This is a genomic window from Winogradskya consettensis, from assembly GCF_018332715.1.
Lineage (GTDB): Bacteria > Actinomycetota > Actinomycetes > Mycobacteriales > Micromonosporaceae > Actinoplanes > Actinoplanes consettensis.
Genome location: NZ_BOQP01000043.1, coordinates 1 through 57,671, shown reverse-complemented (window position 1 = coordinate 57,671; position 57,671 = coordinate 1). Strand labels below are relative to the sequence as shown.

The 57,671-nt window shown below is 69.0% G+C and carries 48 protein-coding genes and 1 riboswitch; of the genes, 24 read left to right on the top strand and 24 right to left on the bottom strand.

Annotated features, from left to right (window positions below; translation table 11 throughout):
• Window positions 1-55 precede the first annotated feature (55 nt).
• Together Aco04nite_RS35215 and Aco04nite_RS35210 are read left to right on the top strand one after the other, a co-directional pair.
• On the top strand, window positions 56-1,261 hold the full coding sequence (locus Aco04nite_RS35215) for a S8 family peptidase (protein WP_213001562.1): 1,206 nt from the start codon (window positions 56-58) through the stop codon (window positions 1,259-1,261).
• A gap of 339 nt (window positions 1,262-1,600) precedes the next feature.
• A complete protein-coding gene (locus tag Aco04nite_RS35210) occupies window positions 1,601-2,338 on the top strand; it encodes a hypothetical protein (protein WP_213001561.1) in 738 nt (245 codons plus the stop codon).
• Between the two features lie 409 nt (window positions 2,339-2,747).
• On the opposite strand, the gene Aco04nite_RS35205 is transcribed toward Aco04nite_RS35210, so the two are convergent.
• The 4 genes from Aco04nite_RS35205 to Aco04nite_RS49805 form a co-directional block, all read right to left on the bottom strand.
• Window positions 2,748-3,326, bottom strand: a complete 579-nt coding sequence (locus Aco04nite_RS35205; RefSeq protein WP_213001560.1) for a hypothetical protein — start codon at window positions 3,324-3,326, stop codon at window positions 2,748-2,750.
• Window positions 3,327-3,465: 139 nt separating this feature from the next.
• Window positions 3,466-5,397, bottom strand: a complete 1,932-nt coding sequence (fusA, locus tag Aco04nite_RS35200) for an elongation factor G (RefSeq protein ID WP_280519466.1) — start codon at window positions 5,395-5,397, stop codon at window positions 3,466-3,468.
• A gap of 362 nt (window positions 5,398-5,759) precedes the next feature.
• A complete protein-coding gene (locus Aco04nite_RS35195) occupies window positions 5,760-8,141 on the bottom strand; it encodes a right-handed parallel beta-helix repeat-containing protein (RefSeq protein ID WP_213001558.1) in 2,382 nt (793 codons plus the stop codon).
• 347 nt (window positions 8,142-8,488) lie between these two features.
• The gene (locus Aco04nite_RS49805) at window positions 8,489-8,620 is read right to left on the bottom strand and encodes a hypothetical protein (protein WP_280519452.1); all 132 of its coding nucleotides are present in this window, start codon (window positions 8,618-8,620) and stop codon (window positions 8,489-8,491) included.
• Window positions 8,621-8,724: 104 nt separating this feature from the next.
• Between Aco04nite_RS49805 and Aco04nite_RS35190 the strand changes: the two genes are divergently transcribed.
• Window positions 8,725-9,522 (top strand): hypothetical protein, encoded by a 798-nt coding sequence (locus Aco04nite_RS35190; RefSeq protein WP_244876522.1) that lies wholly within the window; start codon window positions 8,725-8,727, stop codon window positions 9,520-9,522.
• 2 nt (window positions 9,523-9,524) lie between these two features.
• On the opposite strand, the gene Aco04nite_RS35185 is transcribed toward Aco04nite_RS35190, so the two are convergent.
• Window positions 9,525-11,678 carry an IPT/TIG domain-containing protein gene (locus tag Aco04nite_RS35185; RefSeq protein ID WP_213001556.1) on the bottom strand — a complete coding sequence of 718 codons (2,154 nt, stop codon included), beginning with the start codon at window positions 11,676-11,678 and terminating at the stop codon, window positions 9,525-9,527.
• 276 nt (window positions 11,679-11,954) lie between these two features.
• Between Aco04nite_RS35185 and Aco04nite_RS35180 the strand changes: the two genes are divergently transcribed.
• Together Aco04nite_RS35180 and Aco04nite_RS35175 are read left to right on the top strand one after the other, a co-directional pair.
• Window positions 11,955-12,962 carry a glycoside hydrolase family 3 N-terminal domain-containing protein gene (locus Aco04nite_RS35180; protein WP_244876521.1) on the top strand — a complete coding sequence of 336 codons (1,008 nt, stop codon included), beginning with the start codon at window positions 11,955-11,957 and terminating at the stop codon, window positions 12,960-12,962.
• A 59-nt stretch (window positions 12,963-13,021) separates the two neighbouring features.
• On the top strand, window positions 13,022-13,804 hold the full coding sequence (locus Aco04nite_RS35175) for a carbonic anhydrase (protein ID WP_213001555.1): 783 nt from the start codon (window positions 13,022-13,024) through the stop codon (window positions 13,802-13,804).
• A 307-nt stretch (window positions 13,805-14,111) separates the two neighbouring features.
• On the opposite strand, the gene Aco04nite_RS35170 is transcribed toward Aco04nite_RS35175, so the two are convergent.
• Window positions 14,112-14,849 carry an SDR family oxidoreductase gene (locus Aco04nite_RS35170; RefSeq protein WP_213001554.1) on the bottom strand — a complete coding sequence of 246 codons (738 nt, stop codon included), beginning with the start codon at window positions 14,847-14,849 and terminating at the stop codon, window positions 14,112-14,114.
• Between the two features lie 184 nt (window positions 14,850-15,033).
• Here Aco04nite_RS35170 and Aco04nite_RS35165 point away from each other — a divergent pair, with 184 nt between their 5' ends.
• From Aco04nite_RS35165 to Aco04nite_RS35150, 4 genes are all read left to right on the top strand, one after another.
• The gene (locus Aco04nite_RS35165; protein ID WP_213001553.1) at window positions 15,034-16,038 is read left to right on the top strand and encodes an AraC family transcriptional regulator; all 1,005 of its coding nucleotides are present in this window, start codon (window positions 15,034-15,036) and stop codon (window positions 16,036-16,038) included.
• A 45-nt stretch (window positions 16,039-16,083) separates the two neighbouring features.
• On the top strand, window positions 16,084-17,721 hold the full coding sequence (locus Aco04nite_RS35160; protein WP_213001552.1) for a GGDEF domain-containing protein: 1,638 nt from the start codon (window positions 16,084-16,086) through the stop codon (window positions 17,719-17,721).
• A gap of 143 nt (window positions 17,722-17,864) precedes the next feature.
• Window positions 17,865-19,526: a peroxidase family protein gene (locus Aco04nite_RS35155; RefSeq protein ID WP_213001551.1), complete on the top strand. Its 1,662-nt coding sequence runs from the start codon at window positions 17,865-17,867 to the stop codon at window positions 19,524-19,526.
• A 96-nt stretch (window positions 19,527-19,622) separates the two neighbouring features.
• Window positions 19,623-20,315 carry a hypothetical protein gene (locus Aco04nite_RS35150; RefSeq protein WP_213001550.1) on the top strand — a complete coding sequence of 231 codons (693 nt, stop codon included), beginning with the start codon at window positions 19,623-19,625 and terminating at the stop codon, window positions 20,313-20,315.
• Here the strand turns inward: Aco04nite_RS35150 and Aco04nite_RS35145 are convergent, their stop codons facing one another.
• Together Aco04nite_RS35145 and Aco04nite_RS35140 are read right to left on the bottom strand one after the other, a co-directional pair.
• Window positions 20,316-20,765, bottom strand: coding sequence for a YdeI/OmpD-associated family protein (locus tag Aco04nite_RS35145; RefSeq protein ID WP_213001549.1), 450 nt, complete (start codon window positions 20,763-20,765; stop codon window positions 20,316-20,318).
• A 59-nt stretch (window positions 20,766-20,824) separates the two neighbouring features.
• Window positions 20,825-21,079 (bottom strand): hypothetical protein, encoded by a 255-nt coding sequence (locus Aco04nite_RS35140; RefSeq protein WP_213001548.1) that lies wholly within the window; start codon window positions 21,077-21,079, stop codon window positions 20,825-20,827.
• A 68-nt stretch (window positions 21,080-21,147) separates the two neighbouring features.
• Here Aco04nite_RS35140 and Aco04nite_RS35135 point away from each other — a divergent pair, with 68 nt between their 5' ends.
• Together Aco04nite_RS35135 and Aco04nite_RS35130 are read left to right on the top strand one after the other, a co-directional pair.
• Entirely contained in the window at window positions 21,148-22,071 is a 924-nt protein-coding gene (locus Aco04nite_RS35135) for an RNA polymerase sigma factor (protein WP_244876520.1), read from the top strand.
• Window positions 22,072-22,112: 41 nt separating this feature from the next.
• Window positions 22,113-22,949, top strand: a complete 837-nt coding sequence (locus tag Aco04nite_RS35130) for an alpha/beta fold hydrolase (RefSeq protein WP_213001546.1) — start codon at window positions 22,113-22,115, stop codon at window positions 22,947-22,949.
• Here Aco04nite_RS35130 and Aco04nite_RS35125 read toward each other — a convergent pair.
• From Aco04nite_RS35125 to Aco04nite_RS35115, 3 genes are read right to left on the bottom strand one after another with little or no spacing between them, the layout of a single operon-like run.
• Window positions 22,921-23,610 carry a class F sortase gene (locus Aco04nite_RS35125; RefSeq protein WP_213001545.1) on the bottom strand — a complete coding sequence of 230 codons (690 nt, stop codon included), beginning with the start codon at window positions 23,608-23,610 and terminating at the stop codon, window positions 22,921-22,923. The genes Aco04nite_RS35130 and Aco04nite_RS35125 overlap by 29 nt on opposite strands.
• Window positions 23,611-23,612: 2 nt before the next feature.
• Window positions 23,613-24,497: a GVDTG sorting domain-containing protein gene (locus Aco04nite_RS35120; RefSeq protein WP_213001544.1), complete on the bottom strand. Its 885-nt coding sequence runs from the start codon at window positions 24,495-24,497 to the stop codon at window positions 23,613-23,615.
• An 11-nt stretch (window positions 24,498-24,508) separates the two neighbouring features.
• Window positions 24,509-26,053, bottom strand: a complete 1,545-nt coding sequence (locus tag Aco04nite_RS35115; protein WP_244876519.1) for a serine/threonine-protein kinase — start codon at window positions 26,051-26,053, stop codon at window positions 24,509-24,511.
• 200 nt (window positions 26,054-26,253) lie between these two features.
• On the opposite strand from Aco04nite_RS35115, the gene Aco04nite_RS35110 reads away from it, so the two are divergent.
• Complete coding sequence (locus Aco04nite_RS35110) at window positions 26,254-28,905, top strand: fibronectin type III domain-containing protein (protein WP_213001543.1); 2,652 nt, start codon at window positions 26,254-26,256, stop codon at window positions 28,903-28,905.
• Between the two features lie 76 nt (window positions 28,906-28,981).
• Window positions 28,982-29,833: an alpha/beta fold hydrolase gene (locus Aco04nite_RS35105; RefSeq protein ID WP_213001542.1), complete on the top strand. Its 852-nt coding sequence runs from the start codon at window positions 28,982-28,984 to the stop codon at window positions 29,831-29,833.
• On the opposite strand, the gene Aco04nite_RS35100 is transcribed toward Aco04nite_RS35105, so the two are convergent.
• Window positions 29,796-30,641, bottom strand: coding sequence for a helix-turn-helix transcriptional regulator (locus Aco04nite_RS35100; protein WP_213001541.1), 846 nt, complete (start codon window positions 30,639-30,641; stop codon window positions 29,796-29,798). The two genes, Aco04nite_RS35105 and Aco04nite_RS35100, sit on opposite strands and share 38 nt — an antisense overlap.
• A 113-nt stretch (window positions 30,642-30,754) precedes the next feature.
• Here Aco04nite_RS35100 and Aco04nite_RS35095 point away from each other — a divergent pair, with 113 nt between their 5' ends.
• From Aco04nite_RS35095 to Aco04nite_RS35085, 3 genes are all read left to right on the top strand, one after another.
• On the top strand, window positions 30,755-31,285 hold the full coding sequence (locus Aco04nite_RS35095) for a YbhB/YbcL family Raf kinase inhibitor-like protein (RefSeq protein WP_213001540.1): 531 nt from the start codon (window positions 30,755-30,757) through the stop codon (window positions 31,283-31,285).
• Window positions 31,286-31,409: 124 nt separating this feature from the next.
• Entirely contained in the window at window positions 31,410-32,957 is a 1,548-nt protein-coding gene (locus Aco04nite_RS35090) for an FAD-dependent oxidoreductase (RefSeq protein WP_213001539.1), read from the top strand.
• A gap of 129 nt (window positions 32,958-33,086) precedes the next feature.
• Window positions 33,087-33,692 carry a thymidine kinase gene (locus Aco04nite_RS35085; protein WP_244876518.1) on the top strand — a complete coding sequence of 202 codons (606 nt, stop codon included), beginning with the start codon at window positions 33,087-33,089 and terminating at the stop codon, window positions 33,690-33,692.
• A 12-nt stretch (window positions 33,693-33,704) separates the two neighbouring features.
• Here the strand turns inward: Aco04nite_RS35085 and Aco04nite_RS35080 are convergent, their stop codons facing one another.
• Window positions 33,705-34,499, bottom strand: a complete 795-nt coding sequence (locus Aco04nite_RS35080) for a DUF1206 domain-containing protein (protein WP_213001538.1) — start codon at window positions 34,497-34,499, stop codon at window positions 33,705-33,707.
• Window positions 34,500-34,535: 36 nt separating this feature from the next.
• On the bottom strand, window positions 34,536-35,636 hold the full coding sequence (locus Aco04nite_RS35075; protein WP_213001537.1) for an NADAR family protein: 1,101 nt from the start codon (window positions 35,634-35,636) through the stop codon (window positions 34,536-34,538).
• 40 nt (window positions 35,637-35,676) lie between these two features.
• Here Aco04nite_RS35075 and Aco04nite_RS35070 point away from each other — a divergent pair, with 40 nt between their 5' ends.
• Window positions 35,677-36,897, top strand: a complete 1,221-nt coding sequence (locus tag Aco04nite_RS35070; RefSeq protein ID WP_213001720.1) for a phosphodiester glycosidase family protein — start codon at window positions 35,677-35,679, stop codon at window positions 36,895-36,897.
• 20 nt (window positions 36,898-36,917) lie between these two features.
• Window positions 36,918-37,003: riboswitch (ZMP/ZTP riboswitch) on the top strand.
• Window positions 37,004-37,032: 29 nt separating this feature from the next.
• Complete coding sequence (locus Aco04nite_RS35065; RefSeq protein ID WP_213001536.1) at window positions 37,033-38,013, top strand: hypothetical protein; 981 nt, start codon at window positions 37,033-37,035, stop codon at window positions 38,011-38,013.
• A gap of 9 nt (window positions 38,014-38,022) precedes the next feature.
• Here the strand turns inward: Aco04nite_RS35065 and Aco04nite_RS35060 are convergent, their stop codons facing one another.
• The 3 genes from Aco04nite_RS35060 to Aco04nite_RS35050 form a co-directional block, all read right to left on the bottom strand.
• A complete protein-coding gene (locus Aco04nite_RS35060; RefSeq protein ID WP_213001535.1) occupies window positions 38,023-40,005 on the bottom strand; it encodes a hypothetical protein in 1,983 nt (660 codons plus the stop codon).
• Window positions 40,006-40,146: 141 nt separating this feature from the next.
• Window positions 40,147-41,007 (bottom strand): hypothetical protein, encoded by an 861-nt coding sequence (locus tag Aco04nite_RS35055; protein WP_213001534.1) that lies wholly within the window; start codon window positions 41,005-41,007, stop codon window positions 40,147-40,149.
• 105 nt (window positions 41,008-41,112) lie between these two features.
• Window positions 41,113-42,063, bottom strand: a complete 951-nt coding sequence (locus Aco04nite_RS35050) for a nucleoside hydrolase (RefSeq protein ID WP_244876517.1) — start codon at window positions 42,061-42,063, stop codon at window positions 41,113-41,115.
• Window positions 42,064-42,165: 102 nt separating this feature from the next.
• Between Aco04nite_RS35050 and Aco04nite_RS35045 the strand changes: the two genes are divergently transcribed.
• Window positions 42,166-42,687 carry a carbon-nitrogen hydrolase family protein gene (locus Aco04nite_RS35045; protein ID WP_213001718.1) on the top strand — a complete coding sequence of 174 codons (522 nt, stop codon included), beginning with the start codon at window positions 42,166-42,168 and terminating at the stop codon, window positions 42,685-42,687.
• A gap of 147 nt (window positions 42,688-42,834) precedes the next feature.
• Here Aco04nite_RS35045 and Aco04nite_RS35040 read toward each other — a convergent pair whose 3' ends face one another.
• From Aco04nite_RS35040 to Aco04nite_RS35030, 3 genes are all read right to left on the bottom strand, one after another.
• On the bottom strand, window positions 42,835-43,689 hold the full coding sequence (locus tag Aco04nite_RS35040; protein ID WP_244876515.1) for a phosphotransferase: 855 nt from the start codon (window positions 43,687-43,689) through the stop codon (window positions 42,835-42,837).
• Window positions 43,650-44,270 (bottom strand): hypothetical protein, encoded by a 621-nt coding sequence (locus tag Aco04nite_RS35035; protein ID WP_213001533.1) that lies wholly within the window; start codon window positions 44,268-44,270, stop codon window positions 43,650-43,652. Before Aco04nite_RS35035 ends, Aco04nite_RS35040 begins: the two co-directional genes overlap by 40 nt.
• Window positions 44,271-44,405: 135 nt before the next feature.
• Complete coding sequence (locus Aco04nite_RS35030) at window positions 44,406-45,545, bottom strand: COG1361 family protein (RefSeq protein WP_213001532.1); 1,140 nt, start codon at window positions 45,543-45,545, stop codon at window positions 44,406-44,408.
• 353 nt (window positions 45,546-45,898) lie between these two features.
• On the opposite strand from Aco04nite_RS35030, the gene Aco04nite_RS35025 reads away from it, so the two are divergent.
• On the top strand, window positions 45,899-47,071 hold the full coding sequence (locus Aco04nite_RS35025; RefSeq protein ID WP_213001531.1) for a M48 family metalloprotease: 1,173 nt from the start codon (window positions 45,899-45,901) through the stop codon (window positions 47,069-47,071).
• A gap of 16 nt (window positions 47,072-47,087) precedes the next feature.
• On the opposite strand, the gene Aco04nite_RS35020 is transcribed toward Aco04nite_RS35025, so the two are convergent.
• Together Aco04nite_RS35020 and Aco04nite_RS35015 are read right to left on the bottom strand one after the other, a co-directional pair.
• Window positions 47,088-47,333, bottom strand: coding sequence for a DoxX-related protein (locus Aco04nite_RS35020; RefSeq protein ID WP_213001530.1), 246 nt, complete (start codon window positions 47,331-47,333; stop codon window positions 47,088-47,090).
• A gap of 22 nt (window positions 47,334-47,355) precedes the next feature.
• A complete protein-coding gene (locus Aco04nite_RS35015) occupies window positions 47,356-48,882 on the bottom strand; it encodes a pectate lyase family protein (RefSeq protein ID WP_213001529.1) in 1,527 nt (508 codons plus the stop codon).
• 231 nt (window positions 48,883-49,113) lie between these two features.
• Here Aco04nite_RS35015 and Aco04nite_RS35010 point away from each other — a divergent pair, with 231 nt between their 5' ends.
• Window positions 49,114-51,123, top strand: coding sequence for a DUF8224 domain-containing phage-derived protein (locus Aco04nite_RS35010; RefSeq protein ID WP_213001716.1), 2,010 nt, complete (start codon window positions 49,114-49,116; stop codon window positions 51,121-51,123).
• A gap of 29 nt (window positions 51,124-51,152) precedes the next feature.
• Window positions 51,153-51,548 (top strand): hypothetical protein, encoded by a 396-nt coding sequence (locus Aco04nite_RS35005; protein ID WP_213001528.1) that lies wholly within the window; start codon window positions 51,153-51,155, stop codon window positions 51,546-51,548.
• 63 nt (window positions 51,549-51,611) lie between these two features.
• On the opposite strand, the gene Aco04nite_RS35000 is transcribed toward Aco04nite_RS35005, so the two are convergent.
• Window positions 51,612-54,308, bottom strand: a complete 2,697-nt coding sequence (locus tag Aco04nite_RS35000) for a hypothetical protein (protein ID WP_213001527.1) — start codon at window positions 54,306-54,308, stop codon at window positions 51,612-51,614.
• 475 nt (window positions 54,309-54,783) lie between these two features.
• Between Aco04nite_RS35000 and Aco04nite_RS34995 the strand changes: the two genes are divergently transcribed.
• A complete protein-coding gene (locus tag Aco04nite_RS34995) occupies window positions 54,784-55,050 on the top strand; it encodes a hypothetical protein (RefSeq protein ID WP_213001526.1) in 267 nt (88 codons plus the stop codon).
• 22 nt (window positions 55,051-55,072) lie between these two features.
• Here Aco04nite_RS34995 and Aco04nite_RS34990 read toward each other — a convergent pair whose 3' ends face one another.
• The gene (locus tag Aco04nite_RS34990; RefSeq protein ID WP_244876514.1) at window positions 55,073-56,098 is read right to left on the bottom strand and encodes a protein-L-isoaspartate O-methyltransferase family protein; all 1,026 of its coding nucleotides are present in this window, start codon (window positions 56,096-56,098) and stop codon (window positions 55,073-55,075) included.
• Window positions 56,099-56,765: 667 nt separating this feature from the next.
• Between Aco04nite_RS34990 and Aco04nite_RS34985 the strand changes: the two genes are divergently transcribed.
• Entirely contained in the window at window positions 56,766-57,659 is an 894-nt protein-coding gene (locus tag Aco04nite_RS34985) for a hypothetical protein (protein ID WP_244876513.1), read from the top strand.
• Window positions 57,660-57,671 lie beyond the last annotated feature (12 nt).

Below are 57,671 nucleotides of genomic sequence, written 5' to 3'. Positions count from 1 at the left end.
GATCAAGCTGCTACCTTCACTTTGAGTAACCGTGATCTAACTGGAGGAGGCTCAGATGCCGACATCCGTACGGATAACGGTCGCGGCCGCCGTAGCCGTGGCCCTGAGCGCCGTGGCGGTGCCGACGAGCGCGGGCGCGGCGCCTGTCGGGCGGGCCGTGGTTGCCGTCGCGCCGGACGCCGACGTCGTGCCCGACAGCTACGTGATCCTGCTGGAGCAGGCCGGCACCGCGGTCAAGACCCAGGCCACGGCACTCGTGAAGAAGCACGGCGGCAAGGTCCGGCAGACCTATTCGCATGCCGTACGCGGATTCGCGGCGACGATGACCGCCGAGCAGGCCGCGAAGCTGGCCGCCGACCCCGCGGTCACCGCCGTCCAGCCGAACATCGTGCACCACGCGAGCACCACGCAGACCGATCCGCCGTCGTACGGACTCGACCGCATCGATCAGCGCACCCGGCCGCTCAGCGCCACGTACACGTACACGACATCCGCGTCGAACGTGCACGCGTACATCATCGACACAGGCATCCGCGCCACGCACGCGGACTTCGGCGGCCGCGCGACCAGCGGGTTCGACGCGATCGACGGCGATGCGGCGGACGACTGCAACGGTCACGGCACACATGTCGCGGGTACGGTCGGCGGCAGCGCGTTCGGGGTCGCCAAGGGCGTACAACTGGTGGCGGTCCGGGTATTGGATTGTGAAGGCAGCGGCACGACCGCGCAGGTCGTCGCGGGGATCGACTGGGTGTCGGCGAACGCTGTCACGCCCGCGGTGGCCAACATGAGCCTCGGCGGCGGACCGGACCCGGCCCTCGACGCCGCGGTCAGCCGCTCCATCGCCGGCGGCGTGAGTTACGCGATCGCGGCCGGCAACGGCGGACCGCTCGGCATCCTTCCCCTGGACGCCTGCATTCAGTCGCCGGCTCGGGTCCCGGCCGCCCTCACCGTCTCCGCCGTCGACAGCACCGACCACAAACCGAGCTGGGCCAACCGCGGCACCTGCGTCGACGTCTTCGCGCCCGGCGTCAACATCACGTCGGCGTGGATCACCGACAACAACGCGACCACCACTATCAGCGGTACGTCCATGGCCGCCCCGCACGTGGCCGGCGCGGCGGCGCTCTACCTGGCGACGCACACCGCGGCGACCCCGGCGGAAGTGCACGCGGCGATCGTGTCCGCCGCGACCCCCGACGTCGTCACCGGCCCGGGCCTCGGAACCCCGAACCGACTGCTCTACACAGGAACGTTCTGACCCCCGCCGTCACCCGAACGAAGGACCCCACGCCGCGGCCGGACCATCAGATCATGCAGCTCACAGGCAATCTGACGGCTCCGGCCCGGTCGCGTTCAGGTGGCCGGGGTAGGTACCCGGTGACAGCATGTGTCTATGCGTGACGTCCACCGGAAGGAACCCCGCGACACCCACCGGAAGGAACCCCGCGACACCCACCGGGAAGACCCTCGGGAGCGGCCGTCCTGGTTCGAGCCCCGCGCCCGGATTCCCGCCCCGCGCCGCCGTCCCCAGCTGTCTGACGGTCCCTCGCTGTCTGACGGTCCCCCTGACCGTCCCCAACCGCTTGACCGTCCCCAGGTGCCTGACGGTCCCTCGCTGCCCGACCGTTCCTCGCTGACTGGCCGTTCCTCGCTTCTTGACCGTCCGCAGGAGCGCAGGGTCTCCGAATGGGCGGCTGCCCGCTGCGATGAGATAGCCGGCGATGTGGCCCGCGGTGGGCTGTGGCGTTTCACCGAAGTGGTCGCGGACGTGCTCTACCCGGGGGTCGGGGTGGCGGTCGCCGCCGCGCAGCGGGCAACCAAGTGGGGGCCGGAACTGGTCGGCCTCACCGACGAGCGCGGCTCCGACGTGAAGATCGGACTGGTCGGTTCCGAGCAGCTCGGCCTCTGGACGATCTTCCGCACCAGGCTCGGTCAGTCCGACCCCGGCCCGCGCCCGGCCTGGTGCACCGACCTTCCGATCGGCCCGGTCGGCGCCGAGGGGGTGCGCCGCGAATCCACGATCATCTCCGGCATCGAGGACGCCAAGCCCGCCGACGTGGCCGGCCTGCTCCTGAGCCCGCCGACGGCCGCCGCCGGCACCCGGCTCCTCGCCCGCGTCGACGTCCGCCTGCGCTCCGGCGTCCTCGCGGTCGACGCCGGCGACGGCCGCTGGCAACGCCGGATGTACTTCACCGTCGTCTTCCCACCGAGCCGTGGCAACACCCACCACGAGCGCTACCGCGTCGTCTGCCCGGCCTGCGGCGGCCGCCGCCTCGCCCAGCTCCGCGGCTTCGACGTCTGCTCCGACTGCGGCTGGCTGGCCCACCAGACCTGACCGCCAGCGCCCGCCGAGACCTGCCCGCCTGCGCCCGCCGAGACCTGCCCGCCCGTCTGCCTGACCGCCCGTCTGACCGCCCACCTGTCTGCCAAGGCCTGACCACCCGCCAAGACCTGGCCCGTCGCGGATGCCGAGACCTGACCCGCCGCGGATGCCGAGACCTGGCCCGCCGCGGATGCCGAGACCTGGCCCGTCGCGGATGCCGAGACCTGGCCCGCCGCGGATGCCGAGACCTGGCCCGTCGCGGATGCCGAGACCTGGCCCGTCGCGGATGCCGAGACCTGGCCCGCCGCGGATGCCGAGACCTGGCCCGTCGCGGATGCCGAGACCTGGCCCGTCGCGGATGCCGAGACCTGGCCCGTCGCGGATGCAGCTACCTGGTGGGGCGGCTGAGTGCCGCGAGCGGTTAGACGCCCAGGCCGGACTTGACCGCGTCGGCGTAGCGCATCTGCAGGGGGCGTGGGTCGAGGCCGAGCAGGTGGAGGAGTTCGTGGTGCTGGGAGTTGGCCATGGACTGCTCGGATGTCAGGTTGGCCTGCACGGCGGGCAGATCCAGGTCGCCGAGGGCGAAGGGTGCGAAGACCGCGGGGTCGGCGCCGTATGCACCGGACGGGGGAGTGGCGTCGAGGGGGTAGATGCGGCCGAGATGGTCGACCTGGATCTCGTTGTCGTCGTCGTCCCAGTCCGGCTCGACGAGTTGCTGTTTGTTCAGGTAGTCGTGGAAGGCGCGGCCTTCGCGGAACAGGCCGGCCACCAGGACGTCGGAGTCGAAGACGCTGAAGGCGGCGGCCAGTGCGCCGGCCGGGCGGCTCAGCAGGCGGGCGAGATCATCGGTGGGGGCCCAGCCGTTCTCGTCCTCCGGCACGACGGCCCAGCGCTGCTCGCCGACCGGGATCACGACCGCCCGCTGCCCCGACCCGGCGACCGCGGCGCGCACGTCGTCGAGCGCGCCGGTAGCGAGAATCGTCTGATAAGTGCTGCCCATGGTCCCGGATACTACGGGCCGGGTCCGACAGGAAAGCACGGCGAGAAGCCCGGCCCGGTCCGACAGAAAAGCGCAGCGAGGAGACCGGGCCCGGTCCGTCAGAAAAGCGCGGCGAGTGGACCAGGCCCGGCCCCGAGTGTTATGCCGCTGCGCGATAGCCCGCCGCCCGCGAGGTGAACGTCCCGCGCCCACTCGTGCGGCTGCGTAGCTGGGTCGCGTACCCGAACAGCTCGGCGAGCGGAACGAGCGCGGTCACCGTACGCCCCGATGTGGTGGTGATCTGGCCATGCCGCGCGGCAAGATCACCGAGCACCGCACCGAGCGCGTCCTCCGGCGCGCTGACCGTGACCTCCGCGACCGGCTCGAGCACCACCATCTCGCAGGCCTGCAGCGCCGCACGCAGCCCGAACCGCCCGGCCGCCCGGAACGCCATCTCCGACGAGTCCTTGGAATGCGTGGCACCGTCGGTGAGGGTGACCCGCAGCCCGGTCACCCGATGCCCGCCCACCGGACCTGCCGCGAGGGCTTCCCGGCAGCCGGCCTCGACCGCGCGCACATACTCGCGTGGCACCCGCCCGCCGGTCACCGTGGACTCGAACTCGAAGTCACCGTCCGGCAGGGGAGCGACATCGAGGACGATGTGGGCGAACTGGCCCGCGCCGCCGTCCTGCTTGACGTGGCGGTGAACGAATCCGGTCACCCCACGCACGATGGTTTCGCGGTAGGAGACCTGCGGCCGGCCGACGGTGACGGCCAGCCCGCTGTCGGTGCGTATCCGCTCCACGGCAACCTCGAGGTGCAGTTCGCCGAGGCCGGACAGCAGGATCTGCCCGGTTTCCGGATCGGTGCGCACGACCAGCGACGGATCCTGCTCAGCGAGGTACGCGAGCACGGTCGACAGTCGCTGCGCGTCGATGGTGCTGCGCGCCTCGACCGCTACCGAGACGAGGGGCTCGGCCGTGCGGGGTTCCTCGAGCAGCACCGGGCGCTCGCGGGTGCAGAGGGTGGTTCCGGCCGTCGCGGCCTTCACCCCGGTCAGGGCGACGATGTCGCCGGCTTCCGCCTGCTCCACCGCGGTGTGCCGGTCGGCCTGGATGCGCAGGATCCTGGCAATTCGTTCGGTACGCCCACCGCGCGCGTCCCACACCACGTCCCCCTTCCGAACAGTCCCGTCGTAGATCCGCACGTACGTCAGCCGCCCGAGCCTGCTCGCCTGCACCTTGAACACCAGGGCAGCCAGGTCACCGCCCGCGTCGCCGCCGGGCCCGGGGCGGGAGAGATAGTCGACCGCGGCGTCCAGCAGCGGCTCGATGCCCTTGTTCCGGTACGCCGAGCCGCACAGCACCACCACGATCCCGCCGCCGTGCGTCAACTCCTGCAACGCCAGTCGCAGGGTGCCGTCGGAGACGTTCCCGAGCTCCCGCAGCGCGCCTTCGTGCCGTTCCGCGACGGCTTCCTCGAGCGCCTTACGCGCTGTCAGTGCTTCGGCGGAGCGGGCCGGCCGATTGCGCAGGACACCGTCGGCCCACGTCAGCTCGCGCATGGCGACCAGATCGATGACGCCTTCGAAGCCGTCCTCGCGCCCGATCGGCAGTTGCACCGCGAGCGGGGTGACACCGAGCCGGTCCCGGATCGAGGTGAGCACCGCGTCGAGGTCGGCACCGGCCCGGTCGAGCTTGTTGACGAAGGCGATTCTCGGTACGCCGTACCGGTCGGCGGCCCGCCACACGGACTCGCTCTGCGGTTCGACGCCGGCCACCCCGTCGAAGACGACGACGGCGCCGTCGAGCACCCGCAGGGAACGTTCGACCTCGTCGGAGAAGTCGACGTGCCCGGGGGTGTCGATCAGGTTGATCCAGTCACCGTCCCACTCGAACGTGACCGCGGCCGCGGAGATGGTGATGCCACGGTCACGTTCCTGCGGGTCGAAGTCGGTGACGGTGGTTCCGTCGTGCACCTCGCCGCGTTTGTGGGTGGCGCCGGTGGCGTACAGGATGCGTTCGGTCAGGGTTGTCTTGCCGGCGTCGACGTGGGCGAGGATGCCGAGGTTGCGGACACGCATGATGGTGATCTTTCGAGCTTGATCCGATGGTGGACAGCGCCCGCCCGCCCGTTCCCCGATGCGGGGTAACGGTCAGGAACGTCCAGCTCCGGTGGCGCACCCGGAGCCGGGCACGCGGGACACGAGGATCAGCTCGAAACGCGACGCGGGAATGACGAGGTCGATGCGGTAACGCATGGCCTGCCCCCTTCGATCGCGGTGATGGTCAGAGGGTAGGCCGCAGGGGCCGGCGGCCGCACGGCATTTACGCCTGGAGGCATGAAAAAACCGGCTCCGGGACCTTGCGGGTCACCGGAGCCGGTCTAGAGGTTCGCTTGAACTTGGCCCTGCACTATTAGTCCTGTGAGAGAGACAGGGACACGCGGAGGGGGTCAGGAGATGGAAACGCTCGAGACGCCAGAAAAATCGCCGCTGTCAGCACGGTAGGACACAACAGAGTAAGAAGAGCCCGCGACAACAGAAGAAGAGGACAGCGAGAGCTGTTCGGTCGCGGTGCCGGTGACAAGGCCGAGACGGTCCAGGAAGTGGGTCTCCCCCGCGGAGGCGCCCTCGACCATGATGAAGGCCTGAACAGAGACCGATCCCGCCGGCGCGACAACCGAGTACGAGCTGGTTACCCAGCCGGAAGCGGAATCCACGGCAGCCTTGTTGGACGTCGCGAGACGCGTGACCTTGCCATTGGCATCGGTAAATGTGAGACCCGCGCGGACGACCCGGCCGGTCGACGAGGCCTGGAAAGACGCCACCGAGGTGTACGTCGTGCCGGCGGTGACCGTCGACTTGCGACCCGTCACGTTGATCTGGCCCGCGGAAGTGGCGGTCAGCGCCAGCGAAGAGCCGCCGATCGCACCCGACGACGTGTTACGGGCGATCTTCGTGGTGGAACCCGCCGTCCAGGCGGAAACGCCGGAAGCCGACTCCAGGCTCGCCGCGTCGTCGTCCAGCAGGTTCGCGGGGACCGCCGAGCTGCCGACCGGAAGGTCAGCGATCTGCTTGCCGTCACGGAAAACCTTGTAACCCGCGACGGTGTTGACGCCGGCGTAGGACTCGGTCCAGGTCAGCGAGTTGCTGTCGGCTGCGAGACCGGTCGCCCCTTCCGGAGCCAGCGTCGCCGTACGCACGGCAGCGCCGACGATCCCGGAAGTCGTGTTCTTCTCCCCGTTCGGCCCGGTCAGCACCGTGCCGGACGGCGCGGACGACTTGCGGGCGCCGAGGTGCACGCCGTACCACGTGGTCGGCTTGTCCTGGTCGTCGACGATCGTGTTGGCGTAGATCGCGTCGCCGGTGCCCACCGACAGCGCGATCCCCGAGGTGTCGATGCGGCCCGCACCGGTGTTGTATTCCGTCGACCCGCCGAAGCCGGCGTCGACGACCCGGTTGCCCGTGATCGAGTCGGCGGCGGTCTTCACATCCGGGTTGCCGTACACGATGATGCCGGACTGCCGCGACCGCTCGATGACGTTGTCCCGGACGACGTTGTTGCCGTCGGCCCGGACGTAGTGGTCGGCGCTGTCCCCGCTGTCGTCGCTCAGGCTGCCCGGCGTGCCCGAGGTCCCGTCGGCGTCGAGGTAGTCGCTGTAACCGATGGCCACCCCGGCGGTGTACGAGTCGAGGATCCGGTTACCCGCGATCAGGTTGTCCCGCGGGTTCGTGATGTCCTTGTTCGGCGCGACGTGCGTGTAGTTCGCGTTGGAGGTCAGCACGATGTGCGCGCCCTCCAGCGTGTTACCGGTCGCCTGCGCCTGCGTGAGCCCCTCGAAGTACATGTTGCCGTACTCGTTGACGCCCCGGGCCGCCGCGACGGCCGGCGTGGTGTGCACGACGTTGTTCTTCACCGTCGTCCGGATCGAGTTGACGAAGTCGAAGCTGTTGCCCCGGATCGTCGCGTCGAACTGGTTGTTCTGGATGACGACACCGTCGTTGCGGCCACCGCCGATGTTGTCCTCGTCGCCCGACTCGGCGCCACCCCAGTTGTCGAACCGGTTGTCGACGATGGTGACGTTCTTGACCTGCGACACCCACAGCTTGAAGTACTCGAGGTTCGTGAACCGCACCTGGCGTACGGTCCAGTTGTCCCCGGCCTTGATCCCGCCGCCGGTGTTCGTGCTCGCACCCAGCGTCGACCGGAAGTCACAGTCGACACCCGGCTGCCCCGGCAGATCGGCAGCGGTCGCCGAACCCGCGTCGGTCCGGCAGTTCCCGTTGACGGTCAGGTCGGCGACGAGGTTCGTGCTGCCGGCCTCCTTCGCGTCGGCGGGACGCACCAGGAACCCGTAGCTGAAGTTCTTCCAGTTCACCGTCGGATCCATGACCAGGCTCGTGGCCGTGATCCCGGCACCGCGCAGGTTCACGTTCACCGGCAGCGCCAGACCCTTGGTCAGCCGGTAGGACCCGGCCCGCAGCAACACCGTCGCAGTAACCGGAGCCGACGTCACCGAGCCGTCAGCCGCGACCACCGCGGAGCGCGTACGAGAAGCAGCCGAAGCCACCGCCTGCGAAAGCGACGTGTAATCGTCAGCGGTCCCGCCCTTGGGCGCGGCAGCCACGACACAGGTCGAATCGGCCGCACAGTCCGCGAGCGTCATCGCGGCCGGGCTCACGCTGGAAGTCAGCGAGTAAGCCGGCGCAGCAGACGACACCGCGGCGGACGCGGCATATGCCGGGGCAGCTGCCATGGCTGCGAACGCAGCCGGCAACGCCACCGCGGCGGCGGTAACGGCCACCCTCAGGCGGACGGTGTGGGACAGGCGCATCAGTTCTCCGGGGGTTGCGGTCTCGGTGCGATTCGGGGTGCGAATCGGGTGCAACCGTAAGAGAAGCCGCCTTCCGCCGGCCTCCACCAAAGGGTCGAATAGAGACTTGCCCGATCGGCGGCCCACGCTCAATCCGCAGCATTTGTGACAGATACCACTTGCCCGACATGCCCTGGTTACGGAGTCACGCTGTGGGCTCGGGCGCGGATTCCGGAAAGACCGCTTTCGGCACTGCGCCGCAGATTTGGTCGCGCGTGACCCGATTCTCTATGCCGTCAGTAGAGACTGCGGCGGACCAGCAACGCTCCGCACCCTAGAACGAAAACCGCCGCGATCGCGCCGCGCCCCTACCCAGAGAGCGCGGTGGTGTCGACAGCCCAGTAGGCCCAGATGCCGATCGCGGTCGCCCCCACAAAGAGCAACGACATCAGCGCCAGCGGAATCGCAAGCCCCCAGCGGTGCATGCGGAGCTCGGTCACAGGGGTGTTCCGTTCGTGAGGCGGGGCGGGGGAGGTGGAAGCATGGTGGGGTGACTCGTCGTTTTGCGCTTTGGCAGGCTGATCTTGATGGTGGGCTCTGTGCTGTGCCCGAGGAGAGTCTGGAGGCTCTGGCCGGGCGGGAGCGGATCTCGTTCGTGCTGGAGCATCAGGAGCCGGGCGGAGGCAGGACCCGGAAGGTCTTCGAGACCGTGCTCCGGGAGGACGTCGAGTGGCAGTTCACCGAGATCGAGTGGCCCGGTGATGTGCGGGCCGGGGTGCTGGTGAGTGTGTCGTGGCATGCGCAGAAGCAGGAAGTCGTCGCGCGGACGACGCCCCTCGAGGAGCCGGTCCGGGTCGACGGGGTCGACTTTTTTCACGAGTATGACCCGAAGGTGGTCACCCGCGAGTTCGAGGCGGGGAAGTCGAACCGGGGTCAGGTGATGTTCGCCGTACGGCGGCTGGGTCGGATCTTTCCCGATGGGAGCGCCGTGCTCGACGAGGCGACGTTGCCGGCGCAGACGAAGTCGCTGGGCCGGGGGGCGAAGGGGACGTTCTTCCGGGATCAGGCTGTTGAGCAGCTGATTCGCGAGGGTTACCTCACTCGCGTGCCGGGCAGTGTCGACGCGCACGGCTATCCGTCGTATCCGGCTGTCGAGGGGCAGAAGGAGGCGGAGATGCTGTTCTACGCGCCGATGCTGGAGGAGGTTCCCGATCCGGAGGACCCGGATGCGCAGGAGCGGCGGGACCACTGGGTGAACGGGTTTGTGCGGAAGCTGCCGCCGGGGGCGCAGCCTTCGGAGAAGCAGCTGGAACTGCACGAGCGGGCTGTCGAGAGCGCTCAGCTCGACGACAGCCCGCTCGCACCGGGATACACCTTTGTGAAGAAGCACCACCGGACCTGAGGTCAGGCGAAGGTGAACGTCACCCCGACGCTGGTGCCGCCGGGGGTGGTCACCGTCATGGGCGCCGACGTGCCGGCCGCGCGGGCCGGGATCGAGACCTTGAGCTGGGTGTCGGAGATCTTGGTGAAGCCCAGCGTGGCCGTGCCCAGCATGACCTTCGTGACGCCGGCGAAGCCCGTGCCGGTGATGGTCACCGGGGTCGCGGTCTTGGCCGAGCCGGTGGTCACGCTGAGCGAGGTGATGGCCGGCAGCGGCGGGGCGTTGTAGGTGAAGGCGGTGCCGGCGGCGGAGGTTCCGCCCGGCGTCGTGACCTGGATGTCCACCGGGCCCGCGGCGTGGATGGGCAGGGTCAGCTTGAGCTGGGTGTCGGAAACCTTCGTGTACGGGGTGACCACGCCGCCGACCGTGACCTTCGTGGAGTCGGTGAAGGCGGAGCCCGTGACGACGAGCGGGGTGCGGGCGTTGGTCAGGCCGTTGTCCGGGGCGAGGGTGCTGATCACCGGGGTCGGCGGGGCGGCGTAGGTGAAGGAGCCGCCCGTGCTGACGCCGCCCGGGGTGGTGATCACGACGTCGACGGGGCCGGCCGCGTGGACCGGGAGGATCAGCTTGAGCTGCGTACCGGAGACCTTCGTGAAGGAGATCTGCTTACCGTCGGCGGTGACCTTGGTGGCACCCCCGAAGTCGGTTCCGGTGAGTACTACCGGAGTCGTCTTGTAGGTCGGGCCCGTGGCCGGGGTCACGGCGGTGACGACGGGGGCGGGCGGGAGCGCGTACGTCAGCTGGCCCGCGGGGTTGCTCGTGCCGTAGGTGTTCGTCACGGTGACCGGGTAGGTGCCGGCCGGGCGGACCGGGGTGGTGAACGTCAGCGACGTCGGGCTGAGCACCTTGGCGGGCGCGGTCATCGTGCCGATCTTGACGCTGGTGACGCCGGTCAGGTCCGTGCCGGTCAGTGTGACCGTCTGGCCGCCGATCGTGGTGACCGCGGCCGGGTCGAGCGTGCCGACCCCGGGAGCAGGGGGGACGTAGGTGAACTTGCTCGCCGTCGACACCGCGCTGGTGCCGGTCGAGTTGGTGACGGTGACGTCGACCGGGCCGGTCGCGTGTGCCGGGGCGGTCGCGATGAGCTTGGTGACGCCGCCGACGACCGTCGGGGTGAAGGAGGCTTCCGTGTCACCGAACTTCACCGAGGTCGCGCTGGACAGGCCGGAGCCGGTGATGGTGACCGCGGTGCCCCGGGCCGCCTTGTTCACCGACAGCGCCGCCACCGTCGGGGGGAGTGCGAGCGGCGTCGACGGGGTGGTGATGCCGCCGACCGCGAACGCGCTGGTCGCCTGTTTGGTCACGAAGGCCCAGGAGATCTTGGCGTCGCCGCCGTTGCCCCAGTACGGGCCCCACGAGTTGCGGATGTAGATGCCCTGCGCGTCGTAGCCGTACACGGCGACCATGTGCCCGCCGAGGTTCGAGCCGGTGGTGGTCGAGTAGAGGCTGTGCGTACGCAGGTACATGAAGTCCTGGTAGACCGGCATGCCCATCGCGACCGGGGTGCCCGAGGCGAGCGCCTGCATGATCGCGGACTGCGCGCCGGCGCCCTGGTTGTTGCCGTTGAACAGCCGGGTGAAGGTGCTGACCTTGTAGTTCTTGGCGTTGTCCATCTCCGCCTGGGTCGGCGCCGACTGCCAGTTCGTGGTGCCCTGCCAGTAGTCGTCCTGGGTGTCGATGCCGGTGCTCTTCGCGTTGGCCAGCACGTAGTCGGCGATCAGCCCGGACTTGGGGGCGCCGCCCTTCGCGACGTTGGTCATGTACATGTACAGCGGCGCGTACGGGGCGCCGGAACCGTTCGTCCGGTTCGACCAGTAGCCCATGATGCTGTAGCCGATGCTCCACGCGACACACGCGCCGATCTGGCCCTGATCGCCGACGGCGGGGGCGTATTCGCGCAGGTCCACGCTGGCCGGCAGCACCTCCTGGGCGCGCAGCCCGACGCGGGCCACCGTCCGGCCGGGGCCGGGCAGCAGGTCACCGACGGCGTGCGGGTAGGTCCTCGTGCGGGTGGCAGCCTCGGCGGGCAGGGCCGGGAGCAGCGCGGGGAGGGCGGTCAGAACGGCCGCGGCCAGCACCAGCCGGCTCCGATTCAGCGCATGGGGCGTCAGGCGCATCCGTGGTCCTCCTCAGGATCATGACAAGGCCCGCCTCATCGGCACGGTGACCGGCGGGTTGAGGAAAACGTGACCGGTGGGGATAGCGTTGCGGCCGTGTGGAGCAGCCGGGCATCAGCAGCGACCGTGGTTCTGGCACTGACCGGCGGTCTGGCGGCGTGCTCGACCCGCCCTCCGGCAGCGCCGATCGCGGCCCCGTCCCCATCCGCGTCGACCACGAGCGCTTCTCCTGCTCCGAGTGCGTCTCCGACCAGGGCAGACTGCGTCTCCAAGACCTTGACGGGCCTGTCTCTGGAGGAGCGGGCCGGTCAGCTGCTGATGATCGGTACGCCCGTAGATGCGCCCGGCCCCCTCGCGCGCGACATCGACACCCTGCACCTCGGCGGCGTGTTCCTGGCCGGGCGCAGCACCCGGTCGGCGTCCGCCCTGCGTGCCGACATCACGGCGCTGACCAGGGCCGGTGACATCCCCGCGCTGGTCTCGCTCGATCAGGAGGGCGGCAGCGTGCAGACACTCAAGGGCCCGGACTTCCCGCTCCTGCCCTCGGCGCAGCGGCTCGGGACAAAATCACAGACAGAGCTGCGCAGCACCGTACGCGAGAGCGCGCGTCGCCTGGACGCGATCGGCATCACGCTCAACCTGGCACCGGTGGCCGACACCGTCCCGGACGACGTCGGCGCGGCGAACCCGCCGATCGGGGCGTTCCGCCGGCAGTACGGCTCGGACCCCGCGAAGGTGGCCGCCGACATCGCCACGGTGGTCCCGGCGTCGCAGGACCAGGGCGTACTCACCGTGTTGAAGCACTTCCCCGGGCTCGGCCGGGTCCGCGCGAACACCGACGTGTCCAAGGATGTCGTCGACGCGCAGGCGGACGCCACCGACCCGTACCTCGAGCCTTTCGTCGCCGGGATCAAGGCGGGCTCGGCCGCGGTCATGATCTCCTCGGCCCGCTACCCGAAACTGGACCGCTCGAACATCGCCGCCTACTCCAAGCCGATCGTCACCGGCCTGCTTCGGGAACGGCTCGGCTTCCAGGGAATGGTGGTCTCCGACGACCTCGGCGCGGCGGACGCGGCCGCGATCGTACCGGTCGGCGAACGCGCGGTGAAGTTCGTCGCGGCCGGCGGTGACCTGGCGCTGACGATCCGCCCGCAGGACGCCGAGCCCATGGCGGCGGGCCTGATCGCCGAGGCGCGCAGGTCACCCGAGTTCAACGCCCGGGTGACCGACGCCGCGCGGCACATCCTGACGGTCAAGGATCGCGCCGGTCTGCTGCACTGCTGAGACTGTTCACATCGGTCTGCTAGACATCGATGATCATCCCTCGTCGATGGAGACCCCCCATGTCTCGAAAAGATCTGTCCCGGCGTTCCCTGCTGCTCTCCGGCGGCGCTGCCGCCCTAGGCGCGGCAGGCCTGCTCGCCGGTGGTACTCCTGCCGGTGCGAGCCCTGCTGGTGCGACTCCTGCTGGTGCGACTCCTGTCGGCACGAGCCCTCTCGGCACGAGCTCTCTCGGCGCCGTCGTCGCCGAGGAGCCGGCGGTCACCCCGACGGCGGCGCTCGGCCGCCTGCTGGCCGGTAACCGGCGCTTCGTCGCCGGGCACGCCCGCCACCCGCACCAGGGTCTGCAGGACCTGCACGACCTCGCCACGGGCCAGCACCCGTTCGCCATCACCATCGGGTGCGCCGACTCGCGGGTCTCCCCGGAAGTACTGTTCGACCAGGGGCTCGGCGACATCTTCGACAACCGCGTCGCCGGCAACATCGTCGACGACCTGCTGCTGGGCAGCATCGAGTTCGCCGTCGAAGAATTCGCCAGCCCACTGATCGTGGTGCTCGGCCACGAACGCTGCGGCGCGATCAACGCCACCATCAACGCCATCACCTCCGGCAGCACCGCCCCCGGCCACATCGCAACAATCGTCGACGCCCTGCGCCCAATCATCGAGCCGGTCCTGACCCGCCCAGGCGACCCCGTCGACAACGCCGTCCGCGCCAACATCGAAGCCCAGACCGCCGAACTGGTCCAGCGAAGCAACCTGATCGCCGACCACATCGCCGCAGGCAAAGTACGCGTCGTCGGCGCCCGCTACGACCTCGACAACGGCCACGTCACCCTGCTCTGACGGGTCTTGCTCTGACGGGTCTTGCTCTGACGGGTCTTGCTCTGACCGGTCTTGCTCTGACCGGCCTCGCTTTGCCCGGGCCCGGCCCGCCGACCTGCCGACTCACGACCCGGCTTGCTGCCGACCTACCGAGCCCCGACCCGGCCTCCTACCGACCTACCGACTCCCCGACTCGGCTTCCTACCGACTCACCGGCCTACCGACTCACCGATCCGGCTTCCCACCAGCTTCCCCACTCCCCGAGTCGCCGACTCCCCGACTCGCCGACTCGCCGAGCCGCCGGGTCGGGGAGTGGGGAAGGGTGGGCTCACCAGCCGACCGGGCCGCTGACGTCGAAGAAGGTGCCGGTGGGGCCGTCGGCGGGGATCGTGGCGGCTCGGACGACGACTTTTGCGCCCTCGGACGGGTGCTGGCCGGCGCCGGTGCTGCCGTTCATGTCGGTGTCGTTGTAGCCGGGGCATACGGAGTTGACCTTGATCGGTGTATCGCTGAGCTCGACGGCGAGCTGACCGGTCAGCGCGTTCACGATGGTCTTGGACGTGGAGTAGGCGTAGCTGGTCCCGTACTGTCCGAGCGGGTTGCCCGGGGACACCAGCGTGGAGACCGACCCCATGGTGCTGCTGACGTTCACGATGCGCCCCGCCGGCGCCTTCTGCACGAGCGGCAGGAATGCCTGGGTGACCCGGAGTGTGCCGTAGAAGTTCACGTCCAGGGTGCGCCGGATCGTGTCGGTGCTGATGGTGCTGGCCGGTCCCTCCTCTTTGCCCAACGCCACGGCCGCGTTGTTGACCAGCACATCGAGTGCGCCGGTCGTGTCGCTGACGTGTGCCGCGGCTGCCTGAACGCTGTCCGGGTCGGTCAGGTCGAGGCTGACGAATCGAACATCGCCCTCCCCAGCCAGTTTCTGCGCCGCGGCCTCGCCACGTGCGCGGTCGCGGGCTCCCAGCCAGACGGTGAAACCCTGCTGCGCGAGCTGGCGTGCGGTCTCGAATCCGATGCCCTTGTTGGCGCCTGTGACGAGTGCCGTCTTCTTCGTAGTGGTCATGGAATCGATCGTCGCCCGCAGGAGCGGTACGATCCATAACGTGGAATCCGGAATAACTTACGCATCGTCCAGTGCCGCATCGTCCAAAGCCGGATTGTCCAGGGCCGCATCGTCCAAAGCCGGATTGTCCAGAGCCGTGTCATCCAAAGCCGGATTGTCCCGCGCTGAATCGTCCAGTGCTGGGGTGGCGCCGCTCGGGCACGATGACCCGATCGCGGCGGCCATCGGACTGCTCCGGCCGCGCACCGTGGTCGAGGCCGGGCTCCATGCCGCCGGGTCGTGGGCGGTGCGGTACGACGCGTTTCCGCACGTGAAGATCGGGGGTGTCGTGCGGGGTGAGTGCTGGCTGGCCATCGACGGGCACGAGCCCGTGCTGCTGCGTGAGGGTGACATCTTCCTGCTGACCAACCCGTCGGCGTACCTCATGGCCAGCAGCCTCACCGCGACGTCGTACGCCGCGGAGCAGTTGTGGGAGACCGCCTCGAACGGCGTGGTGCGGATCGGGCCCGAGGCGGACGAGGACACGTACCTGTGCGGGGGTTATTTCTGGTTCGACGAGTCCAACGCGTCGATGCTGATCGACGTGCTGCCGCAGCTCGTGCACGTCCCGGCAGCCGATCCGCGTAACAAGCAGCTCGCGTATGTGACCGAACTGCTGACCGCCGAGGTCGAGCACAATGCCGCCGGTAGTTCCCTGGTCCTGGACCACCTCGTGCAGATTCTGTTCGTGCACGCGCTGCGCGCCCACGCCGAGCGGACCGACCGGCCCACCGGCTGGCTCGGAGCCCTCAACGACGACGGTATCGGCGCCGCGCTCCGCGCCATGCACGCGGATGTCGCGCACCGCTGGACCCTCAAGGAGCTCGCCGGCGTCGGCCGGATGTCCCGCTCGGCGTTCGCCGCGACCTTCAAGGACCAGATCGGGTCCGCACCCCTGGAGTACCTGATCGAGTGGCGGATGAAGCTCGCCCGCGACGCCCTGTGCCGCAACACCCGGTCGATTTCCGAGTTGGCCGCCGCGACGGGCTACGAATCCGAGAGCGCCTTCAGCACCGCGTTTCGCCGGGTGGTCGGCTACTCACCCAAACACTTCCGCGACGGCTGCGCGGCCACGGTTGCGGACGGCGGGGTTGCGAACGGCGGGGTTGCGAACGGCAGGGTTGCGAACGGCAGGGTTGCAGATGGGTAGTGCGTTTCACTCAAGCATGGGCCGGCGCGGGCGATAGTCCGCGACGTGACCGCCACGAGTATCGCCAAGCCCCCCGTCATGGCCGCGGCCGTGCAGGTGGCGGCGCTGCTCGATCAGGCCGAGGAGGCCCGGCTGCGCGGTGACTACCGGGCCGGGTCGGAGCTCGCGCGGCAGGCGGCGAAGCTCGCCGGGGTCTGTGGTGACGCTGCCGGCGAGGCCGCCGCGCTGCGCTCGATGGCCAATCAGCTGATCCGGCTCGGCGAGCAGGAGGCCGCGGTCACCGCGTGCCGGGAGGCCGTCGCCGTGCTGGAGACGCTGCGCGACGACGCCGGGATCTGCGAGGTCCTCACCGTGCAGGCGATGCCGCTCAACGGGCTCGGCATGCACGAGGAGGCGCTCGAGGCGCTGGCGCGCGGCCGGGAGATCGCCCAGCGGCTCGGTGACCGGGACCTGCTCTACTGGGTGCACAACCGCACCGGCGTCGTGCACGGCAGCATGGGTAACCGCGAGCAGAGCACCGACTACCTGATGCGGGCCCTGAGCATGGCCGAGGGCATGGATGTCGAGGCGCGGTTCTGCATCCTCAACAACCTCGGCGACAACGCGGTCTACCAGGTTCCGCGGCAGCGGGCCAACGGCGACGCGGACGGCGCGCGGGAGACATTGCGCAACGCCCTCGGATACGTCGACGAGGCGCTGCGGCTGGCCCGCGAGGCGCGGCACCCGTTCCGGGAGTCGATCTGCCTGGACAACTACGGGATGCTGCGGGCGCTCGACTACGACTTCGAAGCCGCGGACCGGATGATCGAGGACTCGCGGGCGATCGCGGCGATCCACGGATACCGGTCGCTGGAGTCGGCGGCGCTGCAGCACCAGGCACACGTACGCCTCATGCGCGGCGAGTGCGCGAAGGCGATCGAGGGGCTGCTGGAGGCGCTGGACCGGGCCGTGGAGGCGGGCGAGACGCCGATGGCGATGGAGATCCACCGGGAGCTGTCCGAGGCGTACGAGCAGGTCGGCAACTTCGCGGCGGCGCTCGGGCACTACAAGGCGTACCACCTGCTGGAACGGACCGCGCACAACGACGTGGCCGCCGCTCGCGCCCGGATGGCCGTGCACCAGTTCGAGCTGGACAACGCGCGGCTGGAGGCCGAGCTGGCCCGGGTCCGCAGCGCCGAGCTCGAGGTGGCGACGCTGAGCTGGCAGCGCCAGGCGACCGAGGACTCGCTGACCGGGCTGCCGAACCGTCGTTTCGCCGAGCTACGCCTGCCGGAAATGGTGGCCTCGGGTGGCCCGCTCTGTGTGGCGATCGCCGACGTGGACCTGTTCAAGGGGGTCAACGACCGCTTCGGCCACTTCGTCGGTGACGAGGTGCTGCGCCAGATCGCCGCTGTGCTGCGCGACAACGTGCGTGACCTCGACCTGGTGGCCCGACTCGGCGGCGAGGAGTTCCTGATCGGTCTGGACGGCGTGGACTTCGAGGACGCCCGGGCGCGGTGCGAACTGCTGCGGGCGCAAGTGGCCGCGTACCCGTGGGAGGGTCTGCAGCCGGGTCTGAGCGTGACCATCAGTCTCGGCCTGGCCATCGTCCGCGCCGAGGAGGACCTGCCGGCGGCGATGATCCTGGCGGACCGCCACCTCTACGAGGCGAAGCGCGCCGGCCGCAACCAGGTCGGGTCCTAGAGCGGGCCGGTCAGGAAGCCGACAACAGGCATCACAGGGCTGCGGCCTGGCCTCTTGTCCTTGGACGCGCCGAGGGGGACGCGTCCCGCCGCCCGCCCGGATGCCGGGCGGGCGGTGGATCGCCGCGGCGAAGGGTACTCATCGTGAAGCGTCATACGCGCGATAACTATTACGTGGTCGGCGAGGGAATTCTGACCACGGACGGCAAGAACGGCATCTGCGAGCGACCGTCCACCGAGGCGTCGCTCCGCAAGTTCCGGTTCTCCCGGATCGGGCCCAAGGGGGACACTCTCGATCCAGCACTGCTGGAGAAGATCGCAAGAGCAATGACCGCAGTGCCGACGGGTACGCCGCCCGTGCAGCCGGTCGCCGACCCGGTCGTCCCGGCCGGGTTCACCTATCTGGGGCAGTTCGTCGATCACGACCTGACCCTGGACAACACCGCGACGGCGCTGGGGGAGCACGTCACGGTGAACGACCTGCTGCAGGGCCGCTCGCCGGCGCTCGACCTCGACTCGCTCTACGGGCGTGGCCCGGACGACCGTGACGACGACCGTTTCTACGCGCCGGACAAGGTCAAGCTGCGGGTCGGGCAGACCGCCGCGATCGCCGGTGAGGGCACCAACGTCAACCTGAACGGCTACGACCTGCCCCGGGTGACCCAGGGCTCGACGAAGGCCGAGCGGCAGCGGGCCCTGATCCCGGACCCGCGCAACGACGAGAATCTCGTCGTGGCCCAGACCCACCTGGCGTTCATCCGCTTCCACAACCAGGTGGTCAACCAGCTCGCCGATCAGGGTGTGCCCAGCCAGGTGCTGTTCCGCCGGGCCAGGGGGCTGGTCGTGCGGCACTACCAGTGGATGCTGCGCACGGACTTCCTGCCACGCATCGTCGACCCGGCCATCGTGGACGACGTCTTCGCCAACGGGCGCAGGATCTTCGAGATCCCGGCGCACGGCAGCACGGAGAACGGCATCCGGCATCTCAAGGCGGGCGACCACCCGACGATGCCGATCGAGTTCTCCATCGCCGCGTACCGGCTGGGTCACAGCATGGTCCGGGCCGCGTACGACTGGAACAGGATCTTCGCCGGTGGGGCCGGGAGCCTGCTGCTGCTGTTCACGTTCAGTGGCACGAGCGGCAACTTCGACCCGTTCGGCCCGGACGTCAGTGACCCGGAGACCGGGCTGTTCGAGCGGCTGCCCACCAACTGGGCGGTCGACTGGCGCCGTTTCTACGACTTCACCGAGGCCGGTCGGGACGACCTGACCGGCCCGAACGGCGTCAACAAGGCCCAGCGGATCGACACGCTGCTGGTCAACCCGCTCGCCTCGCTGCCCAAGGGCTCGTTCGGCGGGGTGGGTACCAACCCGCCGCCGGTCCAGCTCAACCTGGCTTTCCGCAACCTCGTCCGGGCCGGGATGGTCAACCTGGCGACCGGTCAGCAGCTCGCCGACGTGCTGGACATCCCGGAGCTCACCCGCGAGCAGATCCTCGGCGGCGCGGGCGGGGCGGTGCTCGACACGCTGACCGACGGGGAGCGGGAAATCTTCGCCACGCGTACGCCACTGTGGTTCTACGTCCTGCGCGAGGCGGAGCTCAACGGCGGCCGGCTCACGGGGGTCGGCGGCCGGATCGTGGCGGAGGTGTTCCACCGGGCCATGGAGGGCAGCCGCGTCTCGATCGTCGGGGACCCCGCATGGAAGCCGACGCTGGGCCCTGACGACCGTACGTTCCGGATGGTCGATCTGCTCCTGTTCGCTTTCGAGGGGCGTAAGGAGTTGCTGGCGCCGCTCGGCGACTGAGGCCCTTCGAGGGCTATGGATGCACGGCTCGTAACCGTCGCGGCACACTGTGGTGGTTACGATCGGTTACGGCCGTGCGTCTGCCATCATGGCCGCATGCTTCAGGTTGGCCGGGTGCTTCGCAGTGTTGTCACCGTCCTTGCCGTCGCCGCCTTCGCGGGCTGCTCCTCGGACGACACACCGGAGCCCGACAAGAACGTCATCAGCGTCGACACCATGCGTGCCGCCCTGCTCAAAGCCGCCGACATCGGCCCGACCTGGAAAGACCCGGGCGAGTCGGCGGCACCCGCCGAGCTGGTCAGCGTCTGCGGCGCCGACACCGCGGCGGCCGCGGTGCCCGGCAAACCGTCGGTGGTCTCCGCGACACTGTCCGACGAGGGCACCGGCGGCGTGCAGAGCCTGACTCAGCACGCCCTGGTCTACGACGACGCCATCTCGTCCGCCACGGCCCTCGCGACCCTGCGCGCGGTGGCCGACGCCTGCCCGCCGAGCGTGCAGAAACCCGCCAAGACCGGCGACCGCGACGAACCCGCGTACATCGAGACGGCGAAGACCACCACGCTCGGGCAGGGCGCCTGGAACGGCTTCGTCACCCTCCGCAACAAGCAGTACGACAAGGCCCACGCCGCCACCGCGGACATCGCCGTCGTCGCCCTGACCCGCGACAACGTCCTGCTCGTCGACCAGTACGCCATCTACCGCCTGGGCAAGTCCGCCGCCAGCGCCAACCCGGACTTCTCCAACGACTGGCAGAAACTGGTCGGCTCCACCCTCAGCCGCGTGAAGTAGTCAGCGGGCCCTCCCGGCCCTGAGCATGGTGACCGACTTCTCGATGCGCCGGGCGCGGGTCTCCGCGGTCTTCGCCCCGGTCACCTGCAGCACATGCCAGCTCTTGTTGCTCGCGGACAGGCCGTCCCAGAACGCCTTCGCCTCCGGGACGGCCGCCAGCGCCGCCGCGAGCTCGGCCGGCACCTCGACCTCCCGCGGCGCGGCATCGAGCACGACGTCCACGTCATGCACCTCCCCGGCGGCGATCCCCGCCGCACCCCGGCGCTCGGCACTCACCCCGAGCCAGTAGGCGCCGCCCATCTTCGCGATCGAGCCCCGCCACTCGTACCCGTTGACCGTCACCACGACCTTGGGACGACCCCCGCCACCCAGCTCCGCCACGACGTCGTCGCCGACCTGGAATCCGGTGGTCGTCCCGCCGGTCGCCTGCAGTTCCCCTCGAAACCTCATCCCGCGATCTTCCCGCAGACCCGGCCGCGGCACGCCCGGGCCGCCCGCTGACTACCGGATCAGAGGACACCGGCGAAACGCAGGAAGTCAGCGATCGAATTGACCGGGCTGCCGTCCGGGAACCGGACGCCGTCGACCGGGGACCAGCTGGTCTGGTTCAGGTAGGAGGTCCGGTCGAAGTCAGGGGTCAGCGACGTGACGCCCAGTTCCTCGGCGACGGCCTGGCCGGTCGGTAGCCCGAGCCGGTACATGAGGACGATTTTCGACCCGGGGTTCGACACTTTCCGGCCCGCAACGGCCGTCCGAAGATCCACTTCCATAAATGTGGGGCAGGCCACTCGGTCGTCGGGATGCGTTGGGGGAGGGGGATAGCATCGGGCCGGTGGATGACGTGGAGCTGGTCAGGGCTGCTCAGGCGGGTGATGCGGGTGCGCTCGGGGTGCTGCTGGGCAGGCACGAGGCTGGGATGCGGGCGGTTGCGCTGAGTCTGCTCGGGTTCGGGCCTGATGCTCAGGACGCTGTTCAGGACGCGATGCTGGTTGCGCTGCGCCGCATCGGCGAGGTGCGGGACCCGGGTGCGGTGGGCGGCTGGCTCAAGGCCGTTGTGCGCAACAATTGCCGGACGAGGCTGCGTGCCAATGGTGCGCTTCCCGTCGCTGATCCGGAGTGGATGCTGCCGCCGGACGACCTCGCTGACCCGGCTGAGACGATCGAGCGTGGGGCGCTGAGGGACTGGGTGTGGCACGCGATCGGGACGTTGTCCGCGGCTGATCGGCTTGTGACGATGTTGCGGTATTTCAGCGGAGTCACGGCGTACGAACAGATTGCGGTTGTCTGTGATCTGCCGGTCGGGACCGTGCGCAGCAGGCTGAGCCATGCCCGTCGCAAACTGACCGAGTGCCTGCGGGCCACCGCGGAGGCCGCCCATCCGGACGCCGGGGCCCGCACGCGCTCGCGCCGGCGGGAAGCCGAAGATGCGCTGGCAGCGGCGATGCGCGGAAATTTCCACCGGGTCGTCGATGAGCTGTGGCACCCCGACGCCGAGATGATCGCGCCGGGTGGGCTGCGCGGCGACCGCGACTTCGCCGTTCGAGGGATGGCTGGTGACCTGTCCGCGGGGGTGGGGCAGCGGCTGCTGAACGTCGCTGCTGCTGACGACCTGCTCATCTGGGAGGTCGAGCTGATCAGCCCGCCGGACGATCCTGCGCACTGCCCGCCGGGCGCGGTGTGGCTGCAGACGTTGCGGGGTGGCCGGGTGAGCCGGTTGAAACTTTTTCATCCCGCCGTCGAACTTCCGGTGGGGTAGCCGCGTCCGGTCCGGTCACATCGTCTACCGATCGGAACATCATGCGCACGTCCCACTTCGAGTTCGAAGGCGTCCGGCAGGTCTACCACGTCGCCGGTCACGGCCCGGTCTGTGTCGCGCACTCGGGCGGCCCCGGCATCGACTACGCCTACCTGCGCTCACCCGAGCTCGAACAGCACTTCACGATGGTCTACCTCGAACCCGTCGGCACGGGCGGTTCCGGTCGGCTGCCGGCCTACACCCTTGACACGTACGCCCGATTCCTCGCCGCCGTGGTCGACCATCTCGGCGAACCCCGCGTGTACGTGCTCGGCCACTCCCACGGCGGGTTCGTCGCCCAGCGTTACGCCCTCGACCACCCGTCGCGCGTCGCGGGCCTCGCCCTCTACGACACGTCACCGGTGACCGGCGCGGAGTTCTGGGCCGCCGCGATGGAGGGGCTGGCCGCGTACCCTGCCCGGTATCCGTCCGAGCCGGAGGCCGCGGAGGTGCCCGCCGCCCTGCAACGGGCGACGGGCGCGATCGATGACGACGAGTTCAGCGCGGGGTTGCAGGCCGCACTACCGGTCTACTTCGCCGACTTCTGGAACCGGCGCAAGGAGTTCGAGCCGTTCCGTCTGGCCGTGCGGGCGTGGGCCCGGCCGACAGATCCGGACGACCCGTTCGATGTCCGGGACCGGCTCGGCGAGATCACCGTCCCGACCGTGGTGATCGTCGGCGCGCACGACTTCATCTGCGGGCCACAATGGGCTTCCATGCTGCACGAGGGCATTGCCGGCTCGCGCCTGGTGACGCTCGAGGACAGCGGCCACTTCGGCCACCTCGAACAGCCCGCGGAGTTCGTACGCGCTATGACGTCGCTGGGTGCGCCATCGTGAGCGTCGCGTACACCACGATGTTGTCCTCGTAGTGACCCGCCGTGCTGTCGAAGTCACCACCGCAGGTGATCAGGCGTAGCCCGGCATAGTTGATGGCTCCGTAGACGGCATCCGAGGGAAACTTGTCCTTCGGATACCGCTCCACCTTCGTCACGGCGAACATCGCCATGCTGCCGTCCTCGCGCTCCACGGTCACCGTGTCATGGGACTTCAGGGTGGACAGCCGGGCGAACGTACCCGGCCGCTTCTTGAAGTCGACATGCCCGGCCAGCACCGCGGGGCCGAGGGCGCCGGGCGTCGGCGCCTTCGTGTACCACCCGACCGTCTTCGCGTCCCCCGGCACCGCCATGCTGCCATCCGCCTGCTGACCCAGCCCGATCACCGACACGGACACGTTCAGCGCCGGAATCGACACCCGCGTCGGCGCCGCCGTACTCATCAACGGCCCGGTGGTCAGCACGCCGGTCCCTGCCGCCCCGCCCGTCGTCGCGGCGGCAGCTGCCGAGCCGCCCGGCTGTGCCGTTGCCGTGCCGCTCACTGTGGGGGCGGCGGCGATCCGTGGCTCGGCCGGCCGCGCTTCCGACCTGCCGCGGACGATCGCGGTCACGCCGGCGATGGTGCAGAGCAGGACCAGGGCCGAGAGCAGATAGCGCCGCACCATGATCAGCGCTCGTCGTTGATTCGGTTGCGTGCGCTGGAGTTGTGTGCAATTAAATTGCGCACAACTTTGTTGTGCACAACAAAATTGTGCACAACCGAATCGGCGAAGATCCGCCGGCGGCCGAGGAACGCGGCGCCGAGCAGGGCAGCGCCGAGCAGCGCGATGCCGAGGGCATACATCCCACTGCCGTCGTTGCGGGTGCTGCCGTCACCGGTGGCGACCCCGCCGACCGGGACCGACCCGGCCGCGGCGCCGGAGACCATGCCGCAGGTGGCGGGGTCGGTGGCTTCCTCGGGGATGCCGGTCAGGCCGGCGGACTTGGCGAGCGTGGATTCGCCGAGGCCGTCCATGTCGTACTTGGCGTTGTTGTTCGCGTCGATGCCGTGCTCGACGATGTGCAGGTCCTTGAGGTGGGCGATGGTGCCGTCGGGCAGATCGGCGGCGGGGATGGTGCGGTTGTAGGCGAGGTTGCCCTTGGCGTCCGAGAGCGGCATCCGGTCGACCGCGAGGCCGCTGGCCTTGGAGGTGTCGCCCTTGGTGGTCAGCGAGACGAAGATGTCGCCGTAGACGGGCATGCCCTCCTCGGTGCTGACGTAGCCGTTGCCGTCGGTGTCGGCGGACATGTCGGGGCAGTGGAAGTCCATGCCGCCGGTGGAGCCGTGCAGGTGCTGGGCGTGCGGGGAGTTCGGGACCAGGCCCTGGGAGCGGATGGATATCTTCAGGTCGCCGCGGTCGGTGGCGGTCAGAGTGGCCGTGCCCGACGCGCCGGAGTTGTTCAGCGGGTCGAGCTGGACGTGCACGCTCTCGTCGGCGTGGGCCGCGGTCGGGACGGCGAACAGCAGTGCCATCGCTGCGGGCACGGCCAGCAGGGTCCGGGACGGTTTCACGGGGGTTCTCCTTATTGTTTGCGAGGGCCGGGGCCGGGGACGGCCCACGGTGACGCGGAGTTGGTGGGGTCGCGGAAGCCGTCCAGGAAGGTGCGCTGGGTGCTGAGGCCGGCATTCCAGTCCTGGTCGCGGGTGGTCCAGGTCAGTTCGAACTTCCGCGCGACCAGCACTTTGTGGCTGTGCAGGCGAGGCCCGCCCGGTGGTTGCCACGAGAACTCCCAGTCGGCTCCGCCGCCGGTCACGAGCAACACACCCATAGAGATCCTTTGGTACGCCGTGAGCGCACTCGCCGCTTCCGCCGTCTCCCAGTACCGCAACGGGTCGCCGGTCACGGGCGGGATGCTGCGTACGGTGAAGGTGCGGGCGCCGTCCGGGTCGCTGAAGCAGACGGTGCCGTCGGGCGTGCTGGTGCGGGTCCAGCCCTGGGGGATCGGGACCTGGAAACCGGTGGTGGACGCGGGTCTCCCGGTTGCCGTCATCGCCGCGCAGCTCACGAGCGCGACGCTCGGGGCGCCGGCCGCTGCTTCGGCGGAGGTGGAGGCGGAGGCGGAGATGGAGGTGGAAGCGGAGTCGGGGGCGGGATCGGCGGGCTCCGTGCGTACCGAGAAAGTGATTGCGGCGGCGACGGCCAGGACCGAACCGACCGCCGCGACGACGACCTTGGTCCGCTTGGGGGTGGCGCGTTTTTCCACAGCGACCGCGGGGAGCGGGAGCGGGACGGCGACGATGCCGATTGCCCGCTCGCTCAGCTTCTGCAGGGCGGCCCGGGTCGCCTTGGTGCCGGGACGCTTCGCGGAGTCGCGGGTGAGCAGGCCGGCGATGACCGGGTGCAGGGGACCGGGGCGGGTCGTGGGGTCGGGGTCGTCGGTGAGCAGCGCCGCGAGGGCTTCCTTGACGCTCGGCCGGCTGAACGGCGGCCGGCCCTCGACCGCGGCGTAGAGCGTCGCGCCCAGCGACCACAGATCCGATTTCACGCCCGCCCTGCCGTTACGGACCCGTTCCGGCGCGACGTAGTTGGGGGAGCCGAGCATCGGCCCCTTCTCCTGGGTCGCGTCCATGGCCAGCCCGAAGTCGGTGAGCACCACCCGGTCGTCATCGGCGATCAGGACGTTGTGCGGCTTCACGTCGAGGTGCAGCAGCCCGGCGTCGTGCGCCGCGGTGAGCGCGTCGAGCACGGCGAGGCCGACGCGGGCCGCCTCGCGATGGGTCAGCGGGCCGTCGCGGGTCACGACCTCGTGCAGCGAGCGCGACGGCACGTACTCCATGACGATCCACGACCGCCCGGTCGCCCGGACCACGTCGAAGACGCGTACGACGTTCGGATGGTCGAGCCGGGCAGCGGCCGCCGCCTCCTGCTCGACCTGGACCCGGGCCTCCTGCCGGTCGCCACCCGCGAACAGCTCCTTCACGGCCACCACGCGGTCGAGCAGCTCGTCGTGCGCCCGCCAGATCCGTCCCATCCCGCCCGTGCCCACCACCGCGATCAGCCGATAGCGCCCGGCCACGGTCATCGGCCCGGGCCCGAACGCCACCCCGATCTCGCTCCTGGTCGCCACCGTCTCCGCACCGCCCCATCCGTCACCCGGACACCAACGGAAGCGATTCGAACCAGATTCACCATCGGCTTGGTACGGATCGAAAGTGGTGGCTTTCCTGCTGCTCTATCTGCCGTTTAGGGCAAATACAGTCTTTAGTCCTATATTTTGGACAAACCTGCCGTGCGGTAACGGCGTGATCTTTCTCGGGGGATGTCCGAATGGTGAGGTTCAAACGACCGCGCTCCACGCTGAGCACCAGAATCCCGGCCTGGTCGGGCGTCCTGGCCGCCGCGGTCCTGGCGGTAGGCATCGGCGCGGGCACCCCGGCCGCTGCCGCCCCCGCATCCGGCGCGGCCTCTCCCACCGCTGCCAAGCCGGCCGCTGTCACCAAGCCGGCCGCTGTCACCAAGCCGGTCGCCGCTGCTAAGCCGGTTGCCGCTGCTAAGCCGGCCGTCACCGCCAAGTCGGTGCGGGCGCAGAAGTTCGCCAAGGCGACCGCGCTGTGCCTGGTGGCCCGGTCGACGTGTGGCGACACGCCGACGCTGACGTTCGCCGTCTTCGACACCGAGATCGAGGATCACCGGGCGACCGTCTTCACGTTCTACCTGAACCGTTCCTTGACGCAGGATGCCGCGACCGATCTGGGCTTCGTGTTCGCCCTGCCGACCGGCCTGGAGATCGAGGACTACAACAACACCCTCACCTGCGACGGCACGGTGAGCGCCGGCCGGGGTGACTCCACGATCGAGCTGAGCGCGGCGACGATCATCGCGGGCAACACGGGATGCCACTTCTCGGTGCTGGTGACCGGTACGCAGTCGGGGACCTACCCGCTCGACGGGGACAACATCACCGTGACCACCAATGTCCACAACGTCGCCGGTTCGGCCACGTTGAAGGTCGTGCCGACGTTGCCGACGCTGTTCGCGATCTTCTCGCAGTCCTCGATCGATGTGCTCTCCACCTCGACGCTGAAGCTGTACCTCGAGCGGACCGATGACAATCCCACCGCGACGGCCACCGGCCTCGGCTACACGGTCAACCTGCCGTCGGGCCTGGAGGTCGGCCCGGACAGCGTGGTCTCGAATTCCTGCGACGGGACGGCCACGGCCGCCCCGGGTGCCACTTCCGTCGTGTTGTCCGGTGCGACGCTGGGGGCCGGCAACGACGGCTGCCGGCTGAGCGTCTCGATCAAGGCCACCACGAGCGGCGACCATGTCCTCGACGGCTCGAACGTCATCCCGCTGCCCACCGTCGACCTGGCACTCGGCAACGGATGTCTCGATTCCGTCGGTGGCATCGCCGGTGAACCCGCCTGTCTGCCCACCCTGACCGCCGCCAAGCTCGAGCAGACCGTGACGTTCGCGCAGCCGGCCGACCTGACCGTCGGCGGCCCCGCCACCCTGACCGCGTCGGCGAGCTCCGAGCTGCCCGTCACGTTCACGTCCGGCACGACAGGCGTGTGCACCGTCAGCGGCACCACGGTGACCCCGGTCGCCGCAGGCACCTGCACGGTCACCGCGGCCCAGGCCGGCAGCACCGTCTACCTTGCCGCCACTCCCGTGCCGAGGTCGTTCGGCGTCACCGCGGCCAACCCGCCCGTGCTGCAGAACCAGACGGTCTCGTTCACACCGCCCACGTCGGTCGCGCTCAGCGCTGGCACGCTGGCCGTCTCCGCGACCGCCACCTCGGGCCTCACGGTCACCTTCCAGACCGCGACCCCCTCGGTGTGCGCGGTCACCGGCACGACGGTCACGCTGCTCACCGCCGGGACCTGCACGATCCAGGCCAATCAGTACGGCAACGGCACGTACGCCTCCGCGACCCCGGTCCTGCGCGACATCGCCGTCGCCACGGCCGCGCAGACGATCACCTTCGCCCAGCCCGCGGCCGCGGAGCTGGCGGACGGGAAGGTGTCCCTGAAGGCGACCGCCTCCTCGGGGCTGCCGGTCGCCTTCCAGAGCAGCACTCCCACGGTCTGCACGGCTGACGGCGCCGCGGCGACACTGCTCACGGCGGGCACCTGCACGATCGCGGCGACCCAGCCCGGCAACACCCAGTACGCCGCCGCCGCGACCGTGACCCGCTCGTTCACGGTCGTCGCCACGATCCCGCCGCCCGCTGCCCCGCGCCGGGTGACGGCAACGGCCGGCGTCTCGTCGATCACGGCCTCCTGGGACGCGCCGGCGGACAGCATCGGTATCACCGGCTACCGCGCGACTGCTTCGCCCGGCCCGGCGACCTGCACGACAACCGGCGAGACCACCTGCGTTCTGGGGGCAACGGCAGGCGTGGCGTACACGATCACGGTCGTGGCCATCAGCACGAGCGGTCCCGGCAACGCGTCCGGCGCCTCCAACGAGGCGACCCCCACCGCCCCGCAGCCGCCGGCGGCCCCGCCGGTCACCAACCTCGACCTGACCACCGACAAGGGCCTGATCAGTACGGCTGAGCCCGGCCAGGTCGTCGTCTTCATCGGTACGGGCTTCGCGCGCTACTCCACCGTCACGATCAGCATCTACTCCGAACCCACGGTCCTCGGCACCGTGGTGACCGACGGCAGGGGCGACTTCCGCAAGCCCGTCACCGTCCCGCCGGGTCTCGAAGCGGGCGCCCACACGGCGGTCGCCCAGGGTGTCGCCCCGGACGGCTCCCCGCGCGCGATGAACCTGGCCATCAAGGTCGCCGCAGCGTCGTCCGGCGATGACGACGACCCGGACACCGGTTCCGACCCGGACGCCGGAGATGGTGGCGAGCTCCCGACGACAGGTTCGGACGTCAGCGCCGTGCTGTTGACCGGTCTCGCCAGCCTGGTGACGGGCGCCGGCCTGTTCATGGCGGGCCGGCCGCGTCGGCGTACCCACATCTGATCGGTCTGTGAGGGCGGCGCCGGAAGCTTCCGGCGCCGCTTTCGCCTATCCGGGCTGTGACGGGGTAGTCGCGGGCATGCGACTGTCACGGACGGCCCGGATGAGCCCCGCCGAGGAGCGCCTGACGCGCGCCGCTCCCCGCCCGTCCGACGGGTTCACCAGCGAGACGGTGACTGCCCGTGGCCTGCGTCTGCACATCCGTCGCCGCGGCGTCCCGCCCCCCACCGAACCGGCCTGGGTGCTGCTGCACGGCCTGGCGGTGTCGCACCGCTATCTGATGCCGACCGCGGTTGCGCTGCCCGGCGCGGTGTTCGTCCCCGACCTGCCCGGCTTCGGTCTCTCCGAGAAGACCCCGCGGGTCCTCACCACCGGCCAGCACGCCGACGTGCTCGCCGCCTGGATGGACACCACCGGCATCACCACCGCGAAAATCATCGCCAACTCGTACGGCTGCCAGATCGCCGTCGAACTCGCGATCCGCCGCCCTGACCTGACCGCTGCCCTCATCCTCGTCGGCCCCACCGTCGACCCGGCCGCGCCCACGTCAGCCGCCCAGATCCGCCGCTGGTCACGCGATCTGCTCAGCGAGGACCCGAAGCAGATCCCCGCGATGCTGACCGATTTCCGCGAGGCCGGAATGCGGCGCGTCCTGCGTACCCTCAAAGATGCCGTCACCCACCGCATGGCCCGCCGGATTCCCCTGGTTTCCGCGCCGATCCTGGTCCTGCGCGGTCAGCATGACCCCATCGCCCCGGCCTCCTGGGTCGAGCAGGCGGCGGCGCTGGCACGCTGCGGAAGCGCCGGCGAGATCCCCGGCTCGGCCCACAACGCGGTGACCACCGGTGGCACCCGGGTCGCCGCGCTCGCTGTCGCTTTCGCCGGCAGTGGTTTCAGTTCACCGCGCGTAGTCCGTGGTCCTGGAAGATGAGGGAGCGCAAGGCGTTCTCGGCGGCCGAGTCCGCGGGGGTGATGACGGACAGGCGCTGGTCGGAGCCGTCCTGGACGGCCAGGACGTCGTAGCGCACGGTCATCACTCCGGCGGTCGGGTGCAGGACGCGTTTGGTGCCGTTCGTACGTTCCTGCACGGTCTGGTCGTCCCACCAGGCGGCGAAATCGGTACTCGACCGGCGGAGATCGCTGACCAGGGCCTTGAGCCGGGGATCGTCGGGGTGCCTGGTCAGGTTGGCGCGCAGGTTACCGACGTGCTCGCGGGCGATGCGGGTCCAGTCAAGCTGGAAGTCGCGGGCGCCGGGGTCGAGGAAGAGGGGTTCCGCCGTGTTGGTCCCGACGGCGAAGCCGGGTCCGAACAGGGCCACCGCGCCCGCGTTGTGCGCGAGGACGTCGAACCGGAAGTCCAGGATCCAGGCCGGGGTCGTCGGCATGCTGTGCAGCATCGTCCGCAACGACTCGCTCGCCGGCGCGGGCACATGCCGGGGTGGTGGGGCCTCGCCCCGGGCGATCAGGTGCAGATGGTGCCGTTCGGCCTCCGACAGCTTCAGGGCCTGGGCCACCGCATCCAGGACAGCGGTTCCGGGTACGCCGACCCGGCCCTGTTCCAGCCGGATGTACCAGTCGATGCTGACAGCGGCGAGCTGCGCGACCTCCTGGCGCCGCAGGCCGGGCGTCCGGCGCCGGCTCAGCTCCGGCAGCCCGACGTCTTCCGGGTGCACGCGGGCGCGCATCGCCCGCAGGAACGCGGACAGCTCGGGCCGGTTCATGGCTCTGGGCGCTGGCACCGTCCCAGTTTGCTACGGCGGCGCGCCGTGCGTCGACCGTTGAGGGTGGCACTCCGGGCACCAGGATGCGGAGGATCTCCCTGCCCGTCGTCGCAGGTCGCAGGCTGTTGACCATGACTACTGCCACCAACGACCCGTTCGCCCGTCTCCCGCAGGTCCCGGCCTTCGAGGTCACGAGCGCCGCGGCCACCGACGGCCACCCGCTGCCCCTCGCCCAGATGTCCGGCGCGTTCGGCATCCCCGGCGGCCAGGACATCTCCCCCGACCTGACCTGGTCCGGCGCACCCGAGGGCACCAGGAGCTACGCGGTGACGGTCTACGACCCCGACGCCCCCACGATGTCGGGCTTCTGGCACTGGGCCGTCGCCGACATCCCGGCCACCGTGACCACCCTGCCCGCAGGAGCCGAGCTTCCGGCCGGCGCCATCCAGCTGAAGAACGACGCCGGCCTGCCGCAGTTCATCGGCGCCGCCCCGCCCGCCGGTCACGGCCCGCACCGCTACTTCATCACCGTGCACGCCCTCGACGTCGAGAACATCGGCGTCCCGGCCGAGGGCACCCCGGCCTTCCTCGGCTTCACCATCGCCGGCCACATCCTCGCCCGCGCCACCATCGTGGCCACCGCCGAAACCCCGGCCGCCTGATCTCGGGCCGGTCCGGTTCCCGCGCGGACCGGACCGGCCTCCGTGACCCGAGGGTGGGGATCTCGGGGTCGGATGCGGTCGGACGACGGATGACGGGGGGTTGATCGTCGGGGACGATGGGGCGGTGACCGGGGAAGCGGCGAATCCTGTTTTTTCTGATGGCCAACTTGCTGCTCTGCAGGGGTACGGGCGGCGACGGACGGTGGCGGCGGGGGAGGTTGTCTACTCGCCGGATGACGCTCACAACGATCTCGTCGTGGTGCTGGACGGCGAGGTGGACGTCCGGGATGAGTCGCAGGGGCATGATGTCGAGTTCGCGCGGTTCGGGGCGCGGATGTTCGTCGGGGAGCTCAACCTGCTGACCGGGCAGCGGCCTTTTGTGACTGCGCGGGCCGCGGTTGACGGGACGGTGCTGGCGATCACGGTCAGCCGGTTGCGGGAGTTGCTGGAGCGGGAGACCGACCTGGCCGATCTGCTCGTTGCCGCGATGATCGCGCGGCGGCGGTTGCGGTTGGCGGATGGGCCGCAGCGGGCGCCGATCGAGGTCATCGGTGCGGGGATGTCGGAGCGGACGCTGGCTCTGCGCACGTTTCTGAACCGGAATTCCGTGCCCTATCGGTATCTTCCTTTTGACGGGCGGGCGGAACCGGTTGATCTGCCGGTGGTGATCACGCCGGACCGGGTTCTGAAGAATGCGACTCCGGGCCAGTTGGCCGAGGCGCTCGGGTTGGCGCATGAGGCGGGCGATGACCGGCTCTACGACGTTGCTGTGGTCGGGGCGGGGCCGGCGGGCCTGGCTTGCGCGGTGTACGGCGCTTCCGAGGGTCTGCAGGTCGCCGTTTTTGACGAGACCGCGCCGGGCGGGCAGGCCGGGTCCAGCTCGCGTATCGAGAACTATCTCGGGTTTCCGGACGGCATTTCCGGAGCGGAGCTGACGACACGGGCGACGTTTCAGGCGCAGCGGTTCGGGGCTCGGCTGAACAGCCCTTGCCGGATTGACGGGATTGCCCGGTCGGATGCGGGGTTCACCGTTCGGCTTGCTGACGGGACTGAGCTTTCCACGCGTACGGTTGTCGTGGCCGGGGGTGCCCAATATCGGCGCCTGCCGTTGCCGGAATGGCCTCGGCTCGAAGGGGCGGGGATCTATTTCTCGGCGACCGAGCTGGAGGCGGGTCTCTGCGCGGACGCGCCGGCCCTGGTGCTCGGTGGCGGCAATTCGGCCGGTCAGGCCGCGCTTTACCTGGCCCGGCACTGCACCCGCGTCACCATTGTCATCCGCCGCGGCGACCTGGCCGAGACGATGTCGCAGTATCTGATCTCCCGGATCGAGGCCCATCCGCTCATCGACGTCGTGACGTCCACAGTGATCGAAGCAGTTTCCGGGGGCGATCATCTGGAGACGGTGACGCTTCGTGACAACAACACCCGGCAAAGTGTTGATGTGCCGGCCCGCGGGCTGTTCTGTTTCATCGGTGCGCGGCCCGCGACGGATTGGCTGCCCGCGGAGGTTCAGCGGGACAAAGACGGATTTCTCATCACTGATGTCGGCGTCGAAGCGGAACGGGTGCGGCTGCCGTACGAGACGTCGATGGACGGATTGTTCGCGGCGGGTGACGTGCGGCTCGGGTCGATGAAACGGGTCGCCGCCGCGGTCGGGGAGGGTCGTCGGTGATCCGGTCGGTGCATCAATATCTGGCCACCCGGACCGACCGGCCACCGCTGCCACCTGCATGAGTAGTATTCAGGCCGTTTGCCGTGGCACGTGCGTCCGGCTCCGGATCCTGAGAGGCGGCACCGTACGGTGGCTCAGCTGCACTATCGGCACGCGGCGATGAACAGTGGCAAGAGCACGATGGTGCTGCAGTACCGGCACACGTACGCCGCCTGCGGACGTAACGGGCTGCTGATGACCCGGCTGGACCGCGCGGGCACGGGGATAGTGTCGTCGCGGATCGGGCTGGCGGCGGACGCGCTGGAGATCGGCGCCGAGACCGACCTCACCGACCTGGTGCTGGACCGGCCCGGCAAGCGGGTCGACCACGTGATCGTCGACGAGGCGCAGTTCCTCTCCCCGGAGCAGGTCGACCAGCTTGCCGCGCTGGTGGACAACTACGACATCGACGTTTTCACGTTCGGGCTGCTGTCGGACTTCCGGGGGCTGCAGTTCCCCGGATCGGCGCGGCTGGTGGTGCTCGCCGACATCGTCGAGGCGCTGCAGGTCTATCCGATGTGCTGGTGCGGGCAGCCGGCCCGGATGAACGCCCGCGTCGTCGACGGGGAGATGGTCCGGGACGGCGACACCGTCGTGGTGGGCGACACCGACACGGGCGTGGGCTACGTCGTGCTGTGCCGGCGTCATCACCGGGCCGGTCAGCCGTACTCTCCGGCGCTGGCCAAGGCCGCCTGACGGCAGCGGAAGTCAGACCTTGCGGTAACGCGACTGCACGATCGAGAACAATCCGTACGCCGCGAAGCCCAGCGCGACAAGTGCCAGCAGCCACGGACCGTACGCCTGCCCGGCCAGCGCGTTCAGCGCGGCGTCCAGCCCGCGCGCCTTGTCCGGGTCGTACCGGATCGCGGCCACCACGAAGAGCAGTCCGGCTATCGCGTAGGCACCGCCCTTGGCGGCGTACCCGATGATGCCGAGACGCTGCGTGAGCCTGCGAATGTGGGCGCTCATCTCCCGCAGCTTCAGGTGTTTCTCGAATTTTCTCGTAATCCCGAAAACGACCAGCCCGATCCCGATGGCGGCGATCGCGACCCCGGCCAGCGCCACGACGAAACGGCCGCCACCCGAGGTCATCAGATCCTCGCTGGCCTGCTGCTGCATGTCGGCGCTGGACTTGTCCTTGCCGCGCAGCACCTTGATCCCGGACCAGCTCAGATAGCTGTAGAAAGCCGCCCGGCCCACTGAGATGATCCGTTCCTGACCGACCACTGCCTCGAGCAGCTGCCAGATCACCATGGCGATCAGCCCGACCACGATCAGCCCGATCAGAACCGTCCCGAACGGTTTCCCGGCAAGCCGGTGCAGGGCCCCGGACTGATCACCATCGGTGCCCGCGCCACTGAACGCGATCCGCACGATCAGCCACGCGAAAAGCAGATGGATCACGCCGTACCCCACGAGCCCGCCGCGGGTCAGATGTTCCAGCCAGGTGCTGTCAGCACCACGGGAAACCGCACCGCGGGCCCGAGAGGGAAAAGAAGCCATACCCCTGTTTTGACCGTACGCCACCCGCGCGAAACCTCACAGGAAGTCTGCCCGGTGCGCGACAACCTCCGACCTGACCAGCTCGAGAAGCCGCCCGAGCCAGTTGCGCCCATTGGCGCCACCGCTCCAATACGCGGACCCGGAGTTGTAGTCGATCCGGGCGTCGCCGGTGGACAGCAGGATCTCCGCAAACGCGGGGTTCTGCGTGAACTTGGCGAGCAGGACAGTGTGCATGGCGGCGGCCCGCAGCTTTGGCCAGTCCGGCCTGATCGGCGCTTTCCCCGCCGCCTGTTCGGCCTGAAAAGCAGTGCCTGCGGCGGCGATGGCGGCTCGCGCGGGCTCATCCGTGGTGGCGAGCGACCAGTACGCGTGCACCGCGCTGGCGTACACCTTGTCGCCGATCGTGATCGTCACCGGGCACTCGTTGCGCAGCCCCTGGATTCCGGGTGACGCGGGAAAATTCACCAGGGTCGACGCGAGCATGACCGTGGGGCTCTGCGCTTGCTCGGGCCCGTCCAGCGGCCGGTTCTCCCGCCATTTCCGGACCGACCGGTCGCGGTCGGCGAAATACTCGAACGCCTGGTCGCGCATCTGTTCGGTGACGACCTCGTCCCACGTGGTGCGTTCCCCGACCGGGGTGCACAGCACCCGCAGCGGCCCGTCCTTCGCGTCCATGTCACCGAGCGCATAGCGGCGAATGTGTGCCGGCATACCCAGATAGGCCACCCGGAGCGCCTCCCGATCGGCCTCCGCCCGGCTCGCCAGATAGGTGTCCAGCGCCATCGTGCAACGCTGCGTGGAATCGGGCCGCCCGTTCAGCTCGTCGATCTCATCAGCGACCTCCCCGAGCAACTCCTCGGCGTCGACGTACATCTGCGGCTCCTCGAACCGCCAGCCCGCCAGATGATGAGCAGACGCCTCAGCACCGGCCTCCAGGCTCGTGGCAACCCACCCGCTCGCCAGCTTCTCGCGAAGCCCGTCCAGATCCACCCACTCCCAGCAGGAGATCGCCCCGTCCGCAAAGACAAGCAGATCACTCAGAAAATACGTCCCACCATTGCGAATGAAGACATGCCGCCACGTCCCTTCGATCCGCTCCCCATCAACCACCCGATACGTTCTCTTCCCCAATGCCACCGGCGCATCGTAGGGGAGTCCGGATACTGGTCGCATGCGACTGATCGCCGCCGTTCTCGCTCCGGTGCTGGTGCTTGTCACGTACGCCACCCCGGCCGCGGCGTCCTCGATGGCACTTCCTCTCGGTGATCCGGACCTGCCGGAGCAGCGCACCATCGAGACTTTGGCCTCCGGAGTGACACTGACCCGGATCGTGCGCGGCGACACCCCCGCGCCCGCCGACCAGATCGGCTCCACCACGCGCGGCCCCTGGCGGATCAACGTGCTGACGATCGATCCGTACCTGTCCCGGATCCACCTGCGGGCCACTTACGGCCCGGACCTGGCCAGGACCGAGACCACCACCGATCTCGTACGCGCAGCCGGAGCACTCGCAGGGGTCAACGCCTCGTTCTTCACCTACACCGCCAGCGCCGATTACCCCGGTGACCCGGTGGGCCTCGGCCTCTACGACGGAAACCTGCTGAGCGAGCCGACGGGCGCCCCAGCCGAGACCGACATGCTCGTGGATTCGCGTCGCAACAAGGTGCTCATCGGCCGGCTGCTCTGGACCGGCGCCGTCCAGAACCGCCGCAGCCACGCGGCCCTGCCGATCGAGTTTCTCAACCACCCACCGGTGGTGCCCCAGGCCTGCCAGAACCTGACCGATCAGACCACATGTACGGCACCGGGTGACACGGTCCGCTTCACGCCCGAGTTCGCGGCGTCAACCCCGTCCGGCGCCGGCGTCGAGGTCGTGCTCGACGCCCACGGCTGCGTAGTGCGAACCGCCGCCACCCGGGGCACGACCCTCGACCGACGCCAATCGTCGCTGCAGGCCACCGGCGCTGACACGGCGGCGCTGCTCGCCCTGGCCCAGGGCTGCCTGCGGCAGACGTCGACCCTGACGGACGAGAACGGCACCCGCGTCCCGGTGACCCCGGACCTCCAGGGTGTCAACGGCCGTTACCGCCTGGTCGCCGACGGCGAGATCGCGGTCCCGGCGGGCTCCGACAGTTTCTTCGCCCGCAACCCCCGGACCATCGCGGGCACCACCCGCACCGGCGACATCATCCTGGCCACCATCGACGGCCGCCTCACCACCAGCGTTGGCACCACTCTCGACGAAACAGCAGCGGTCGCCAAGGCACTCGGCCTCCACGACGCCATCAACCTCGACGGCGGCGGCTCCACCGCCATGTCGGTCCGCGGAACTCTCATCAACCAACCCAGCAGCGGCCCCGAACGAGCGGTGGGCGACGCCCTCATCCTCACCGAGTGACACCACCGGCCGGTACGCTGCTCCCAGGCCGCTACTGGCGAAGGTGGAGCACCACCGGGGAACGGCCGTGTCATTCGTGTTGGCGCCGACCGCCTGGGCGCTTCCGGAGCAGACGTTTCTGCGATCGGAGGCACCATGGAACTGCGCTACGGCCTGAATCCACATCAGGAACCATCGACAGCAACGCCGATTGACCCGGCCCGCGTGCCCTTCCGCTTTGTGCACGGCAATCCGTCCTACATCAACGTTCTGGACGCCGCAGCGGCCTGGCAGCTGGTGAAGGAAGCCGCGAATGCCCTGGGCCGCCCCGCTGCGGCTTCCTTCAAGCACGTCTCACCGGCCGGGGCAGCGACGGCCGGCCCGATCGACACTGTCATGGCTGCCACCCACGGGCTGGATCCGGCGGCGACCGGCGCGGTGACCAGCGCTTACGTCCGGGCCCGGGACGCTGACCCGAAGAGTTCGTACGGTGACTTCATCGCTGTTTCCGAGCCTGTCGACGCGGAGCTCGCCGATCTGCTGCGCCGGGTGGTCTCGGACGGCATCGTCGCCCCGGGCTACGAGCCGGGGGTGATGGCCACGTTGTCGAGGAAAAAGGGCGGCCGCTTCCTCGTCGTGCAGGCGGATCCGGACTTCCAACCCCCACAGACAGAGACCCGCGAGGTGTACGGCCTGAGCCTCACCCAACCCCGCGACGACCTCCCGCTGACCCGCGATCTGGTGTCCGATCCCCGGCTCCCGGCCGGCGCCGTGGACGATCTGCTCCTCGGACTCATCGTCGTCAAGCACACCCAGTCGAACTCCGTGGCGTACCTGCGCGATGGGATGACCCTGGGGATCGGCGCCGGTCAGCAGTCACGGGTGGACTGCACCCAGGTTGCCGGGGCGAAAGTTGACACCTGGTGGCGTCGGCGCGATCCGGGCGTGCTGGACGGCGTTGCCTTTGTCTCCGACGGCGCGTTGCCGTTCGCCGACAATGTCGAGGAGGCGGCACGGCACGGTGTCCGGTATATCGCTGAGCCCGGCGGCTCGATCCGGTCCGCTGACGTGCTTGCCGAGTGTCAGCGGACCGGCATTACCTTGGTACGTACGGGAGTTCGTCTGTTCCGGCATTGATCCGTGGGGTCAGCGGCGGACCTTTACCGCGGCGCTGGTGGAGCGGCCGTCGACGTGGCCGTGCCGCACAGCGATCACCGTGACCGTGAGTTTCTTGTCGCGCATCGTGGACTTCAACTTCAGCGATTTGCCGGTTGCGCCCTTGATGAGTTTGCCGTTGAGGCGCCATTCGTACTTGTAGGTCGTGGGTTTCGGGGACCACGTGCCGGGCGTTGCGGTGACCGTTCGGGCTGCTTTGGGCGTACCCGTAATCTTGGGCTTTGTGGTGGCCTTGGCGGCAGGACCTTTGACCACGGCAGGGGTCGCGGCCGAAACGGTGCTGGTGGTGGTGTTGCCGGATCGGGAGGCGGTCACCGTGACGGTGAGCCGCTTGCCGACCTGCGAAGCAGGGATCGTGTACGACGAGCCGGTCGCGCCCGCGATGGCAGAGCCGTTGGACTTCCACTGGTACTTCACCGACGTCGCCGCCGGTGTCCAGGTGCCGGCCGTGGCGGTGAGTTTGGCGCCTACCTTGGCGCTGCCGGTGATCGCGGGTGCCTTGGTGACGCGCAGGGCGGGCGCCGGGTCGATGATGATCGTGTATCGGCCGGCGAGCTCGCCCGTGGCGGCGGAGTGGAGGACGATGTCGGCCAGGCCGGGCTTCGCGGTGGTCAGGTCGGCGGTGAAGGTCAGCGTGGTCAGGTCCGCGGAGACCGACTTGATCGTTGTGGGTGTCGATGAACCGCCGGGCAGCTGGACGGTGATCTTGTCCTGCGCGGTCAGTTCGGTGCCGGTCAGGGTGATCGTCCGGGGCGCGCCGGCCTGCACCGCGTGGGGGCTGAACGAGGTGAGTGTGCCGGTGCGCGGCGCCACGGTGAACGTGTGGCCGGCGGTGAGTTCCGAGCGGGTGCCGTTCGCGGTGAGGCTGCGGACCGACAATGTGTACGCGCCCATGGCGGGCGGCGTCCAGTGGAGCGTTCCCGTGCCGTCCGGGTTCGCGGCCAGGGTGGTTGTCGCGCCGCCGAAGCTGTACTCGTACGCGGTCGTGCCGCCGAGGCGTGGGGTGAAGGTGAACGTTCCGGGGGCAGAGCGGGCGGCGCTGTCCAGCGGGAATTCCGCGGAGGTGACGATCGGGCGGTCCGAGGCCGTCCAGGTGCGGACGCGGCTCCCGGTGCGTGCCCCGCTCGCGTTGACGGCGTGGATGACGACGCTGTGCTGGCCGCGCTTGGACACCGTGTACTGGAACGAGGCGCTGCCGTCCGGGCCGGCGCTCACGACCTGCTGGGTCGACGGGGTGTTGTCGAGGACCGCCGTGTATTGCGTGACGCCCGGCATCGGCGACAGGGCCCGGAACGTCATCGCCATGTTGAGGCCGTAGCCGCCGCTCTGGGTGATGACGGGGTCGGCGCCGTTGACCGAGAGGTAGGGGTAACGGGGCTCGGACAGCGTGCCGTCGGCGGTGCGGCTCCGGATGGACAGGGTGCGGATGTCCGGGTGCGGGATCATCCACGCGTGGTCGGCGGTGCCGTCGGCGCGGGCGGGGACGGTGAACTCGGTCAGACCCTCGGCCTGGAACACGTACGCCGTGACGCCCGGCCGCCGGGGCGCCAGGTGATAGGTCAGCGTCGCACCGACGAGCACCGGGTCGTCCTCCGCGGTCATGCCGCCGGTGACGAGGGGGCCGTTGTCGACGCGGAACTCGTACTCGGTCGTCCCGGAACGGGTGCCGTCGTGCTCGACGCCGAGCACGGACAGGGTCTGCCAGCCGGGTCGGGCCGGGGCGATCATCGTCGTTCCCCAGCCGGTCGCGTCGGCCGGCGTCGTCCCGGACGGGCCGTCGCCGTCGATCGACCAGACGAACGATTCCGTGTCGTCGTCCCGGGACGAGAACCTGAATTCGCCGGGTACGCCGACATTGAACTCGAGGTCCGTCTCGCCCCGCCCGTAGTCGGCGAAAACCGATGGGCCCACGACATCCGCGTCGGCGACACCCGGCGCGGAGTAGATACCCAAACTGACGATCGCTGCCGTTATCAGCCCTATTACCCGCGTACGCCGCACGAATTGCCCCCGCAACTTGATCTACAGTCGCAAAAGGATCGCACACGCCGAATCGCCCGCGCGGAGTGCGCGGGCGATCGAACAGCGGGGGCGTCAGCGGTTCTTGGTGCCGACCTTGGCGTCGATCCCGGAGACGGTGGCACCGACGGTGGTCTCGGTGCCGGTGAGGCCGACGGTCGCGCCGATCGGCAGCTTCGACAGCGAGGCGTTCACGCCGTTGACCTTGACGCTGACCTTCGGGTCGACGTTCAGCTTCACCGCGGTGGCCGGCGAGCCGGTGTTCACCGTGACCGTGCCGTTCGCGGCGTCGACGGCGGCGACGGTGCCGGAGAGGTTCAGCGCCCAGCGGGACAGGGCGGTCAGGGACCTGGCGGAGTACGTGCCGGTGGTGACCGTACCGACGACCAGGATCGGAGCCTTGGCCGGCAACGCGGAGAGCGCGACCGTCCTGCCGTCGAGGGTGATCGTGGACTTGGCGGCGACCGGGATGACGTCGGTGGCGCCCTTGCCGTCCAGCGAGACCCGCTTGACCGAGACGGTGCCGGCGGTGGCGTCCACCGAGACGACGGTGCCGGCGGCGGCGAACGGCCAGGCGGTGGTCGCGTCGACCTTCGTGGCCACGGTGGTGCCGTTGGTGGTGTTGCCGGACAGCTTGACCTGAGCGCCGACCGGCAGCTTCGCCAGCTTGGCGGTGTTTCCGTCGACGGCCACGGTCGCGGTGGGCGCCACGGTGACGGTGGTGTTGCTGCCGCTCACGCCGGCGACCGTGACGGTGCCCTTCGCGGCGTTCAGGGCGGCGACCGTACCCGCGAGGTTGAAGGTACTGGCCGGAGCACTGGCCGCCGCCTTCACGGCGGTGCTGGTCGCCGCCATGGCGGGGCCGGCGGTGGCCAGCCCGGTCAGGGCGATTCCGGCAACGGCGGTGATCACGGCGGCACGGTGACGCAGGCGCATGGGTCGAGCTCCTCAGGGGGTCTTCGTCGGGGGTAACCCTGGCAATCGGTAGTCAATTGACTACTGAGAGTGGTCCTGAGGTGCGATCCGGTTCCGATCCGGTTGTCAAACTTCCGAAACGCGCCGCACCGCCGCCATGAGCAACCGCCAGAACGCCTCCACCTCGATCCCCACGGCGACGTCCGCGTTCGCGACGGCCCCGCTCCTTCCATGAAGATCAACAACAGTGGCACCCCTGGTGTACGCCCCGACGAGCTCAACGGTGACCGGCACCGCGACGGTCGCGATGATCGACGGGTCGATGACACACGCGACGGCGATCGGATCGTGCACCGGGGGATGCTCGAACCCGAACACCCGCCGGTACGTGCTCGCGAAGAACGTCATCAGATCCGCGCAGATGACGCCCAGCCGGGTGCCCATCCCGCGGAACTCCTCGATGATCTGCGTCGTCGCCAGCGCCTGATGCGTGACGTTCAGCCCGATCATCGTGACCGGCAGCCCCGACCGCAGCACGATGTCGGCCGCCTCGGGATCGGTGACGATGTTGAACTCGCCGTACGGCGTGGTGTTGCCCCGATCGGTCGAGCCACCCATGAAGACGACGCGGCGAACGTACGGTGCGACCTCGGGGTGCCTGCGCAGCAGCAGAGCGACATTCGTCAACGGCCCGGTGGCGATCAGCGTGACCGGCTCGCCGCAGCCCAGGATGAGCCGCCGCATCAGCTCGACCCCGTGCACGTCCGCGACCCCGCCCACCGGCACCTCGAGATCGGGCCCGTCCAGCCCGGACTCACCATGGATGTCCCCGGCGACGGTGAGCTCCCCGACCAGCGGCCGATCGCAGCCGGCAGCCACCGGAACATCGACTGCACCGGCGAGTGCGAGAATCTTCAGCGCGTTCGAGGTGGTCTTGGCGAGCGTCTGATTACCCGCCACGGTGGTGACCCCGAGCAGCCGCAACCGCGGATCACCCACAGCGAGCAGCAACGCCAGCGCATCATCATGCCCCGGGTCGCAGTCGATGATCACCGGCACCGCAGCGACGTCTCCCATCCCCCGACGATAGATGCCAGTTCCTCTTCGGAGCTGCTAACGTCGGAACCGGCGTGGCCCACGCCGAACCTCCTGTGACCGTCCCCGGCGCGGCGCCCGCACCTGAGTCTCTACGTCATCTCGGACGGCGGCGAGATCGTCACGCGCTACGACGAGCGGATGCTGTCGAACACCAAGGTCAGCCATCTCTACACGCCGGGCTCGGACCCCGTCACGTTCAGCGTCGACGGCGTACGTTTCGGCTGTGCTCTGGGTATGGAGGTCGTTTACCCCGAAGTCTTTCTGGAGTACGAACGCCTCGACGTCGACTGCGTCCTGTTCTCCACGCACGGGCCGGGAGTCCCCACCGACAACGACCCGTTCGCGCTGCAGTCACAGGCCCTCGCCGCGGCCAACAGCTACTGGGTCAGCTACGCGGGCGTGGCGCCTTCCGGCATCGTCGGACCTGACGGCGACTGGCTGACCCGCTGCCCGTCCGACCCGGCGCCCGCGATCGCCACCACCGACCTGGACCTGACCGCCGAGAACTACGCCCGGCCCTGGCGCAGGGTCGCCCGCAGCGGCCTGTACACCCAATACCAGGCCCCCGACGATCCTCGCAGCCTCAACCGGGCCGAGCTCTGATGCCCCACGCCGTCGCCAGCATCAGGGCCGGCAGGCGTAGCGGTCAGGGTTGCTCGTCTTGACCTGGAGCCGGCCGGCCAGGCGTTTGGCCGCGATCCACCGGAACAACCACCCGGCTGCCACCGCCTCGCGAACCCCAACTGTCGATCAGCCCTCGTACGCCCGAATTTCCGCGAGCCATTCCATCCCGAGCCGCCGCCCGTCCGGAAACTGATCGTCCCGATCCCAGCGCCACGTCGTGATCATCGCCAGCACCAGAATCCGGCACTCGTTCAGCAACCCCTGATCGACACCCGGATAACGATCGCCGACATCCTCGGGCGCGTGGGCCAGATCAAATTCGACAGGCCCACGGCAACACGTCTCAAGATCTATGAACAGCAGCCCACCCTTCGTTTTCAGTACGTTGCCCGGGTGCGGTTCGCCGTGCAACAGCTGATCCGTTCCGTGGACTGGTCGCCGCAGCACGGAGTCGAGGAGCTCACGGTCGGCTTCGGCGAGTTCCGGCGTACGGTCCCGGGTTGCCACGAGGTGCTGGGCCTGCGCGATGCGATCGGTGACGTGCGGTGCGCGTACCTCAATCGTGCGCATTGCTCTGTGCAGTTCGTGCAGCGCATCGGCGTAATCGGCTGGTGCGATCTCGTCACCGGTGGCGGTTTCGTGGAAGGTCCAGAACGTGACCGCGTACCCGGCACGCTCGTAGACCCGTGGCTCGACCCGGGGATCAAGGCCCGCAATCGGGCTCCCGGCCGCGGTCAGCCGTTGCGCGATGTCAATTTCGAACTGCGCGATCTGGTCCTGTACGGGTGCCACCCGGGCCATGACGTCACAGGGCAGCAGCCGCAGACTCACCTTGTTCGAATTCTGAAGTACGACCGCGTCGTCGGCAGCCAGACCGAGATCCGCAGCGATCGACACAGCCGCGCCAATTGCCCGTGGAAGCTCTGATGCTCGCATCTGCTCTACGCAGCCAGCCCGGCAGCGATCAGGAGACGCCGCCAACTGTCCACGTGGTCGCCGGTCTTTCGATGGCGCTGCTCCGCGGCCTGCGAGCCGATGACGACCTCCACGAGCCGGGGGTACTGGTCGCCGAGTACGTACCGGTCGAAGAACGTCATGAGATCGGGGGCGAGAACCTCGATCTCCACGTTGTCGGCGTCGGGATTCTTGTACAGGAAAATGTAGTTCTCGGGGTCGATGTAATAGACATGGCCGTCGGCGAGGCTCATCCTGATGGGCGCGCCGCCGTACCCCATGCCGTCCTCGCCGGATTCATTCTCGCCGGACCGGAATTCGGGGGTGCTGAAGATTTCGGCGCCGATCACCAGTGCCTCACCCAGGGCGAAATTGTCGGAGGTGTGCTCCCGCCAGGCGGTCGGCGTGCGGATCGAGCTCGGCGGCTTGAACAGCAGATAGTTTCCCTCCAACCGGCCGAACAGGCTGAACACCTCGGTGGTGCCCGCCGGCAGCGCCGGGATCGGAGCGAGCTCGGCGCCGGGCCCGATGACGGTGCCGAACCGTTGTTGTGCCTCGACCGCCCGAAGCAGATCGATCTTTTCCCGCAGCGTCGCGATGCTCGTCACCTGATCACCCTAGAACGGCGACAGGGCGGCACAGCTGAATGCCGTACCACCCTGGTCTGCCGGTCTTGCGGCCTGGTCCTGCGACCTGGTCTTGCGACTTTTTTCTGCGGCAGCGCGCCGCGGACGGAAGGTCGATCAGGCGGTGAAGCGGGCGCGGCGGCGGGTGGCGACGAGGCCGAGGATGCCGATGAGCAGGGCACTCACGCCGATCGTGGCGATCAGGCCGATCGGGGATCCGGTGATCGGCAGGGTGCCGCCGCCACCCTCACCGCCGGTGTCGCCGCCTGCGACGGGCGGGGTGGTCGTGGGAGTGGCGGTGGGAGTGGCGGTGGGAGCGGGCGATGAGGGCGTCGGCGACGGGCCGGCCAGGATGGTGACCTTGCCCTTGGCGAGGTCGTCGCTGGAGTCCGGGTCTGAGGCCGGCACCCGCGCGGCCGCGGCCACGCCGGGCAGCTCGACGAGCTTGAGCGGGGCGCCGCTGTCGTGCGGGTAGTCGCTCATGATGCCGAGATGATCGATGTCGTCCAGGGTCCAGACCGCGGCACCGTACGAGTCCTGGCCGGGCTTGGCGTCCTTGCGAACCCCCAGGACCGTGCCGTCGACCACGTACGTCTTACCGGGCTCGAGCGTCGTCTCGAAGCGGCAGAACGTCTCGAAGTCGTCGTTCAGGTGGTAGCAGTTGTCGAAGCTGCTCCGCCGGGTGAGGGGATCCCCGCCGGCGATGCGCAGGGCAACGCCGGGAATGGCGTTGGTGCCCCGATTGGTGATCCGGACGCCGAGCGGCACCAGCTCACCGGGTTTCGCCTCGACGGTCTCCGGGGCATCGCTGATCGCCAGGTCGACCTGCTCCGCGACCGTGACCGTCGGCGTGACGACGAGGGGCTCGATCCCCTTCGCGGTGAGGGTGACCTTGAGCTTGCCCGTGGTGCCGGGTGCCGCACCCGGCTTCGCGGTCACCATCATGGTGGGCTGGGCGTCATCGTCCGCGCTGCCGATCGAGCCCAGATCACACGTGGTGATCGTGGCCGCCGTGGTGCACTTCGGGGTGGCGCCCGGCGCAATGGTGGCCAGCGCGGTCACGGAAGTGATGTCCGTGGTGTCGATCGCGACCCGGACATCCTCGATGAAGAATCCCTCCTGCATGTCCGGCACACGGAGATAGATCGGGAACTCCTTGCCGCCCTCGTTGGTGATGCCGTTCTTGACGGTCAGCGTCAAATCCTGCGGAGCGGCCTGGGCGGCGGTCGGTATTGCAACAGCCGCACCAATGATCATTACGCCTAACAGAACATTACGAACTCGGGACACGTACATGAAATCCTCCCCCGGGATCAATGGACGCCGGAGAATATCCTTCCTGCCGCCGTATGTCCACGGTGTCCGGTCGAGACTGTGGCCTGCCGATGGGTGACGTTATCCAGGTTCACGCGCCATTCAACGAGCCTCTCCGCAGCGCAACCATCGCGATCACGGCGAGGCCTGATGGGCGTCTTCCCGGGGCGGTGGGCTCGGCGGCGGGGTGATCTAATGCGCCGGTGCTGACATCGACGGGGGTTTGCCCCAAGTGTTCTGCGGTGCTGGTCACGGTGGGTGAGCGGCCCTCGTGGTGTGGTGCCTGTGAGTGGAATTTGGACGCTTTCGTGGGTGGCGGGGGCGGGTGGTTCGCACGGCGGATGGTGCTGCTCGACCGGCGCGCCGGGTTTCGGGCGGACAGGGTGCTGGCGGGACGCGATGAGCGGGCTGTCGGGCGGCGCGTCACGGCTGGGCGGGTGGTTCTGCTTGCCGTCTCGGTGCTGCTCGGGGCCGGGGTGCTCGCGCTGGTGGCGGCGGGTGTCTGGCTGATCGTCACCGGGCGGTTGTTGCCGCCGATCGCCGCCGGGGCCGCACTGCTCGGGTTGGCCTGGGTGTTGCGGCCCCGGCTCGGCAGTCGTAAGGACGCGGTGGCCGGTGGGTGGGTGCTCGATGCCGGCAGTGCGCCGGTGCTGCGGGGGCTCGTCGACCGGGCCGCCGAGAAGACCGGGGCTCCCCGGCCGGATCTGCTGGTTGTGGACACCGAGTTCAACGCCTGGGCCGCCGTGGTGGGGTTTCGGCGGACGAAGGTGTTGGCGATCGGGTTGCCGATGATCCTCGCCCTCAGCGAGCAGCAGTTGGTCGCGTTGATCGGGCATGAGCTCGGGCATCTGGCGTATCAGGACGGGTTCCGGCGGCTTCTCGAGCAGCCAGCGCGGACGGTGTTCGGCGCGCTTTCGCGGATCGTCGCGCCGCCGCGGGGTGACGGCGTCGACAAAGATCTTTCCGGCTTGTTGCTGATGGCGTTCACGGTCTGGCAGGTGATCGCCGGGATGGTGTCGTTCGTGCTGTTCAGCGCCCATCTGGGAATGTTCCTGCTGGCTGCCGGGGAGGATCGCCGGGCGGAGGTCCGGGCCGATTCGATGGCGGTCCGGGCGGGCGGGTCACGTGCCACGCTCGAGATGCTCGACGCGTTGGTGCTGATGCCGGGGCTCACCGATCTGCTGCACCCGAGGGTCGCGGAAGGGGAGGCCGCGCAGCGGTGGCGGGCGTTGCTCGCCGACACGCAGGGCCGCCGGGCGGAGTTCCTGCCGGTGCTGCGCCAGCTGTCCATGCGGGAGGACGCGTCGTTGCTGGCCCGGCATCCGTCGTCGGGGCGTCGTCGGCAGTGGGTGAGCAACCGGCCGTACGTGGATCCCGCTGTTGTTGTCACCCCGGTGGAGGCCGAACGCCTGCGGGCGGAGCTGGCGCCACTCGCCGAGCAGCTCGCCCAGCAGATGCGCCGCGACTGACCCGAGACCGTGCTGGTTACGCGGCGGTGCGCAGGGAGCGCAGGGTCCTGACGGCGTGGGTGGTGGCCAGGGCCCAGAGGATAAACAGGGCCAGGCCGAGGGCGATCTCGACGACTCCGGACGCGATGACCACGAAGCCGGGGTCGAGGGGAAGCCACGGTGGCACCTGGGCCTGGAACTCGTGGCGGGCGACCGTCAGGTGGGTCGTGCCCGCGACGAGCAGGAAAGCGCCCAGGGCTACTTGACCGATTCTGCGCAGCATCCGGGGAATTGTTCCACGTTCCTCACCCGGCGTAGGTCTCGTACTCGGCGATCTTGGGGGTGGCGCTCGCGGTGAGGATGCGGAACGTGAGCTTGGTCAGGGACGTCGCGGGGAACGTGATGGTGCCCGCTCCGGTGCCGGAGGCGAGAACGGCTCCGGTGCCGTAGTTGATGACCTGCCACGATCCGATGGTGCCCGCGGAGCCGGATGCCTCGCGGATGACGGCCCTCGAAACCGTGGTGGCCGTTCCCCATTTGATCGAGATGTCCCCGGTCGTGCCCACCGGTGACCAGTAGGTGGTGAGGCTGGCGTCGCGGACGTCGCCGTAACCCGTACCCGTGGCCTTGCTGGAACCATCGGAGCCGGCGCCGATGCTCAGGTTTGTCCCCGACGACGGCGGTGGGGTGGTGGGTGCGGGGGTGGTGGGCGTGGGTGCGGAGGTTGTCGGCTGCGTTGTCGAGCAACTGCCGTTGGAGACCTGCAGGCCGTTGTTGGCGCCGGCTGTCAGGCTGACGATCGAGGGTACGCAGCTCGCGGCGTCCAGCGTGTACGCGTACGGAATGCTGACCGTGGTGTTGGAAACCGGATCGGGTCCCGCGGGATTGTTGTCCGTCCCCGGGCTCGACCACGTCACGTTGTCGAAGATGTTGCCGCTGACCTGCCAGAACCCCGCCTCGGACGTGTAGAACGTGCCCAGGACGTCCTTGGAGTCCTTGAAATAGTTGTTGTCCACTTTCGCGCTCGCGCCGGCCCGGGAGTTGATGCCGGACTCGTTGAGGTTCACATAGTAATTGTTGTAGATATGCGCGATTCCGCCTCGCAACAACGGCGTACGGGAATCGATGTTCTGATAGAGGTTGTGGTGGAACGTGACGTAGCCGTTGGTGCGGTCGCTCTCGCTGGAGCCGATCAGGCCGCCGCGTCCGGAATTGCGCAGAGTGCTGTAGGACAACGTCACGTACTGCACGTTGGCCTTCATGTCGAACAGGCCGTCGTAGCCTTCCGACTCGCCGCCCGACGCCTCCAGGTTGACGTGGTCGACCCAGACGTTGCGCACGTCGGACTCCATGCCGATGGCGTCGCCGCCGTTCGACGTGGGGGAGCCCGACTTCTTGACGTTCCGTACGGTCACGTTCTGGATGATGATGTTGCTGGATTCCCGGATGTGGATGCCGAGCTGGTCGAAGATCGCGCCACTGCCGACCCCGATGATCGTGACGTTGCTGATCTGCTTGAGCTCGATGACGTCGGCCGCGGTGTTGCAGCTGGCGCCCGAGACCTTCGTGGTGTTGCCGTGGTTGATGGTGCCGCTGACCTCGATGATGATCGGGGTGCTGCTGCTGGCCCGGCCGCACAGCGCGGTGTGGATCGCGGTGCCGGTGGTGGCCCGCACGGTGGCGCCGCCCGCGCCGCCGGTCGTGCCGCCGTTGCGCGTCGCGAAGCCGGTGACGGTGCCGGTCGCGGCGTCCGCCCCGGACATCGGAAGGGCGACGCCGATTGCCGCCGTGGCGATGGCGGCGAACCCCGCCAAAAGCGCTGATCTTCTCATTATCGTCCCACCTTCAAATGCGACACCAATAGACGAAGTTAAATGTGAGTACGCCCCGAGTGTCAACGATCTGGATGTGCAGGAAGTTTGCAGCGGTCGCCGTTCCCGCCGGTGGTCGGCCGTCGGCGCCCGTCCGCCGGCGTCCGTCCGCGACCGTGCGGGCGGCCGGAAATACGTTTCTCAAATGGCGTGCGCTCCCTAGGATCTCCGGTGATCAAGGAGGTTGACACGGTGGGCGATTTTCAGCAGTTCGTGGCGGATGTGACTACCCGTCTGTCCGCGATGTCCAAGGGCGAGTTGTACGTCGCCGGCGACGGTCTCGACCGGGACTCGCTCTGGCTGACCTTTCTCGAGTCCTTCCCCGCCGGCACCAATCCTCGGTTCCGTGAGCGGTCCGAGTACGACTGCTCGACCTGCCGCGGGTTCATCAAGAACTTCGGTAACGTCGTAGAGATCGACAACGGACAGGTGCGCACCGTCTGGTCCGGCGTGTCCGCGTCCGACCCGGTCTTCTCCGTCGTCGCCGCCGCAATGGACGAATTCGTCGGCACGCTGCCGTTGTCCGGCGTTTTCCGTTCCACCGAGGCGCAGTACGGGACGAGGACGACCCGGACGCTGCGCGACGGACAGGTCGAGGTGTGGCACCACCTGCACGGCCGGGTGGAGAAGCAGCATCGCACCAGCGACGCCGGCGCGGCACGGGGCATCTTCGACGCCGCGGTGCAGGTGTTCCAGCGTGGCCTGACCGAGCTGACCCAGCACGCTCTGGACACCGTTGTCGACCTGATCGACGACAACGCCCTCTACCGCGGCACGGAGCATCACCGTGCGGTGACCGAATTCCGGTCGCTGCAGAACCGGTGGACGCAGGCTGCGGACCGACGGGCCTTCGTGTTCGCCAACGCCATGAACCCCGCGGCCCGGTTCCGCAACACGGTGATCGGCACTCTCGTCCAGGATCTTTCCGCGGGCGTCGACCTGGAGCAGGCGGTCCGGTCGTTCGAGGCGAAGGTGGCGCCGCAGAACTACCAGCGTCCCACGGCGTTGATCACCCCGGCGATGGTCAAGGCCGCCATGAGGACCATCGACGAGCTGGGCATCGAGGAATCGTTGCAGCGACGGTTCGCCCGCCTGTCCGACGTGTCGGTCAACAACGTGTTGTGGGTCGACAACGACACCCAGTCACGGATGAAGGACGGCATCGAAGGGTTGCTCATGCAGGCGGCCACCACCGGGTCCGCGGGTGCGCGCCTTCGTGACGCGAAGCCGGAGGAGACCCCCGTGGTCACCTTCATGAAGGACATCCTGCCCGGCGCCGCGAGCATCGACCTGTGGGTCGCCAACAGCCACGAACCGCACTTCGTCAGTCTCACCACCGGGCGGCACCCGGCCGCCCCGCGGCTGTTCGCGTGGGACAACGATTTCGGCTGGTCCTACGGCGGCAACGTCACCGACTCGATCAAGGAGAAGGTCAAGCGGGCCGGCGGCAACGTCACCGGCAAGCTGCGGGTGAGCCTGTCCTGGTTCAACCACGACGACCTCGACCTGCACGTGTTCGAACCCGACGGCGAGCACATCTGGTACCAGGAAAAGCGCAACAAACTCGACGTCGACATGAACGCGGGCGGACCGTTCTCCCGCGAGCCCGTGGAGAACGTCACCTGGGTCGCCAACATCCCCGACGGGGAGTACCGGATCGAGGTGAACCAGTTCCACAAGCGGGAGAGCGCCGCGGCCGGCTTCGTGATCGAGACCGAGAGCAACGGGAAGATCGAGCACTACAGCCACGAACAGGCGGTCGGCCACAAGAAGACCGTCGAGGTGGGCCGGATGACGGTCGCCGGCGAGAGGATCACCGCTTTCCGGCCGGGTAGGGACATGCAGCGGGGCAGCGCCGGCAAGGACCTGTGGGGCATCACCACCGAACAGTTCGTGCCGGTGTCCACCGTCATGTACTCGCCGAACTACTTCGACGACAGTGAGATCGGCAACCGCCACTACTTCTTCATGCTGAAAGGGTGCATGAACGACCAGCCGACCCGGGGGATCTACAACGAGTTCCTGCGCCGCGACCTGCAACCGCACCGCAAGGTGTTCGAGGTTCTCGGCGACCGCACCAAGTGCGAGCCGTCCCCGGACCAGCTGTCCGGCCTCGGCTTCAGCTCCACGGTCCGCAGCTCTGTGGTCGCCAAGGTCACCATGACCGGCGGCCGGCGTCACCTCATCAGCATCCAGTTCTGAATCTGCCCAGACATCCGAGAGAGGCCACCGTGACCATTTTCGAGAAGGCCACGCGGGAGAAGTTCCGCTACCCGTCGGCCAAGGGTCTGCTGACCACGGAACAGCTGTGGGAGCTTCCGCTGACCGCCAAGTCCGCCTTCAGCCTCGATGACGTGGCCAAGGCCGTCAACGCCGAGCTCAAGGCCATCGCCACCGAGTCGTTCGTGGCCACCGAGGCCAATCCGGCCAAGGCAACCTTGGAGACCAAGTTGGAGGTCGTCAAGCACGTCATCGCCATCCGCCTCGCGGAGGACCAGGTGGCGAAGGCGGCGGCGGCCAAGAAGCTGGAGAAGGAGAAGCTGCTGGCCGTCCTGGGCCGCAAGCAGGACGCGGTCCTGGAAAACCTGACCGAGGCAGAGCTGCTGGCCCGGATCAACAACCTGTAACCCGATGATGGGGCCTGTCCTGTCGATCTTCGGCAGGCCAGGCCCCTCGTTGCACCGGCAGTTCTACTTCGTGACCGTGACGGTGGTGCTGGTCGCCTTGCCGTCTTCGTAACCGGCCTGGATCGCGATCGCCGTCACAGCGATCTTCTTGCCCTGCATCGCGGTGGTGAGCTTCAGCGACGCCGTGGTGCCGAGCAGCGTGCTGCCTGCCCGCCACTCGTAGCGGTACGAGGTGGGCGCCGGCTTCCACGTTCCGGCCGACGAATTCAGCGTGCTGCCGACCTTCGCCGTACCGGTGATCTTCGGCAGAACAGTGTTCACCGCGGCGGGCCCCTTGGCGACCACAGCCGTGGCGGCGGACTTCTCCGTCGCCGGAAGGTAGCCGTTCTTGGTCGCGGTGACCGAGACCGAGATCTTCTTGCCGAGGTCGGCCGGCTTGACCACGTAGGACGAGCCGGTCGCCCCGCTGATCGCCGTGCCGCCGGCCGCCCACTGGTACGTGTAGGCCGAGGCGGCCGGCGTGAACGTGCCGGTCGAGGACTTCAGGGTCGAGCCGACCGCCGCCGTGCCGGTGATCACGGGCGCGGTCACCACCTTGAGCGGCGTCGACTGGTTGGCGATGGTGAACGCGTTCGCCAGCGTGACCGGCGAGTTGTAGCCGTCGGGCTGCACGTCCAGCGAGGCCGCTCCGAGGGCTGCCCCGGTCAGGTCGTACTCGGCGGTCAGCGTCTTACGGTCGGCCGAGATCCCGGTGATCGTGCCGCTCACGTAACTGCCGTCGGACGTGTGCAACGCGGTGTAGTTGGCCTTCTGGAAGCCGGAGCCGGTGACGGTGAGCGTGCGTACCCCACCGGGTGCGACCGTGCCGGGCGACACCGACGTCACGGTCACCGGGTCGGCCGCGACGGTGAAGCTGTAGTAGGTCTCCGACGATCTGGTGCCGTTCGAGGTCCTGCTCGTCACGTGCAGCGAGTAGGACCCTGAGGTCTCCGGCGTCCACGCCGCGGTGGTGGCGGTGCCGTCCGCGCCGACCGGCACCTCGACCTGGAACTGGTCGGTGCCGTCGATCGAATAGACGAATGTGGTCGCTCCGGCCTGCTGCGCCTTGAAGGTGAAGGTGCCCGCCGTCATCTTGCCCGAGCCGCTCGCCGGGAAGTCGGCCGAGGTGACCGCCGGCCCGTCGGTGACGGACCAACCCGTGCTGCCCTCGTCGGTGTGCACGCCGGCGGCGTTGCGGGCGACGACCGTGACGAACGTGTACTGCGCCTTGGTGGGCGTGAACTTGAACGTCGCGGTGCCGTCCGCCGCCGCGGGCACGATCTGCCTGGTCGCGTCGTCGTGGTTGAGGACCGCCTCGTACTCCTTGACGTTCGCCATCTCGGTGCGCACGCTGATCGTCGCGGTGCTGCCGACGACCGTGCCGCCGGTGCGATTCACCGTGGGTGCGGCACCCCAGACGCTGATCGGCAGCCAGCGCGCCTCCGACAGCGTGCCGTCGGCGCTGCGGGCCTGCACCCGGACCCCGTTCGTGTTCTCGGTGGTGTTGTCGGCCACCCAGGTCAGGTCGGCTGCCCCGGCCCCGTCGGCGGGGATCGTGATCTTCGCGGACTCGTGCGAGCTGCTGTCCTCGTTCCAGTAGACGTACGCCGTGACGTCGCCGGTCCGCGGCGCGAGGTGGAACTTCAGCGAGGAGCCGATGGTGACGCTCTTGTTGATGTCACCCGTGACCTGCGGCGCGTTGTCCACGTAGAACCGGTATGCCCGCTCCGGGTGGGGCGCGCCGTCACGGGCGACGCTGCGTACATAGAGCGTCTGATAGCCGGCCTTGGCCGGGGCGATCATCACCGCGGCGTTGCCCTCGGAATCGGCGTCGGCCGTGCCGGAGGGACCATCCTGGTCGATGTGCCACACGAACGACGTCGTGTCCGGGACGTTCGAGTCGAAGTCGAACTCGCCGGGCACCCCGACGTTGTACTTCAGGTCGCCGTAGCCGGCACTCTCCTGGTAGGCCGCGGAGAAGACCGAGGGCCGGGTCTCGCGTACGTAGAACGTGTAGTCCTGCCGCTCCGAGTAGTTCCCGGCGCGATCGATCGCATAGACCGTCAACGAGTTGTAGTCGGCGGCGCGCGGCGCCCAGTTGATTGTCACCGGCCCACCGAGCCGGGGCGCCGGGATGGTCTGCTCCGGCTCGGAGACGTTGTCGGCGTAGAAGCCGTACTTGTAGCTGACCGCGTCGTCGTCGGCCGGGGTGAACGTGAACGAGCCCGGCGTGCCGATCTCGCCGTGTGCGTTATCCCAGTCGCCCGGCGGATACTCCGCGGAGGTGACGGCTGGCGCCGCGCCGCCACTGCGGTCGACGGTGTAATAGCAGGTGTCGCTCCACGGTGACGACGCCGCGCCGTCCACCAGCCGCACCTTCCAGCCATACGTGACGCCGTCCAGCTGCCGCGACGGATCCTCGAGCTGAACGAGCAGGTGCCCGTCGGACGCCCCACCCCGGTCGCTCCAGTCCTGCGGCTGGTCCGGCTCGGTCACGTCCCACACCTGGAAGTCCGCTGTGGAGTCGTCGCTCCAGACCGAGGCGTCGTACTCGCCGCGGAGCAGGACGGCTTGGGCGTCGTTGAGTCGGCCGGGGCTCAGGAAAGGCCCGGGCGCCGTGGTGACGCAGGCCTGACCTGCCGTGGTGAGACCGGTCGGGCTGCCCTCGGCGGCGAGCGCCGGCGTGCCGCCGAGGCCCACCACCGCTCCACACCCGAGCATCGAAGCCACTATCAGCGAAGATATTCGCATATGGACACGCATGCGTTCCCCCGTGATGTCTCTGGGCCCCAGACGGGCCCGAACGCGGAGCAGTTTCGCATAGACCTGTGACAAAAACTTCAGGAGATCGCGCTCGTAGCCGTGAACCCGGCGCATCGATCAAACGCGCCGCCCGCCTGCACGCCGTTCGGCTACCGGCAATCGGTGCCACCGTGCTCACCGGTCCCGCCCGGCGCTGGCCATTCCCGATCCGGACGCCTTGACGCTGTCAATCGTGGCCGGCAACGGAGTGTTCGGGGTGCCGGTGCCCGGTCCGGTGTTGTCGTCACCGCTCGGCTATGCCATCTCCGGGTCGCGACGGACGGCACACTTTCCGTGGTGGCCGGCACCGGTCAACGTAATGCGGCAATACCCGGTCCCGCGACAGCCTCGCCGGTGAAGGCGGTCAGCGGTCTCACTTTCTACGACGGGAATCTTGTACGCCTCGGACTCCCAGGCGCACGGTATCTACCGGATCGACGCGAACGGCACCCTGTCGATCTTCGCCGGCACCGGCACCCTGCAGGGCAACGGCAACGCCCTCGGCAAACGCCGCGCCCGCAACACCTGCGCCACCCTCGCGGGCGGTCACAGCATCCGGACGTACGCGATCACCCAGGGCGAAGCCAACCCGGACGCCAGCAACAAAACAGCAGCCGGCCGCGCCCAGAACCGGCGCGCGGACATCGCCCTGGCCTACTGAACACCGATGCTGGGACCTGCGCTCACCACGAGACCCGCAGATCCCAGCCGGCGCAGCCCGGATCATCATTGCGCACAAGGGCCGGGGTGAGCCGGTCCGCGGCCGGTCGTCCGGCCCGTTCCCACAGCTCGAGCCACGTCCGGAGGATGGTCAACGACGGCGAGCCTTCGGCGTCGGCGACGATTGTGCCGTCGACCTGGAGCATGGCAGCGCTGTCGGGGGTGCTGTGGCCGATCGCCCGCATCCGGCCACGCAGGTCAGCGGTGGACAGTGCCGGGTCGTTCAACGTGGCGGAGAACGCGTTCCACGAGTTCCAGTCCACATCCCCGCGCCCGTACGTCACGGTGTGTCCCGGATGCAGGAGACGGTCCAGGACCGTACGGGCGCCGATGCCATCGGAGGTGTCTCGATCGCGCCAGGCGATCGACACCCATGACGGGCGGGGCCCGTCGGTCATGGCGTCCACCCAGCGGTGCGGCACGACGACCTCGTCCGACGGCGTGGTCCGGCTCTGTACGTATCCGCCGGACGTGATTGCCTGCACCGCCGGCTGCCCTCCCGCCAAGGTGATCGTCGCGACCACGGTCAGGAACGGCAGCTCCGCGATCGGCAGGCACACGACCATCCGCCCACCGTCGACGACCTGCCCGACGAGAGCATCAGGGACCCGCGGCGGCGTACACCAGACCACGACCCGATCCAGCAAACCGGCTTCGCTGAACCCCGCCAGGCCGTCACCGACGTGACAGGAAACGTTCTCCACGCCGCGGTCCCGGTGAATACGCTCGGCTCTGCCGGCCAGCTCCTCGCTGATGTCCACGCTGATGACCCGGCCGTCCGGGCCGGCCAGGCCGGCGAGCAGGGCACCGGTCCAGCCGGAGCCCGTGCCGACCTCCAGCACCCTGTCCCCGGGGCGCACCTGCAGAGCGGTGAGCTCCCGGGCGACTGCCTCCGGCAATGAGTAATGCACGGTGTCGCCGTGCCGTTCGTGGCGGATGTAGACGTCGCGCGGCAGGCCGCGCATGACCTCGGTGACCGACGTCGACACTGGCCTGCCTCCTTCTCATCGATAATGGGCTCGAGGTCGGGGTCGTCGCCTCGTCGATCAGGACAAGCAGCCGATGCACGACCTGCACCGCGGCGAAGGCACTCGGATGGGTGGTAGTGCCGATGCGCTGCTCAATCATCGTCCCCAGCCGGGCCGCATCGCAGCCCTCCGCTGCGATGTCCAGCTGCTCACAGACCCCGGCAAGCCGTTCCCGGTCGCCGCGGGCCACATATTTCCCGGCCAGCTGCACCAGCATCAGGACCGTCGCCGGGTCGCCGGGATCCGACCCGCGAGAGTCAGCCGTGCGATACGCGTCTGCAACGGCTCGGCCGGGTCGGCTGACAACAGTACAGATTGGACCTTCCGGGCCTGTACTGAGGCGCGGGCCCGGATCGTGCTGTCGGCCCCGACGGCGCCGGTAAGACCACAACGCATCTGGTGGCGCGGACACCGGGACGGCCTCGGGCGTGCCGACGGGTGGTGGCGCCGCGATGGCTGAGGTGCTGGTCACGGTGTTCGGGCCGACGCTGTCCGGCTGGCAGACCGAGTTGCTCGGGAGTCGCGTTAAAGAAACTTTAAAGAACGCTTGCTCAGCGTCGTGAACTGCTGCCACATCATTGCTCGTATATCTCGGTACAAGCAGTACCGAGACGAAGAGGAGCCGTGCATGTATCGACGCGGAGTCAGCAGCCGGACGCGCAAGCTGTTGGTTGGAGGTGCCGCCGCAGCGCTGCTCGGCTCGGCGCTCGCGGTCGGCACGGGGATGAGCCAAGCCGCCGAGACCGGAGCCAGCTCCGGTGACATCAACGCTTTGGTGCCGGCGCTGGGTTTCAGTCCGGGCGATCCGAACGCGACCGCCGACCGCGTGGGACCTACCGGGGTGAAGGTTCCCGGTCGCTGCCCACCCACTCAAGCCCAGGTGAACGCGCAGGTAGCGCTCAAGAATGCGAACTTGCCGAGTGGGGCGGACCTTGAAAGCCGCATCCAGCGTTTTGAGAAGACCTTGTCGGCGATTCAGGACTTGAAATGCCCTGCGTCTTCCACGACTTTGCTGGGTCGCTTGAATTCCTTGACCGCGCTGCGCGGGAACGCGAACCGCGATGACGTCCTGCGTGGTTTGGGTTTGAATGAAACGCCGGCGGATAAAGCCGCCGCAGGATCCGGTGACGCGGGCGCGAGTGGAGCGACGGGGAATGCCGGAGCCGGCTCCGGTAATGTTGACGCTTTGGTGCCGGCGCTGGGTTTCAGTCCGGGCGATCCGAACGCGACCGCCGACCGCGTGGGACCTACCGGGGTGAAGGTTCCCGGTCGCTGCCCACCCACTCAAGCCCAGGTGAACGCGCAGGTAGCGCTCAAGAATGCGAACTTGCCGAGTGGGGCGGACCTTGAAAGCCGCATCCAGCGTTTTGAGAAGACCTTGTCGGCGATTCAGGACTTGAAATGCCCTGCGTCTTCCACGACTTTGCTGGGTCGCTTGAATTCCTTGACCGCGCTGCGCGGGAACGCAAACCGCGATGACGTCCTGCGTGGCTTGGGTTTGAACGAAACGCCAGCCGGATAAAGCCGCGGGGAA

Excerpts from the sequence above, each read along its gene's own strand:
- Aco04nite_RS35215 (WP_213001562.1), top strand. The coding sequence starts at position 56 with ATGCCGACATCCGTACGGATAACGGTCGCGGCCGCCGTAGCCGTGGCC.
- Aco04nite_RS35105 (WP_213001542.1), top strand. The coding sequence starts at position 28,982 with ATGCGACTGTCACGGACGGCCCGGATGAGCCCCGCCGAGGAGCGCCTG.
- Aco04nite_RS35150 (WP_213001550.1), top strand. The coding sequence starts at position 19,623 with ATGCTTCAGGTTGGCCGGGTGCTTCGCAGTGTTGTCACCGTCCTTGCC.
- Aco04nite_RS35195 (WP_213001558.1), bottom strand. The coding sequence starts at position 8,141 with ATGCGCCTGTCCCACACCGTCCGCCTGAGGGTGGCCGTTACCGCCGCC.
- Aco04nite_RS35175 (WP_213001555.1), top strand. The coding sequence starts at position 13,022 with ATGTCTCGAAAAGATCTGTCCCGGCGTTCCCTGCTGCTCTCCGGCGGC.
- Aco04nite_RS35015 (WP_213001529.1), bottom strand. The coding sequence starts at position 48,882 with ATGAGAAGATCAGCGCTTTTGGCGGGGTTCGCCGCCATCGCCACGGCG.
- Aco04nite_RS35125 (WP_213001545.1), bottom strand. The coding sequence starts at position 23,610 with ATGGTGCGGCGCTATCTGCTCTCGGCCCTGGTCCTGCTCTGCACCATC.
- Aco04nite_RS35065 (WP_213001536.1), top strand. The coding sequence starts at position 37,033 with ATGGAACTGCGCTACGGCCTGAATCCACATCAGGAACCATCGACAGCA.
- Aco04nite_RS34985 (WP_244876513.1), top strand. The coding sequence starts at position 56,766 with ATGTATCGACGCGGAGTCAGCAGCCGGACGCGCAAGCTGTTGGTTGGA.
- Aco04nite_RS35095 (WP_213001540.1), top strand. The coding sequence starts at position 30,755 with ATGACTACTGCCACCAACGACCCGTTCGCCCGTCTCCCGCAGGTCCCG.
- Aco04nite_RS35050 (WP_244876517.1), bottom strand. The coding sequence starts at position 42,063 with ATGGGAGACGTCGCTGCGGTGCCGGTGATCATCGACTGCGACCCGGGG.
- Aco04nite_RS35205 (WP_213001560.1), bottom strand. The coding sequence starts at position 3,326 with ATGGGCAGCACTTATCAGACGATTCTCGCTACCGGCGCGCTCGACGAC.
- Aco04nite_RS35030 (WP_213001532.1), bottom strand. The coding sequence starts at position 45,545 with ATGATCATTGGTGCGGCTGTTGCAATACCGACCGCCGCCCAGGCCGCT.
- Aco04nite_RS35185 (WP_213001556.1), bottom strand. The coding sequence starts at position 11,678 with ATGCGCCTGACGCCCCATGCGCTGAATCGGAGCCGGCTGGTGCTGGCC.
- Aco04nite_RS35130 (WP_213001546.1), top strand. The coding sequence starts at position 22,113 with ATGCGCACGTCCCACTTCGAGTTCGAAGGCGTCCGGCAGGTCTACCAC.
- Aco04nite_RS35000 (WP_213001527.1), bottom strand. The coding sequence starts at position 54,308 with ATGCTCGGGTGTGGAGCGGTGGTGGGCCTCGGCGGCACGCCGGCGCTC.
- Aco04nite_RS35080 (WP_213001538.1), bottom strand. The coding sequence starts at position 34,499 with ATGGCTTCTTTTCCCTCTCGGGCCCGCGGTGCGGTTTCCCGTGGTGCT.
- Aco04nite_RS35170 (WP_213001554.1), bottom strand. The coding sequence starts at position 14,849 with ATGACCACTACGAAGAAGACGGCACTCGTCACAGGCGCCAACAAGGGC.
- Aco04nite_RS35055 (WP_213001534.1), bottom strand. The coding sequence starts at position 41,007 with ATGCGCCTGCGTCACCGTGCCGCCGTGATCACCGCCGTTGCCGGAATC.
- Aco04nite_RS35110 (WP_213001543.1), top strand. The coding sequence starts at position 26,254 with ATGGTGAGGTTCAAACGACCGCGCTCCACGCTGAGCACCAGAATCCCG.
- Aco04nite_RS35145 (WP_213001549.1), bottom strand. The coding sequence starts at position 20,765 with ATGAGGTTTCGAGGGGAACTGCAGGCGACCGGCGGGACGACCACCGGA.
- Aco04nite_RS35020 (WP_213001530.1), bottom strand. The coding sequence starts at position 47,333 with ATGCTGCGCAGAATCGGTCAAGTAGCCCTGGGCGCTTTCCTGCTCGTC.